Origin of the sequence: Thermoflavimicrobium dichotomicum (assembly GCF_900114055.1) — a bacterium.
Taxonomy (GTDB): Bacteria; Bacillota; Bacilli; order Thermoactinomycetales; family Thermoactinomycetaceae; genus Thermoflavimicrobium; species Thermoflavimicrobium dichotomicum.
In genome coordinates, this window is sequence record NZ_FORR01000024.1 from 1 (window position 1) to 46,401 (window position 46,401).

Here is a 46,401-nt window from a genome sequence, read left to right on the forward strand (position 1 = left end):
TGAGTCATGCTTTTCATAGAAGCCAATTTGTTCAAAAGCCTTTAAGAGATTTTGAAGCCGTGCTGGTGGAAGAATTTTGACATAATCTCGATCCGGATGATCTACAGCCCCTGCAATGTCTAAATGAGTAATAAAGTAGTATGAATCAGAACGACTAGAAAGTAAAAGATTACTAGGTAATTTGCAAGAGAATGGAAAAACTTTCTTCTCAGGGGTGAGATGATCTTATGTGCGCATATTGGGAAAAGGCTATCAAAGAATACTTTGAGCGCGAGCGGAAGCGCTGGCTTAAAAACAGCCAAATAAAAAAGTCCCGATTTCGGGACTCATGTAAAGGGATATAGAGAGTAGAGAAAGTGCGGGGAGTGTCGGATTGGAAGAAGATTACATATCCTCTTCAGCTTACATTTTATCCATAATAAAAGAATTGTTCAAAAGCTTGGATATTATTAGTTACCCCTTTGTTTCCTTCTCGCAACTCACCAAATATGATTCCATTTGGTTTAGTATTTAAACTTTTTTTTGCCTTTTGGATTAGGTCTTTTAGCTTATCGTTCATCATTCAATTTCCCCAATCAATATTTATAGTTATTCTTGTATAATCAGGCAGGTTTCTTATTTGAGGTCGGATTTGCTGTGTACCTATATGGGGTATATTCGAGATACGCACAAAAGCGGCACGATAGATGAGAAAAAATGGAAAGGAGGGCACGAAGGCTCTCCTACGTTCGCTGGTATTACCCGCAATGTAGATTCCTAATAGGAGGAGTTCTTAATGAGATATAACAACAACTCCTCATGATTGTTTATTTATGTATCGATAAACAGTCGCACGAGTAGTTTCAAACATTAAGGCTATATCTTTAATTGGAGTCCCATTTTGAGCAAGTGTTTTCATCATTTCAACCTCTTTATTCCCAAATTTTTCAGGTCTTCCTCCTAATTTCCCTCGTGCTTTAGCAGCAGCTCGTCCCGCTGCTGAGCGTTCCTGAATTAGATTCCGTTCAAACTCGGCAAAAGCAGCAAAGAGATGAAACATAAGCTGGCCAGTCGCGTTGGAACGATCCATTGTGATGTTTTCTTGTAAACTTTGAAGACTAATCCCTCTGTCGTTTAGTTCATTTACTAGTTGGATTAAATGCTGCATATTTCTTCCGAGTCGATCTAATCGCCAAACAACTAAAGTATCTCCTTCTCTAATATATCGAAGTGCATCTTCCAAACCCGGACGTTTCTCTTTTGCACCACTGACCTTATCAGTAAATATTTCCTCACAACCGTGTTTTGTTAAAGCGTCGATTTGTAAATCTAGATTTTGAAGTCAAGTCGAAACTCGTGCATAACCAACTTTCATTTTAAATCCTCTCTGTGTCAAACAGTTTAGAAATATTGTATCAAAACTTATTTATCACAGATATATCTATACATAGATTATTTGATGAGTTTTTATACACTTTTTAAGCTCTCAACATCAGATAGAATAAGGATAAACATGAGTGTATAGAAACTCCTGATTTTTTATACAAAAAAGCCCAAGCGAATCCTTGTCCGGACACAGCGGCGCGGCCCTATTTTTCATTACTTCGTATATTTCTGTTCGGCCATCTTTTGGATTTGTTCACTCATCAAACTTGAATTTCATCTCACTTTACCTTTCTGGAGTCATGGTACATTTTAGGGCAAGCCATACGTTAAAATTATCAATGAACCAATATCTTTCATTTTCAGGTACATATTGATCAAAAGTATCATATATCCCAATCCATCCATCGGGAACAAAATACTCAAACGAAGCAGGCTCAGGAAAATTTGAATAAAACTTTCTATTGTCGAAATCTACAAATAAAGCAGGATTGAGGTCGAGCATTTCGTTATAATCTGACTGACTTTCGATATATACCATCATACATTCTCTTAATTCTTCTGTTTCCACTCGATAATCTCGTATGGCTTCTAAGAAAAGGGAAGCTGTTTCTTCATTGACAACAGGAAGATAAACACAATAGTCATCATCCAGCCATCTTTCACCTAATACTTCTTTATCTTCTCCGTATGCTTTAGACCACTTAATATAATCAAGGAACCAAACTTCTTTTTCCGTAACATACCATCCCCATTGTCCTTGATGCTGCACACCGACAATGATATTCATTGCATACTCTGGAAAGCATTTCATTCGTTTCACCTCTACATTTACCCAATTACAGTGACTATCTTCCCTCAGAAGAAAAAACAGGCACCTTAGAGGCCAAATTTAAGGGCTGAGAGGGAGAAAGAGGACGGAAGAGAACTAGCATAAAAATCTACAATGTGGCCGACGACAAGAGAAAATGTCAGCAATTTACAAAACTTTAGGGTAACGAAAATCCTTCGATGGATTTCGTTCTTATTCACTATAGATTTTTCTAAACTTTACCCAAAGCTTATCGTTTGGATCACGCCTTCGACTTTCAACTAATTTTCCCTCTTCATCCCATTCCTTATATTCAACTTCAAGACCGAACTCATAATGACAGATGGATTTTACGCTACCATTAGGATGCCAACAAGTTTTAATGGATTTATGGTATTTACAAACGGAATCAGGTCTAAACAACTGACATACCCACTCTTCCTTCAACTTTCCATTAGGATACCACTTTTTATAATTTTGCAAGAAGCCTTCTTGATAATGTTCCTCACTCTCTAAGACCCCATCAGGGTAACGATCCTGCACCATTCCTGTAAAAGGAACCCCGTCATAACAAAGAATATCGTCATCCCATTCCCAACGATCATCATGACTTGTATACAAGGTGCTCATATATGTCTCCTTCCTAATTGTTCTCAACAACACTGGCTACACCTATTTTAGAATGCCGTCCGGGGTGGTCAAACGCAACGTGGTTTCTTTCTCAGGGATGTCGAACTGGACTCCAAAAATATGATTAGCGGACATCATCTCCCCGAAAAATCATACCTTAATGTTCACTAAGGTATCAGCAAGTGGGTCACCTGGTTACATCTGATTCATGATGTCTTCTAAATCAAGCTGAATATGTAAATCCCTGAAAAGTGGACAGAAAACCTAATCTCTTTTCAAATAACTTTATGGGGTCCCGACAGAAAAACGCGGATTTACCACGCTAAGGACTTAGGGAAGTGAAAAACCCGATTTTCAACCACGTTAAGGGTTATAATCGGGTTTTTGTGTCTCATTGTATATTTAATGGGTAAGTCCAGAGATAAGTCCAAAAACGGCCATACAGATAGAAAAAATTATAAAACCCAATGATACCAAGGGTTTCAAGAGCACTTCATTTGACCCAAAGGTTCTTTTTTATAAGTATCCTTGTTTCAAAAAAGAGAAAAGCCGTCTCCCCTACTCTAAGAGGAAAAATCGGCTTTGACCATTGTCTGGCTCCACTTACGTGAATGAAACCGCCATCCTAAAAACACGGCCCTCCAAAGGTTATCAAGCAGAATAGCCAGCCAGATACCCACTAACCCCCATTCAAGCTGAATTCCTAATAAATACACTCCAGCAACACGAACAATCCAAATACCAATCGCCGTAGAAATCATCGGCCATTTGGTATCTCCCGCCCCATTTAATGCCCCCGTTAAGACTAAAACAATGGCTAAAGGTATTTCCTTAAATGCATCTATTTTGAGAGCTAAACCCACTTGCTGAATCACACTCGCATCTCGAGTGAAATAGTGAGCCGCCCATTCTCCACCAAAAAACTCGAAAACACCGAGAAATCCCATAATGACTGCACATAATCCAGCCGAAATCCAACCATAAGAAAAGGCATCTTTGGGTCGCCCAGCTCCTAACTGTTGGCCAACTAATGTTGCAGCGGCTACGGCAAATCCATATCCAGGCAGATAAGACCAGGCTTCGATATTACCTGCGATCTGGTGAGCCGCAAAGGTATAGGTCCCCAGAGAAAGGATCAACCCAAAGTAAAAAACCTGCCCTACTCTCATAATCAGGCGCTCGATGGCGGCGGGAGTACTAATTTGAATCATCGAGCGGAGTACAGAACGATCAGCTTTCCAGCCTCGAGACCATCCCTTACCGATATTGGTTTCACTTTTTCGTAACTGTATCCAAAGAATCGCAACTCCAACCACTCGACTTACAACTGTTGCTACAGCCGCTCCAACAATCCCAAATCCAGGTAATGGGCCAAGTCCGAAAATCAATACATAGTCCAACAGAATATGAATCCCGTTCATCCAAAAGCCTGCTTTCATGGGGGAAACAGTGTCTCCTACTCCTCGTAGCAAACTTCCTAATCCAAACATTAGTGATATGAATATAGACGGAACCGCTACAATACGAAAATAGATTGTTCCTTGTTGTAGTACGGCCGGTTCTGCTCCCATTAAACGCAAGATAGGTTCTGCAAAAAACAGAGTAATCAACCCAAACAAGATACCGATCCAACTGCTAAGTAAAACCGATTGCTTTGCCACTTTTTGAGCTTCTTTGATGTTATTTGCACCAATGGCTCTGGCTATAAGAGAGGTGCTTCCTACTCCAATTGCCATAAAAACAGCAAAATACACTTGCAAAATCGTTTGAGTAATTCCAACTGCAGAAACTTCTACAAGTCCCAGTTCGGATACAAAAAGAGTATCCACAAACCCAACCAAGGTTTGCAGGATATTTTCTACAATAGCTGGCCACGCAAGAGTAAGTACGATACGACCTTTTTCTAGGAGCGATTTGTTTTGAACTTCAGACAGATTATCGAATGAACTTGTCGAGGGCATCTTGTAAATCCTCCAATACTTTCTCTTCATCTCCCGAACGAATTGCGTTCACCAAACATCCCTCCAAATGATCGCGAAGAATCAACTTACCTGCGTTATCCAGGGCTTTACGTACAGCTGCGATCTGAATAAGCAATTCACCACAGTCTCGATCTTGCTGAGCCATTTCTTTTATTGCTCGAACATGACCCTCAATACGCGCCAGTCGATTCACAATGGCTGGACGATGCTTATGATCTGACAAATCATAACCCTCCTGTTTATCCCCCCTAGGGGGATATTTTATTGTAGTATAGCATATAACAGGATCTCAAATTGAGGTAAAAATTGTCACAGAATATATCTTCTGCGTCACTTTTCAGTTATAATGGGTGAAACAATGCAGGAAAAAGGGGGTCTAACGGTGAAAAAAAGTGACGCAGAACTCGATGGTTTTAAAGCATATCTTCTCGAAAAGGGAAAACGGGAAAAAACGATTGAGGATCATGTACGGCATATAACCAATTTTCGCAGGTGGTTGCAGTCTGAAGGAGGCGATCTTGCGAATTTGACTCGATATGATGTCCAGCAGTACATCAAACATCTTCAGAATAAAGGGAACAAAGCAACTACCCTTAATCCGAAGTTTAGTGCCATTGTAGCCTATGCCCGGTACATCGGGCAATCCCATCTGGTAGAAAACATCCAACGGCCGGAGATTCGCCATACTCGGCATATTTCACCCAAATCATTATCCCGAGTGGATCGAAACCGCCTCTTTCGTGAGCTTGAGAGATCGGGTAATCTCCGTTCAATCGCCGTTGCCTATACTCTTCTTTATACAGGCTTACGCGTATCCGAATTAGTAGCATTAAATCGTGATGACGTGCATATGGGCGAACGCTCCGGCCAGGTGATCGTTCGCGATGGCAAAGGAGGAATTGCCCGTACTGTTCCTCTACCATCAGAAGCGCGTTACCATCTCCGCCGATACCTGGAAACCCGGGAAGATGACGATCCCGCACTATTTCTTTCCAACTTTAAGCAGCGTATTTCCATTCGAGCTGTCCAACGAATATTTGAAAAACTGGACATTCACCCACACATGTTACGTCATACCTACGGACGAGAGCTCGTTTCCTCTGGAGTCGATATTGCCACGGTTGCTGAATTGATGGGACATAGTGATGTGAATGTGACCCGCAGATATGCAGCTCCTTCGATGAAAGACCTTGAACAAGCCGTTGAAAAAGTGTTTGGATAAAATACTAACTACCCCTTTTAAGGAGGAAATAAAATGAGGGGTTCAGAGCTTTTAACTCCTGAACAAAGACAGAGGTTAATGAGTATTCCTGCCGATATAGCGAACATGATTTAGGGGTTTATTACATGCTACAACACCAAGATTTAGAATTTATCAGAACTCGGCGCAGGGATACCAACCGACTGGGAGTGGCTATTCAAATTTGTGTTCTTCGTCATCTAGGTTGGTCACTCCCGAATGTTAAACATTCCTGATAAGGTTATTTCCTATGTTGCCAAACAAATCAATGTGGATCCCTGTATTTTTCCCCAATATGCCCAAAGAGAAAATACACTGTACGATCACTTGGTAGAAATACGCGAAACGTATGGCTATACATTGTTTTCTCCTAAAAACTATCTACGATCGTTGAAATACTTACTCCCTCTTGCATTGGAGAATGATGACACAAGTTATTTGATTCAGCAAGTGATACTTTATTTGAAAAAAGAAAAGGTGATCCTGCCTGCCATTACTACCATTGAACGAATTGTTTGGTCAACCAAGCTCAGAGCGGAAAAAAGGATTTATGGAGTGCTTACCCGGCAACTTGCTGATTCACATAAGCAAAAGTTAGATGAGGTATTGGAACCCAATTCGAAAACGAAAGTCTCCCCTCTTGCTTGGCTACGGCAAGATCCTGGAAAGCCTTCACCTGAATCCTTCAAAAAAGTATTAGAGAGACTGGAATACCTTCGTAATTTGGAACTTCAGGTCGACATTTCCATGATACGCCCCCGTCGATTACGACAACTGGCGCGGATTGGGGCACGTTATCAAGCACAATCTTTCAAACGACTCAGAAGTGAAAACGAAAAATATGGCATCTTGGTCGCTTATTTAATCAATCTCACTCAAGATTTAACTGATTTAGCCATTGATATTAATGACCGGGTAATTAATTACTTCTATCGTAAAGGAAAAAAAGCGCGAGACGAGCTTCAAAAAGAAAACGGAAAAGCACTCAATCAAAAGTTGCTTCGTTTTTTGGATCTAACAACCGTTTTATTAGAAGTATGGGCAAGATCTGGAGCGCGCGATTGAATCTTATATATCATGGGATCAGTTGGCGCAGGAACGGGAAGAAGCCAAAGATTTGGCCCGACCTATAGATTATGATTATCTGGATTTGCTAAAAACCCGATACCGTAATCTTCGCCAATATACTCCCTTGTTACTAAAAAAAATAAAGTTCAAATCAACAGAAGCCAATGAGTCACTGATGAGGGCTATTGAAGTCATTAAAGACATGCACGCAAACAACAAAAGAAAGGTTCCGGAAGATGCTCCTCTGGACTTTGTTCCTAAACGTTTCCAAAGTCATGTCGTTGATAAAGAGGGCAATATTGATAAAACTTATTATGAGTTGGCTGCTTTAACCAAGTTAAAAGACTATATCCGATCTGGAGATATATATGTGGCAGGGAGCCGGAAATATAAGGACTTAGAAGAATATTTTATAACCGAAGCTGAATGGGCCGAGGCAAAGAAAACGGGAACAAAACTGGCTGTTCCATTATCCGCGGAGGAATATCTGGCGGACCGAAAACGAGTTTTAACCGAGCGTTTACGCTGGTTATCCAAGAACATTAAGTCATTGGAAGGTGTAAGCCTGGAAAATGGAAAGATTCATCTGGATCGTCTGGAAAAGGATACCCCACTTGAAGCGGGACATTTAAGCAAAAAATTATATGCTTTGTTACCGAAAATCAAATTGACGGATTTATTGATGGAAGTAGATTATTGGACCGGATTCACTAGTCATATGACTCACGCTTCTTCTGGACAAGAACCTAAAGGGTCAGAGAGAAATATACTGTTGGCAGCCCTTATGGCAATGGGAACCAATATTGGTTTAACCAAAATGGCGGAGGCAACTCCAGAGTTTACATATAGACAGTTAGCAAATGCTTCTCAATGGAGAATGTACGATGATGCCCTCAATCGCGCTCAAGCTACTCTTGTCAATTTCCAACATCGGTTAGCCTTGGCATTTTACTGGGGAGATGGAACTACCTCATCTTCTGATGGGATGCGAGTTCAAGTTGGGGTATCTTCCGTTTATACCGATACCAATCCACATTATGGACATAAAAAAGGGACTACCTTTTATCGCTTTGTCAGTGATCAATTGTCCGCTTTTGGAATTGAAGTTATTCCACCTAATGCGCGTGAAGCAGTTTACTTAATCGATAAAATCCTTCACCATGAAACAGACTTGGAAATCAAAGAGCATTATACGGATACTGCGGGATATACTGATCAAGTTTTTGGATTAAGCCATATATTTGGATTTCGATTTGCGCCTAGGATTCGCAATATAGGGGATGCACAGCTTTTTTCCCTCGACCCGCCTAAAGAGTTTCCCAAGATTGTAGATTTGCTTAAAAAGATTAATCCTCAAGTCATCTTACAAAATTACGATCAGGTATTACGTATCTCCCATTCAATCTTGGAGGGAAAAGTTTCCGCGTCGCTTGTTATGAACAAATTCAGTTCATATAACCGGGAAAATAATATAGTGAAAGCCTTACGTTTTATAGGTCAAATCGAAAAGACCATTTTTCTCATTGATTATATTACCGATGAAACACTAAGGCGAAGAATCCAAAGGGGATTAAACAAAGGAGAAGCCATGAATGCTTTAGCGAGAGCTGTTTTCTTCGGAAAACGCGGGGAACTGCGTGAGCGTTCATTAGTTGACCAATACCAAAGAGGAACAGCACTAAATATTATCCTCAATGCCATTGCTGTATGGAACACAGTGTATCTCACAGAGGCTGCCAAATATCTTGAACAACAAGGCCAGCTTGATGAAGAGTTACTTAACCATATTTCACCTCTCAATTGGGAACACATCAATTTCTTGGGAGAGTACTCTTTTAGTAAAAGTAAACCCGCATCCTTAGACTCACTGCGCCCCTTAAATATACAATGAGACACAAAAACCCGATTATAACCCTTAACGTGGTTGAAAATCGGGTTTTTCACTTCCCCAAGTCCTTAGCGTGGTAAATCCGCGTTTTTCTGTCGGGACCCCTTTATGGACAAAAATCAAGGAGGGTCTGGATAAAAAAACTAGTTATTATTGGAATCCTGCTGGCATTTATGACCTTTCCCTCATTCAGTTGAGGCTGCTCCCTTAAAAGAAAAAATCCTCTTCACTGACAACGGTTCTTATATAAGGAGCATCTTTCGATTTTGCCGCCATTTGCCCAATAAATGGAAAAACGACTTGAGACTCACTTAGGTACTCAAGTTCTCAATCACCTATAAAAGTAAGAATGAAGTTCATGCTACTTTTGAGGTATGGATATAACTTTCAATCTGTTTACGGAACTACTCTTGTTTTTCCTGAACTGAAGAAAACGCGCTTTTTGGAATAATAATGGCTACTGTTTTATGTATGGACAGATAAAAGTATTTTTTGGTTTCAGACAACCGGTGAATAGCTGACCAATCCCATGATAATTCGGTGAATTCACTTGACTTGCAGTTAGTTGCACTCAAAAATCATGGTTGCAATGAGATCTTTACTGATAAAGTAAGTGGAGCTAGAGAAAAACGACCAGGTTAGAACAAGCTCTCCTTTATATTAGAGAAGGAGATACACTTACTAATTGAATTCAGGTGGAAGGAGAGATATTTAAATGTGGAATAATCAGCGTGAATCGGAACTTAAACGAAAAAGGAAAGTAACATGGCAGAAAGAAGAAAAGATATGCACGCTACCAGAACATTTACAAGAATTGCTAGATCAAAATAATCCAAAGTTCATAGATGAGTTAGTGAAATTTGCTTTTTATTTTTCAAATTCACAGGAAGATCAAAGTCAAAGTGGTGCTTGGCTTTGGAGTTTATATCTAGATAATCATCCTTTAAAAAGGGAAGGATTACTAAGACTATTAACTACTTACAATCAATCCGATTTTTATCGTTTGATTCAAGAAAGTGGTGTAGAAGTAACTCCATCTATTAAACGGACAGAAGTCTTTCGATATAGCAAGGACTCATATTGTCTTATCCCATTAACAAAGAAACTCTTGCCCTATATTGAGCGGATCTTTCAATTGGCCGAAAAAAGAAAAGATGCATCTATCTGGGGAAAGATTGCTTATATGTTTGATCATGAGTTTGAACAGTATAAATGGATTGCTATGTCCAGTCGTACCCGTAAATATTTACAACGTTGCGCATGGCGTACACTACGTGAGCTTGGTGAACAAGGAACATCCGATTATGTCCTGATGGCTTCAGAAATTTTACTCTGTTATCATGAAAACGACTTTCATATCAATTGGGTTAAAGAGGAAGATCCTCTTCACCCTCTTCCAAACTGGTATAAAAATTTCCTGCCTAAAAGAAATCAATACTTGCTAAAGAAGATATTAATTTGTCATCATTCTGATTCTCCAAACCATTGGTGGCTTCAAGATCAACTAACTTCTAGTCTGTTTAAAGAAGAAGTAGAAGCTTTTCCTGAACTTTGGAATCAACACCCAGAGCAATTATTTCGTTTAGTTTGTAAGGCTCGATCACCCTTCGTCATTCAATTTGCGATTGATGCACTAAAGCGAGGTAACCAAAAGAATATAGCCCACTTACCCTTAAGAGATCTACTGGATTTACTTGAGCACGGAACGTATAACGAACAGAAAACGTTTGCTATGGAAGTCATCTTGAAACAGATGGATCCAAAAAATCCAGATGTGAAACTATTACTGACTTTAATGAAGTCCCCTTATCCCTTTCGCCGCCATGTTATTACGTTTATTGAAAGTAATATCACTCAATGGTCGGATGACCTGCTTGATCGGTTACTTACAGGTTGGAGCCAGATTACTCAGTATCCAAATAGTATTGAATGGGAACAGATTATATTTGAGCAGATGAAGCGAAGAGGTGTAAAAAATATAGATCTACAATTGTTAAAGAAAATTATAATTTTTGGCAATAGTGAGTATACCAAAGAAGAGATTAAGAAATTTGTTATTGAAAATCATGATGAATGGACAGAAGAACAAAAGACTTGGTTGTTGGAAGAAATACTGCACCTAGGTCCCAATAATTACTTTATGGGAGAGTGGCTCTTGTTTTTTCAAGGGCCATGGGAAAGAACACTTCGTCGCCTAATATCGATTGACTGGGCAAAAAGATATTTACACTGTAGATACAATTATTTTCTTGAACCTGTTACAGCAATGATTTTACATCAAATTGATCTGTCGATTCATCCTTATAGAGGTATTGATTTATTTCAATTTTTAAGAAGCAATTCTAAAATCATTCGTGAAAAAGCACAAGAAATATTATTGAAAGATGCAGATAAATTACAATTGGATGCTTACGATTTAGCGGAACTTGCCTCTACATCTGTACCAATAGAGCAAGAATTCGTAAAACGTTTCTTTGATAAGTGGAAGCCTTGGTTAGAACCTCAAATCCCTACAATAATTGACTGTTTAAGGCGGCGGGCAGCTCACCCAGATATAACAGAAGAAGTATCTACATTTATTCATAAAGAGCTTCTAGAGAAAGTATTTCGGCAAGAAAGGGATACGACACCATTGCTATCAAATTAAGAAATTCATGTACCCCAAAACGAAAAATAGGCTAGGTTGTAGAAAGAATGTATTTTTTTCGTTTTGGGGGCGATTTTTTTCTTATCTTCTTGATAGCATGTGGTGGGACCCCAAACAAAATGATGAATATAGCTAGAAAGCTCTTATCCAGTTCAGGGATCTTGGGAGCTTCTAGGATTATGATTTACGATATTTGCTGGATGTTAAGTCGTTTTTCCATATTCAGCTGGAATGTTCCATATGGATTTATATGTGCGTATATCAAAGGAGTTAAAGCTCTAAAATCTTCTGGATCCATTTTGTTGTATAATCGTTGGTTATTTTCAAGTAGGACTTCTTGAATCATTAGAGTATTAATGAGTACTAAGCAGTTTTGCAATAAGTGTAAAGATAACACTGCAACTTCCTGATCTTCTAAACGGTTGGTTTGGATCTCGCCACCTTTTCCATAGAAAATAAAGCTATTTGCTGAATTCCAATTTTCTACGACGTTCAATCCCTCATGGATTTCTCTTCTTACATAAAAAAATCGTTTTGATCGCTTTTCCCAATTCACTTAATGCTCGATAAGTAGGATAACTACTATTTCGAGTAAAACGCTTTAAGATAGCCTCTGTTTCAGCTGTTCCCAATCGAAGCGCTGTTGCATATTTTATCATCTGATCATATTGTTGCCTGATCAATTCCCAATTGATAGGACGCGTTAATATAGGTTGTAATTGAGGATAGGCATCCGTCATTCCAGATTCAGGTCGATATAATTTTTGAGAATGGATATTTTTGAAACGGGGCATAAGTTGAAATCCAAGTAGATGACAAAAAGCAAATGCCACTTCGCTTTGTCCATGAGTGTCTACATAGTTTTTCTCCACTTCCATATTTGTACAATGTCGAAGAAGTCCTTCGATCATGGCTGCTACTTCAGACGAAGAGCAAGATTTTAGCTGCGAGTAAATACAAGTAGAGTTCTTCTCAACATGCCAATAAATCATCACTCCTCGTCCACGATAACGAATATGCCATTCTGTCATCAGATTTTGGTCCCAAGCTCCAAACTTTTTACTATCTGAAGCACATGCGGTTCCTTCTCCCCAAATATCTGTGATTCGTAGATTTAAAATAGCGTTAACTACATGTGAAATAGCTTGTTTCAAATTTTCTTTGTGAATAAATTTTCAGCGAATATAAAGTAAATCTTTGTAGCTCTCGCCATGATCACCAGCAGAAACCCTTTTTAGTCCTGTATTCGTTCCTAAACCATATAAACAGAGAATTAAACGTTTTTGAATCGTTTCCCGATCCAGGATCTCTCGGTTTCCTAATGTTTTGAAATGATCAGTAAAAGCAATGCGAAGATCTGTTTCTTTTAAGATATCTAGTAGACTGGTCATGGGCCATCGCTTCATTATTTCGGCTTTGATTAATGATAAATGTCGAGGTTCTGGCTGTGCTTGTAAAGGAGAGACAGAAATCCATCCATTTCTTTTGGGACTAATTCGAACGCTTGAGTTATTTCTTAATCCCTTCTCTAGTTTGTCTAAAGAAGTGTGCATCTGCTGTTTTAATTGGTCAATGAATGCATTTGCTTCGAGGGGCTGTTTTAAAGCTCTATAATGTTCTTCGCGTCTAGCTTCAAAGTCTGAGGGTAAATCATGTTCAGGATTGCGATAACGATCTGCACCCACGACCCAAATTTCCTTACAACGTAATTTATCTCTTAAAGCCTGCAACACACTAATTTCATAGTTTATTCGGTTAATACGATTTGTTTCTTTGTCAATCACCGTCTCAATCCAAGCAGTACGAACCACGCCTTCAATGGGAATATAATCAGATTCTGCATAGTACCGATGAGCTGTATTAGCATATTTCTTCAACAACTCTAATGCTTCTATTACAGGCTTATGAATATCATTATTGGATCGGAATTCAAGCACATCAAGAAGGTCGGAGACCATTCTTCGATAATGGCTACCATAAGAGGAACGCATGACTGTATATACTTTCTGACGGAATGCAGGTCCTGTATGCTTCATTTCTTTTACCAAATCTCTCAAAGTCTGCTCGTTCACAACAGGGAATAAAACCTCTTTAATCACGCCATCTGGATGTTCTAATGCCGTTTCTGCCATGCGAAATAAAAGGTTTGTTTTTCCACTTACTTTTTTCAAATCGTGTAGAATTTCTTTTTCAACTTTCCGTTCTGCACGAGCACCAATTCGGTGAACAATCTGTATAAGAAGTTCTACTAAATTATCAACGATTTCGCGACTGCGACACCAAAAGAAGGCCGCTAGCAATGTATAACGAACAGGATCTGGATGTCTCCGTATTTCCCTAATATCTTCTGATATCGCTCGTTGCCGGTACCTTTTTAGGATTTTTGATGGAACATGGATAAATAAATCTTCAGGCAACTGTAAATGACGGATGGTTCTTAGTTTTGTAATCTCTTGGAATAGGCTATCTAATCCAACACGACCAGGGTCAGATATCAGATCTCGAAAAGTAAGAGAGGGAGCTTGTGAATCATCCGGACCTTTTTCCTCCTCCGAGGTAGTCCACAAGTAAATAAGTGCATCCATCCTAGCTAAAGATGTTTTTGACAAACGTTGATGAATATTGTTAAAGAAGTCGGTTTCGTAATTATGTATAGCAGAGAATAAGTCGATCTAGATGTTCTGCTGCAGGAGGTTCTATTTGTAGGTTGCGGAATCTTTCAACTGCTTTCTCTTTTACCCACTCTATCTCTAAATCATGAGTTAAAACCTCTTGGCGTAACCAATCCAGAACTTGTTTGATATCATCCAGTGTACATTCTCTAAACCCTACATATTCACGAATTTGAGCACGATGATATTTGATGGAACGACCATTCCAATCATACTCTTTATATAAGTCAGCACTCAGGTTAAGCTGTTTTGCAATATAGTTAATTACTTCTCTTGGAACCTCGTTTTTCATGTAAGGGAATCGGGCTTGGTATTGAAAAAACTTTAGTAAAACAGCAAAGCCTAGTCTGGTTTCCCCAGTTTTATTACCAATAAGTCTCATTTCTTGAGATAGTAGGGTGAAATGTTCTATTAGGTCTTCTAGTTCCCAATTTTTCTTCATGTGATGCCTCCTAGATGCCTTTTTATTGTAAGTCAGCAACATCTTACTTCAACTTGAAATAATAAAAAAAGCCCTCTATTAAGGACTTTACATTTTATGGTATCTGGAGATGTGAACAGCATACAAATCATCCAGATGATCTTCTTCGATCGAGGCAACCATCAATCGTTCGGTGGCAAACATCCCTCTTCCTCCCTTTTTTCCTTGGACACTTCTTTTTGGATGGTTCTGTATTTTTCCCAAACTCGGTGACTTACATCGTATTTGTAAGAAAAGATTTCAGAGACTGGTTAACTTTCAATACGAGCTCATCTCAGTAGATAATACCTTTTCAAAACATATAAACGGAAGAGAGCGTCTCGGAAAATAAACCTTCCCTCTCTTTTTATATCCATGTCTTTCATAGAGATTAAGTGCTATAGGATTTCCACTATAAGCATCTAGTCGAATACTTGTATATCCATTATGGTGCGCAAATTCTTCTGCATAATTTAACAGCCTTTTTCCTAACCCTTTACCTTGTGATTCAGGATGTACGACTAATCGATGTATACACAAGATTTTACCTTTTTTCATTTCCCAATTGATTTGTTGATACTCCATATCTTGTTCTTCATTTAACACAATTGCTCCTATATAAGAAGAATCATCCTTAATTCCATAAAGAAATCCTTTTCGTAAATCATTTTCAATGATATAACTATTTGGATATTGATTGTCCCATTGATAAATAGCATTTTCTCTTAAATGCATAACCACGGAAGAATATAAGTCGATTAGAGAATCTAGATCGTTAACGTTTCCTTTTACAATTTTCATAGGTTCCTCCACAATCAGTAGCCTATTTTTTCAAGGTAAATGACATCAAGTTCAATCAAGGTGTAGATCAAACCAAATTTGCTATCAAAGAACCAAAGGGTTGGAAATACCTTAAGAAAAACCAAAGTTTTGGCCAGAGTTTCGTCTGCAACTATATATTTTGCATAGGAGCCCAGGAATACGATACTCGCTGACCTACTTTCAAATGCTGAACTTCAAATCCAACCTCCTCTATAATACCTGCTGCATCCAATCCAGGAATTAAGGGAAGGTTGGCCTGCACCATGATATTTGTCATACCGTGATTTAATATCGGTAAAATTGACGCTAGTTGCTTCAACACGGATTAACACATGATTAGAGTTCATGGGAGGAAGGTCAACTGACCAATCTGGAAAATTAAACTTTATCCAATAATGACAACCTGTACGCCAAGAGGCGCCTCTTTAAAAAATTATTTAGAGTAACTATAACTTACGTATCGGTGAGACGAGTGCAATAACAACTTCTAATCCTTTAGTAACGGCAGCTAAAACAAACACTGCAGATGGATTGATGCTAGAAATAAATGATCCTACAAAAGCTCCCAATGGCATAGCTAAACGTGTAAATACTCTGGAAAATCCAAGCACTCGCCCTAACATATCTGATGGGACTGTTTCTTGCCGTACTGAAGCAACAATGGAATTCCAAGAAACATTACAAACCGTAGCGATCCCTAAAGCAATCCCCGGTGCTAACCAAAAACGACTTGTTATGGCAAAGACAAGCCCTATGGCTCCGATCCCAAGCAAAATTGGAATCAAGACTCCACGTCGAAAACGTTTATCCAATGGTATAACTACCATACTGCCGATCAGTCCCCCGATCCCGATCAGCGTATAGTTAAACCCGCTTTGTTGAGAGTTAAGATGAAGGGTTGATAATAGGTAGTACATGAATACGGCGAGTACAGCGCTTGCGCCAAAATTTCCAACCATCGCTTGCAATGATAATGAAAAGTTAAGGCGGTCGTGCATTAGCCACTTAAACCCTTCAACAATATCTTTTGCCATATTCCTTAAGTTATTTTTCCTGTCATCGGTTAAATGAGTACTCCCTAGCGATGGGAGACGAAATATAGCTAAAAATGTAGCAGCAAAAGATAAAACATCTATCCATAGCGTGTGAAAACCTCCAATGGCCGCAACAATCACACCAGCAAGAGTAGGACCAGCTAAATCAGCCAGTTGGTTTACCAATTGATACCCAGCGTTCGCCCGAGTTAGATCATTTCCAGCCATTTGTGGAATAGATGAGATTGTGGCTACATCAAACAAAAGACTTAATACAGCCAAAATAAAAGAAATTACATATAGGTGCCAAAGAGAAAGTAGGTTTAGCAGGTGCAGGATAGGGATTAGACCAACCAATAAAGCTCTAGTAATATCCGCTGTGAGCATTAATTTTCGCCGATCCCATCGATCTACAAACACGCCGACTACTGAACCGAACAAAACAATTGGTAATACACTGATAGCAAAGAGAGAACCCATAACAATCGCAGAACCAGTCAATTGATAAGAAATCCAAGGAATAGCAAAAGCATTCAAGGAATCTCCCAATCTTGATACGAGTAATCCGGCAAGAAAAGTGATATAATCCCTAGGTAATTGAAATGATTTAAATACCGTCGACCATATATTTTTTATGAGTGTCAACATTCGTTTCCCCTTTCTGTCGACACTCTTAACGTACTGGTTGCCGGTTTATAACGCACTAATTTTCCAAATTGGTACCAGTAACCCCATGTCCGTACATAATCTTTTCAAGCATTATATACCCAGAATGCTTTTAGTGTGAACTTACTTTTTTTAGCGGTATTACCATCAGATTAAACTATGATTTTATAATAGAAAATAGTTGCATGTAATTCGCTAGTTGCAGATTTCGCATAGTTAGGAATCCGTCCAGCCTGAATATAACCTATTGAAGTATAAAGGTGATTAGAAGGGTCTCCTTCTCTTGTATCGAGAACTAATAGCGACCTCCCCTCCTGCTTTGCTCTTTCTTCAGCCTTTTGCATTAGTAAGCGACCGATACCATTACGGCGATAATTAGGGTGTGTCATCAATTTTGCGATTTCCGCTCTATGAGTACCGTTCTGCTTAGTACATAAATGTAACTGTACACTTCCGACGATCTGATTGTTAATTTTAGCGACAAATAGAATTACATCAGGGTTTAATATGTTTTCCCAATATCTTTTCGCCTCAGAAAAGTTTCAATGGTGGTAAAAAGCCAATCGACGCACCATCTTCTACTACCTGTATCAGAAGTTCCGAAAGCTCATTAATATGTTCTCCAATTGATTTTAATTGTTCGATTTTCACATCACTAACCAACACAACCACCTCAATTTAGTATGCTATCTTTCCTATATAACACGAAGAACTGTTTTTACACAACAAACATGTTTGATATTATAACAAGCACTTTATTGAATATTACTGCCCATTAGTTGAATAACTGAATGCCAGTCTAATACTTTATTTTACAAAAATGCCGTCTGAAAGCCCACGGTTTGAATCGTGGTATGAAAGACGGCGTTGCTCGGTAATCCCTTCATGGGATTGCTTAGAGCAATAATTTTCTATATAATCAAGCACATGAGCATTACTCATCCTACTGGTAGTAGGTCGAATGTTCCTGTGGACACCATGGTATAGAGGTTCTGGTAACGAAAAGTCTCCTACCAGGTAAAAATCATTGAGAGTAATGAAAGGAACTAGCATCCTGGTAACAGGTATGCCGCCCATGTGGGTACATGCGGCTTAGTGCCGTAGCACTGCATGGGACGGGGTGATGACACACCCCTGAACTTGGGCGCCCACCAAAACGGAAATGGACTGTGGACGCTAACGACCAAGAATCCCACGGCTTCAGCCATGTGGAGTGTCAATTCTAAAAGAACCTTTCGGTCAGAAGAAAAGTGATCCTTTAACTGGATTGATGAGATTGAAAACAAACCCCCGACCTTTACTTCGAAAAAGGGATCGGGGGTTGTATATTTCAGGAATCTTTATATAAAAAGAATATCTTCTAAAGTAGTTAGCAACCAAATCATGTAGCCTTTTCCTCTCTTCCAGAGAGCAAAGGCATTATTTGATGTTTTGAGCCACGGCTGTTAGGTGGCATTGCTCTGTTACCTCCGGAGTTCCCCTGTAACGTGCATAGCGAAGACTATAAATTCTGCCTTAGTGAAGCTGCGCTCAAGGGTATCACCTCGTCTCCGGACACATACAGTACAGGGAAACGGGATGGTTCGTTCTACATTCACCTCCCAACGGCAAATTCTATATATTCTATTTCGCTGGTGAAATATTGGACCGATATCTTTCTAGATTCCAAATTATTGTCTGAGATAGCACCAAAACAACCAACTGAAGTACCGGTGGAATATTGAGAAATGGGGGATAATAACTATTATTTATCAAAAGATTTACTCTATATTAATAAATGTTTCTTAGTATATCAAACACAAAAAAGACGATTATTCGCCTCTCTCAGACATGAAAATTTATTCTGATTCAGGGCCCCCTCAATTAGGGGGTAATACCAGCGAATATGTCATTCCTATCGGGATGACTTGAAAACCAATATAATTATTTTATGAGTCATAGGTTATTTTTTGAATAGGGGTGTGAATGAGCCACTGAGTTACTTTTTCTTGGATCTTACCTATTTCAGCTAAAATCATTCCAATTGCTTCATATGTATCCATTTCCCCTGCTTGACGTAAGTAGTAACCACGTGGAACCAGCTCATCCCACGCCAAATTGCAACTAATAATCAACTCATGTGCATCCATGGCTGTCTGAATTCGCTCAAAATCTACTTGGATATCTTCTAACATTTGCTTTGCCAAACGAAGATCTTCTTTTGGATTTATTTTTGGTTGCTTTTTCATCAAATCTCCCCCTTTGTCTTGTTCAATTATCTCTGATTCAAGGACAAATGGAATCTATTTTTCGGGTAATGACACATTCGCTGGTATTGCCCCTAATTAAAGAGTAGCTCAAGTGGCTACTCTTTTTAACACTGGTAATGCCACATTTGCTTGAAATGAAGCGACGGAATGGAGCGAAAAAGGAAAACCGGCATATAGCGGAAACTTTGTTTACAAGCTGTGTTGTCTTCGACGCCCTGCTCCCAACTTCGCAATAACCCTAAGGCAAGAAGCCTTTCTGACTCAAATAGATTTGTTCAGTGGAGAATACTTTTTTTAGTCTGTCATACACAATCTGATATGCTGAAGGATCATACCATTCTTCCAAACCCAATTCTTCATACATAGAAAAAATGCCTAAATTCTTGGTTCGTTTTCCTCCGCTACCGTCTCCCATGAAATAATCATCCACACAGACACGATTGACCCATTTCCTTAATTTTTCCGGAAACTCTTCACTACTGGGCAATACCGGGGCGATCGTTGCCTGAGTCGGTACACCTGCATCAGCCAGGAGTTGTAGCGTCTTCAACCTGGCACCAATTGGCGGAGCACCAGGCGTAAAATGTTTACGTATATCTTCCCTGTCAGTTTCAATAGTCATGCTAACTCGGACTCTGTCCTTTAAAAGAAGAAATAAATCAATATCTCTACGTACTAGAGGGCTCCTCGTCTGAACAAATAAAAAATCCGGTTTATTTTCCACCATTACTTCCAACAAGGATCTTGTTACTTTCTCCTTATACTCGATCGGTTGATAAGGGTCTGTGCTGGATGACATGAAAATAGTCACTTTCCCTTTACGCTTGGCTCGCTCAAGCTCTTTGCGCAGTAAGTCTGCCGCTTTCTTCTTTATGTCTACCCAGGTTCCCCATTCTTCCTTACGAAACATGGAAACTGGCATTTGACGCACATAGCAGTATGAACAGCCATATGCACAACCAGTATATGGATTCAGTGAATGAGTATAACCAGAAAGAAACCCGGTTCCTTTATTCAGAAGTGTTTTTGGGTATTTGTAAAAAAACTTAATCTTCACGTTGAATCCCCCTAGAGGTGTTACAGTACTAATATGAAAAAACCCTATATCAGCTATATCTTCGTTATTCACTGCACCACCATCACTTCGCATCATGAAAAATTATGCCCAGGCTATACCTCGTACCCGAAGTGATTGTGTGGAATCAGAGCATAGCCATACTCGTCCAATAATTGTTGCAACAAATCCCAATCCAAAGAAGCAATACGTTCCGTGATCCATTTAGGCATGCAGGTATCTCCCTTCCATAAACGTGTGTTCACTTTCCAACTCAAGCAGTTGTTTCTTCATCTCCAATCCGCCTCGATAACCTGTCAATGTTCCATTTTTACCAATAACCCGATGACAAGGTACCCCAATTAAAACGGGATTGGCACCAATAGCAGCTCCAACAGCACGTACCGAAGCCGGTTTTTGAATGTGTTCTGCAATTTTCGAGTAGGATTGCGTTTGTCCGTACGGAATTTCGCGCAATGCATTCCACACGGATAATTGAAACGGAGTACCGTATAAATCAACAGGCATTGTAAAGCTCTTACGCTGTCCTCGGAAATACTCTGCCAACTCAACTGTATAAGGTTGTAATTTCTCATCATCTTGCACCAAAACGCTGTTCGGAAAGCGATTCTTAACCCAATTGGACAACTCTTCAAAGGGCTTATTCTGAGAGCCCACGTAACAAAGTCCATTTGAAGTCGCAGCAATATACATTTGCCATTGTTCATAAACAAACAAAGTCCAATAAACTGTTTGATTGATTTTTGTCTCCACTGCCTAACACCTCCATGTTTTTTTATGGCTATTTAATTGACGATAATCAGCAGGTGTATAACCCGTTTGCTTCTTAAACAAGGTTATAAAGTAAGCTATATTGGGAATGCCTACTGCCAAGGCAATTTCTGAAATGGTTCTATCCGTAGTGGTAAGATACTGAATCGCATTTGAGATTCTCGTTTGCCGGATATATTCGGCTGGGGTTATCCCCTTGATCCGCTTGAACGTTCGGTGTAAATGGTAGGGACTGCCATGACACATATCCGCCAATGTTTCCAGCGTTAAAGTTTCACTATAATTTCTGTCAATGAATTGAGTGATTTGGGCCACCCAATCTTCATCAGGCAACCGTTGTCCGGTCGGTTTGCATCGTTTGCACGGGCGAAAATTTTCCGATATGGCCTGCTGTGCACTTTGAAAGATGCGTACATTTTCCATTTTGGGAGGCCGGGATTTACAAGAAGGACGACAAAAAATACCGGTAGTCTTTACGCCGTAAAAAAATTTATTATCGTAAGACGAATCGTTGTGCACGATCGCTCGCCAAATTTCGTCCGGAATATTTTCCTCACCTGTACCTACTTCATTAGCGTTCTGAGTTACGAGATGTGTTTGATTCTCCATTCGAACCACCTCTACACACAGTATACACCGGATGATGTCCGTATGTACGTTCCTACGAATATAAAAGCAAGATTTCAAAATCACACTGAACCATTTTATGTTAAAACTTAGATTGTATCGTATTTTTATGAGTGGGAGGATTTACATGAAAAATGGTATGATTTACCCTGATCAGGACGCCCATTATTTTATAATAATCAATTGCATCCAATGCTCCGACCTCCATTAGATAGAATAATGGTAATATTCGTCATATTAATCCGTAAGATTCACTAAATAACAACAGCATTCAACTACCTTTGTTGAATGCTGTTGTTTGTTAATTCTTGCTACATCCATCCCTTACTGAGGCAAATGAAAAAGAGATTTCCTGTCTAAGAAATTGGATCATCAAGACCATAATCACTCACTTGAGCAAGCGTGCGGGGAGCAGAATTTTCCCATCACTTACATTAATTACACCTTGAGAAGTCAATCTTACCTTTGGCAAATGTGTTGCTGATAAAAACAACAATGAATAAATCGGATCGTTAAATAAATAACCCGAAGCCTTCATAAGAGTAAAAAATCGAGTGGTTTCTTCAATTAAAGTGTTCATATCGAGCGAACTCATTGTCCCTAGTAAGGGTAATGGGAGATCGTAACGCAATTCCCCTTTTTCATATAGACAAATCCCTCCACCATTGGTAAGAATATGGTTTGCAGCCTGAGCCATCTGAACCGGATCACGTCCAAGAATCACCAGATCACCGGAAAGAGAGTAGGTGCTGGCTAAGGCATCCAATTCACCAAATCCTTTAATCACACCTGCCGTAATCCATTCTCCTTTACGATGAAGCAGCGAGACGTACATATATCCCGGTAAGTCTGCCAGTTTCACCTTTCCGTTTATTATAGGAAGAGACTCGGGCCGATTACGGGTTATCACCGCATTCATTAGCTCGATAACGGGTACCTTTCCTTCAGGTGGAGAGACTTCAAACCACTCGGGTTGCACCACCGGATTCATCATTGAGGATGGTCCCATTCCGAAGCGGTTCCATTCCACTCGGGGAAAATCTGTCGTCAATGTCCTATCCTCCGCCACTATACGTCCATTTGCCATCACTTTTACAGGTGTTGGATTTCGCAGATCCTCCAGGAACACTATGTCCGCAACCCGTCCTGGACTAATTCCTCCCAGTTCCTGATCCAGACCATAGTAGACCGCAGGATTTAAGCTCGCCATTCGATAGGCCAGCACCGGATCAAGACCGGCCTCGATCGCAATCCGTATGCATTCATCAGTAAAACCCGAAGCATGGAAAAAAGGCGGTGAGCCATCGGTGGTTAACATCATACGATCCCAGAATCGGCACCCCGCGGTAAGCAAGTCTTTGATCAAATCGGCCAAATCCGGTCGAATCGAAGAATGCCGAAGCGTTGTATAATAGCCCAAGCGAACCCGTCTCATCACTTCTTCAGCGTTAATACTTTCGTGGCAACCAGTCGCACCTGCTGCTGCGACTGCATTCAGAGTTTCTACTGATGCACCCGGGTTGTGAGTTTCAATTCGTTTCCCAGCCTGCCGTGCTTCCCGCATTCGGGAGATCATCGAATCGTCACCATCAATTAACTCTTTCCAATACGTAAGCTCTCCCGCCTGCAATACGGCAGGATGCTGTAACGTCCGCTTCACACGCTCAGGCGTAAATCTCATCATCATCTCAGTTTGATTAACTTGCGGATCGAGACGGGCCCACCAGTAGTTTTTAATGGGCATATTCTGTAAAGCTTCGAACAATCCTTCCATCTCTTGTTGTTGGAGATGAAGGAAGAAAGTCAGATTATCATGAAGCATAGTCGTTGTCCCATGAGCCAGGGCAAATTCACTTAGTGTCAGCGGATTATAAATTTGAAATGAATGAGCATGAGGCTCTATGTATCCAGGAACGAGAGTAAAGCCCTCCGCATCAAGAACTTGGGTATTAGCGTCTGTCAATGGCTCTTTCTCTCCTACGTAAGCAATACGGTCTTCGAAGAGAACCACGTTTAGCTCCCGCAATTCACCGGTATATATCTGAAGGATCTTTGCTCCCCGTATCCAAGTGGTGGCCGGAGTTTTGAACCGTGAGACAGAAATCAACCGGCTTAATTTTTCCTGAGTTAAGCTGTTTAAGGTATTCATCTAGATTCTCTCCCTTCATTATAATTGTAGACCGATTGAGTCCGGGTATTTTCCATTTCTTATCGCCGCGGCTTTCAATATTTTATCAATATCGCTTGTTTACCTGTCTTTCAGGGAAAAATTCAGTAGGATGTAAATAGACAGACATTAACCTAAAGAGGTGGATCAGATGATTTATTCGTTATCGGGTAAAAAACCCCAAATCGCAGAAAACGTATTTATCGCTCCCAACGCCAGTATCATTGGTGACGTGCTAATCAAGGAATTGTCCAGCGTCTGGTTTAGTGCCACGATCCGCGGAGACATCAATTCCATTACGATCGGACGCGGGACAAGCATACAAGACGGTGTTGTTATTCACGTAGACGCGAAATATCCGACCGTAATCGGAGATGATGTAACGATCGGGCATCAAGCAGTTGTGCATGGCTGCACCATCGGAAACCGCGTGATCATCGGTATGTCCGCAACAGTCATGGACGGTGCGGAAATCGGAGAAAACAGCATTGTCGGCGGTGGCACGGTAGTACCGGAAGGCAAGAAATTCCCACATGGAGTTCTCATTCTAGGAGTTCCGGGCAAGGTGGTTCGGGAGCTAAAGCCTGAAGAAATCGATCGCATTACCTACTCAGCCCGGGTTTACCAGGAACGGACTCTCGAATATTTACGATCTTTAAAATCCATCGAGTAAAAAGCCTTAACCAGGAGCGACAACAATTGGGCCATCCATGGGGATGGCCCATTAAACTTTTTTCAGGCTGTGACAGGTATCTTTTTCGGCACCCCCGTCGAGAACGGAAATCCCCCTTGCATACAATCCACACTATATCGGCCACGGGACGTGAATTGAACGGATAAATAAGCCAACGAACTGAAACCTACCACGCCCGTCAACTATCGTTTCTCACCTTCAAGGTGAACCGATTGGATAGAAGCTTCGGAATTGATATACTCCTCCAAGTTAATCTGGTCATAACCGGGAATTTGAATCCGCAAATATTTCATCGGCTCACTGTTTAAAGGAACAGTGCAGTCGAATCCCATTTTAGACCCAACTCCATTGTTGGTTGAGGGATCGAGCTTTGAACCCTGTGCTCCATGCACAACAATCAGATCCTTTTCCGCCTGGAAACGGGTGGCAATTGCCCATTCGACCTCTTCCATATTGAAAATATCGACTTCTTCATCCACGACAACGACGTGTTTAATATCAAAACTATTCGCAAAGGCGGCAAATATAGCGTTTTTCGCCTCCCCCTCGTTTCTTTTTTTGATCGAAACGATTGCATGGTAGCGGCATGTCCCGCCAGGGCTCATATGGACTGCCTTGACCGTCGGCACAGTCTGGCGGATGGTTTGAAAAAGACTTGCTTCCCGGGGAATGCCTCCAAGCAGAAGATGTTCATAGCCTGCCGGAACAATGGTATAAAAAATCGGATTGTTCCGGTGAGTAACTGCCGTTATCTGTACGACTTCCTTATCGCTGCGAGGACCATAGTATTTCGGGAACTCCCCGAAAGGTCCTTCAGGCTCACGGACATGGGGAAGAATCTTACCCTCCAGTACAATCTCCGCATAAGCCGGGACATCAATGTCAACAGTCTCGCAACGAACCACTTCCAGTGGTTCGTTGCGAAGAGCACCTGCGATTTCGAGTTCATCAACGCCAAACGGAGTGCTTGCCTGCGAAGCGAGCAGAGTCACCGGATCGACTCCGATTGCAATGGCGCACTCCAGTGGCCTGCCTGCTTCCTCAGCCTGTTTATACAAGTGAAATGTGTGACGCGGAAGGATCAAAGCACCCAATTTATCTTTGCCTGAAACCTGCAGACGGTGAATTGATACATTTTGCTTGCGCGTGACCGGATCTCGAACGATAAACAGTCCCGCGGTGATGTAGTTTCCCGAATCCTTTTCATGATGAACCGGAATCGGAAACATCTTCATTAAATCAATATTATCCTTAATGATATTCTCCTTGACAGGAGCTTCCTCATCCTCTACTAACCGGCAGGGCAGAGGGGAAGTCACTGCTTTGATAAACTTCGGAATCATCTCATATTGATCCGTTTCCAATGCCTCTGCAAAATCTACTCGGGTTGAGCAAATACCCGAAACAACGGGTACCGCGTAATCCTCCACCTGTGTAAAATAGGTGGATTTCTTGCCGTCCAGTTTTTTGGCGATTGCAGCAAGTTCAAACTCTAAACTGACTTTTTTATCAATCACGGCCAAACGACCGACTGATTGAAGATGCTCAAGCCACGTCCGAAATGTCTTAGCCTTCACGTTAAATGTTATCCTCCTTAAACAGTTACTGATGTGCCGAATATATCCTTCAGTCGACGTTCAAACATTTTGGTCAAACGCTCACGTCCCCGAACCTCAGGCGGTGTAGGATATTCCTGTCCATCCACAATAACCGGCTGATCATAACGAATCAAGATGTGCGGAAGATATTCGTCATACAACTCACGAATACGCTTGGCATGCTCCGGTTTACGAGCAAACAGCTTCAGCATGCGAAGTCCGAAACCAACATGCCGTCCTTCATCTTGTTTGATACGGGTAAATGCTTCGCCCAATCCCGGCAACAATCCTTTACTGCCGAATACAGCTTCATACACATCATATCCCGTCATTGCTTGAACACCTTCAATGATGCCCTGATAGTGGGTCAAACCTTCTACCAGCGCCGCTTCACGTTCCTCCGGCCCCTGTTCAAGAGCTGCCAGCATTTTTTTTGCACGTTCATCCAACTTCTGCTGAACAATATTTTTTACACCGGAAATTCGTTCCCGACCTAAAACTTCTTTGAAATAACGCATGAAAAACTCTGTATGCTTAAATTCTTCGAGCAATTGGGTACTGAGAAAGGCCTGTTGTTCTGTTGAGGAACCAAGCATTATCCATGGACAGAACTTTAATGCCACGTTTTCTTCCGCATCAAGGAATCCTGTACAGAAATGAATGAGATACCCTTTGAGATCTTCGTCAAGAGACTCAAAATCTTTCTTGTCTTGGCTCAGGTCAATGGCTGCAGGGTCCCAGGTTCCAAACCGAATAGCTTTACGGTACAAATCCCATGCTACTTCGTCAGTTGTTTTATCAAGGCCAGGGATTAACTCATCTGTCATGTTTTGATTCCAATTTTCACTCATGATCAATTACCTCCTGAAAATTTTTTTTAAAATTGATAAGATGACCTGCATGCAATTAGCAATCAAAACGCTCGCCTTAAAAGTTCCAGTACTTCCTGTTGGGCAGGTTGACGCGGATTAAACTTCATCATTCCGCTCTTAAATGAGTCTTTTGCGATATCAGGGAGCTTCTCTTCAGGCACGTCGACTTCACGAAGTCGAGTCGGAAGCCCGATATCTTTAACCAACTGGGCAATAGACGCCGCAACCTCTTCCGCTCGGTTCTCTATCTGATTGGCCTCTATTCCCAACAGTTCTGCAATCTTTGCCGCTTTATCAGGACGTGCAGGAGTGTTGAATGCTACCACTTGAGGCAAAAGCAAACCGATGGCAATCCCGTGCGGAACATGACAGTGTCCGGAAAGTGCACTTCCAATTGCATGGGTAAGCCCCAGAAATCCATTGTTGAAAGCCATGCCAGCCAGCAAACTGCCGTGGGACATCCCGATTCGTGCTTCAATGTCAGATCCGTCATGAACCGCACGACGTAGGTTCGCATGCACCGTAGCGATAGCTTCCATGGCCAGGGCGTCTGATGCGGGTCGGGATCGAACTGAAAAGAAAGTCTCGATACCGTGAGCCAAAGCATCGATACCGGAAGCGGCAGTCATTTTGGCAGGCAGACTCATTGTCAATTTCGGATCGACCAAGGCGATTGTTGGCGCCATGTGCTGGCTTGTCACCGTTACTTTCACATTATTGTGCCAATCGGAATAGACGCCAAACATTGTTACCTCGCTGCCTGTCCCAGAAGTGGTTGGAACTGCAATAAGAGGGATCGCGGGTGCCACAGGTATACGATTCACACCTGCATAATCTCCAATACTTCCTCCGTTAGACGCGACAACCCGAATTCCCTTTGCCGCATCAATCGGACTTCCACCTCCGACCGCAACGATACAGTCATACGGCTTTGTTTTAAAGACCTCGGCCCCGCGGTCAATCGTCTCAAGACTGGGATCGGGCTCCACATCTGTATAAATATCGAACTGAATCCCCTGTGATTGTAACGACCCTGTCAATTCATTCAGCAGCCCTGCCGATTCTACTCCTTTGTCCGTAACTAAGAACACTCTATTTACACCCAGTTGCAAAAGTCGTTCTCCGAGACGTGAGGCCTTGCCATACCCAAACTCGATCAACGTGGGGAGGTGAAATGAAAATTCGAAATCAATCGCCTGAACCGTCATCGTTGCTCTTCCCCCTTTCTGACTTAGAAATTAATCGATCTCGAAGTGAATGTGTTTCGTTTCACAGTATTCCATCAAGCCGTCAATCCCCCGGGTACGACCCAAGCCGCTCTGTTTGTAGCCTCCGAATTCGGCCTCTGGAAAGTTTTTATTGTACGTATTGATCCAAACTGTTCCAGCTTTGATTTCCTTCGACATGCGCATCGCACGGTTCAAATCGGTCGTCCAGACACCTGCCGATAATCCGAAGTCGGTATCATTTGCCATGGCAAGTGCCTCCTCGTCACTGGAAAAGGTTTGAACGGCAAGAACGGGACCAAAAATTTCCTCCCGCACAATGCGGCTGTTTGCCGGAAGATCATCAATAATCGTCGGTGCAAAGAAGTATCCTTGATCGTACTCTCCACCTGTTAACCGGTAACCGCCTGTGATGATTTTTCCTTCCTGCCGTCCGATTTCGCAGTACTCTGCAATCAGATCCAGCTGGTTTTGAGAAATTACCGGTCCCATGTCTGTGGATTCAAGAAGTCCATTACCAACACGGAGATGTTCGGCATAGTCTTTTAATCGGGAAAGAACTTCTTGCTTGATTGACTCATGCACCAATAGTCTGGAACCGGCCATACATATCTGTCCTGCGGAAATAAAAATGGAACGGCCAATCAAAGGAATCGCTTTATCCAAATTCGCATCGTCAAACACCACATTTGGGGATTTTCCGCCAAGTTCTAAAGCTAGTTTCTTGATATTACTTGTGGCCAACTCCATAATCGTCTTGCCGGTGGAAGTATCCCCAGTAAAACTAATCATGTCAATTTTTTTACTGGTTCCCATAGCAGCTCCAATCGATCGTCCCGGCCCTGTGACAATGCTGACAATCCCTTTTGTAAAATGGGGGACTTCTGCAATCAGCTTGAAAATTTCCACAGAAATCGCCGGCGTAAGACTTGCCGGTTTGACAATCACACCGTTTCCCGCAGCTAATGCCGGTGCCAACTCCCGAATCATCAGCAGAGCCGGCCAATTCCAAGGTGAGATAATCCCTACTACTCCGATTGGCTCTTTTGCTATGACACCGAAGTTGCCAGGTTCCAACTGAATCGAGCGACCAAACACGGTCCGTGCAGCTCCGGCAAAATATTTTAAAGTGTCCACACATCCCATCAGCTCAATACGGGACTCCCGAATGGTTTTTCCTTGCTCCATGGTCAGAATCCGAGCAAGATGCTCCAGATTTTCCTCTATTTTTTGAGCTAACCCAAGCAAAGCTTCATAACGGCGTTTCGGATTATATCCCCAATCGCTTCGCTGATACGCCTCATATACGGAGTCGATCGCTTGTTCAACGTCTTGAACAGTCGACTTTTGAGCGTAACTGATTAAGCTCCCAGTTGCCGGATTTCGCGATTCTAAAAGTTCCTTGGATGATGACTCTGTCCACTCACCGCCTACGTAATTGCAATAAACAACCGGTTTCTGTTCGGTCAAAGAAGACATTTTTCTCCTCCCACGTACAGTTAATTTTCAGCCATCCCTTTCCATCTCATACGAAATAGTTTTGATAGCGGTTTCATTAATTACCAAGATGAACTTCGCTCTCGAGTTTTTGAAGAGTCCTATAGCCAGCACACCGTAAATCGCCCCGTTTGCACCAGAAATCCCAACGATGACTCATCATTGGCCTACCCCCCGCAAATATTTCCTGTCTTCTAGTTGAATTCACCTTTTGTTTCCGGGATGATCAGGCTTCCAATCAGGTACAAGACAAACACCCCTGCTGCAAAATAAGTTAACGTAAGAGGAATGTTTTGCGTCGCACCGCTGGCCAAGGATACGAAAGTGGGCATCATACCGCCAACTGCAAATCCCATATTCCAGGATAGTCCAGTACCGGTGGAACGTATTGCCGTTGGGAAGCGCTCGTTCAGAAAGATCAGGATAGGCGCATAGGCGGCGTTTCCTAAAAAGGAAAGCGCTAGAGCATACGCTGTAATTGAAGGAACGGTCGTCGCACTTGCCATCCCCAGGTAAAGGAACGGAAGCACAACAAGGCTGATGCCCCCCATGATCAGAAACGTTTTCTTTCGTCCGATAAAATCACTGAGAGAACCAACCAGCATGGACGCAATAATTGCTGCAACGCTTGCACCCATAAGAATCATGGAGGAAGTGCCGGCAGGCAATTTATTAATCACTTTCAGGAACGTCGGAAGGTACCCGGACGTAAGGTAATACGCAGTGCCTCCACCAGTCACAATCATGAGATTAACGAGCATCACGGGGAGATATTGGCGCGAGAAGACTAACCGTAAAGGTGCCTTTTGCGGCTTTGCCTCTTCTTTTTGAGATTGTTTGAGTTGTACCCACAGCGGAGACTCCTCAAGCGACTTAAATACAAATAGGCCCAGGATCGAGCTGAGAATCCCTGCAAAGAACATGAAACGCCAGCCCCATACGCTGAATTCCGGTCCAGGAAATACGGCTGATACAGCAAAGTAAACAATGGATGCGAGCAAGGCTCCAAGGCCGGCTCCGCCGCCACCGATCAGACCGGACATGAATCCGCGATACTTTGGCGGAACTGATTCGGTACCGATCGTATGAGTAGATGCAACGACACCGCCGACAAAAACCCCTTGGATCAAGCGCAGGATTATGAACAGGATTGCGGCAGTAACACCAATTTGACTGATTGTGGGCAGAGCACCAAACAGCGCCGTGGAGATGCCAACACCCGTCACTGCTATTGTCATCGCTCGCTTTCTGCCGTTTCTGTCCGCTATCGAACCAAAAATCGCTGAACCGACCGGCCGCATAAGCAGAGTTACGGCAAAAGAAGCATATACGGCAGCCAATGAAAGTGTCGGAATACTCGCCGGAAAGAACAGCTTTCCTACCTCAGGCGCTACATAAAGCAGGACAAACAGGTCAAATAGATCCAACGACCATCCTAAAACCGATGCAACCGAAGCAGTTACTATTTGGCGGCGATTCACTGACACACTCTGTGTACGAGTACTCGTACTGGTGCTAGTACTCATCGACATATCAAACCCTCCGAAATAGATATGAATGATGCTAATAGGAACAAAAATATTATCAATCTGAAAATTTATGGTGGAATCTCTGGGGATTGAATCACATCCAACCCCCAGACTATTTTGCAAATGAGATGTATTAGCGACCAGTAAAATTAGGTTTCCGTTTTTCGTAAAATGCCTTGACTCCTTCACGGAAATCGTCCGTGCTTCTGAGCATTCCGTAAGCAAAACCCTCAATCTCAAGGCCGGCACTGAGCGGTCCTTCTTGCGAAGCGTTCAGCACTTGCTTCAAAACCCTCAAGGTAAGAGGAGAGAATTGCAGAAGTTCATCTACCAAGTTTTGCACCGCATTCTCCAGCTCTTCCTGCGGAACCACTGTTGTAAGAAGTCCCCATTGGTATGCCTCGTCTGCCGGAATTCGACGTCCGCGCATGATCATGTCTTTCGCACGTCCAAGACCCGCAATCCTCGCAATCCTTTGTGTCCCCCCACTTCCGGGAATCATTCCCAATCTGATTTCCGGTAACGCAAGGAGAGTTGTTTCCGATGCAACCCGGAAATCGCAGGCCATGGCGATTTCAAGGCCGACGCCAAACGTATACCCTTGAAGCTGAGCAATGACTGGTTTTGGGGAACGTTCCGGTGCGGCTACATTCTTATGCAACACAGACAGTTCTTCTGGGTGCCGCTCCATAAATTCCGCGATAGTTCCCCCGGAAGTAAATGCTTGGGTTCCTTCGCCTTTAATGATAATGACCCGTACTTCCTCATCTTTGTTCAACATTTCAAATATTTGATTCAGATGAAAACGTCCGATATAGCTCAATGTATTCATCTTTTCCGGCCGGTCCAGAATGATGGTGGCCGTTTTTCGTGCCGGATTCTTTTCCACGCGAATGTGATCCCACTCGTTTACAAATGCTTGTCCATGTTTTTGTTGTTCCATTTACGATACACTCTCCTTTTTCAGATATAGTTTTTCATATTCGGCCTTGAGCTTGCGGCGCAGAATTTTCCCAACAGGACTCTTGGGAATGGCAGAGACTAATACATACTGCTTCGGGCGTTTGAAGTTGGATAGGCGATTGCTTTCCTTGCAATAAATATCCAGCTCCTCCACCGTCAGTGCAGGATCTTTCGGAACCACGAAAGCGGTTACAACTTCGCCCCAGCGCGGATCCGGCAATCCAACCACAGCCACTTCGGCCACCTTCGGGTGTTTTGCGATCACATCTTCCACTTCGAGAGGATGGATGTTTTCACCGCCGGATATGATCATGTCGTCAACCCGGCCCAGAACAAAGAGATCTCCTTCTTCATCGATCATCCCCATATCACCTGTGAAGTACCATCCGTCGCGGATCGCCTTTTTTGTTGCGTCAGGACGATTCCAGTATCCCTGGAAAGCTTCACTTGTTCGAAGGTCGACAATAATTTCACCTGGTACTCCTGACGGTACTACGTCATCCGGGGTTGAGTTTCCGTCAGGATCAGGAACCACAACGCGAATCCGTTGATGGAATCCAGGTTTTCCCGCACATCCCGGCTTTTTATCCAGGTAATTGCAAACAGAGACCGTATACACCTCCGAAGAGCCGTAATGGTTAATAAAAATATCCGGCTTTAATTTTTTGAAAATCTTTTCCGTCAATGCCTTAGTCATTGCTGCCCCGGCATATCCCAATTTTTTCAGCGACGAAAGATTATATTTTTCAAACTCCGGATGATTTAATATATCGTGGAAGATGGTAGGCACAAGATACAAACACGTAATTTTTTCTTTTTCCAGTTGGTCAAGTACAGCTTGAGCACTGTAATCCGGTATCATTACCAACTTTCCGTTCAGGAAAGCCATTGATAGGAGGGAACGCATGCCCATGGTATGGTAGAGGGGCATGACGCCCAGGGTTCTTTCCTGAACTTCATATCGATTCTGAATAATATGGGCTACAGCTGCACTATACTCGTTCTTGTGAGTACGCGGAACCCCCTTTGGACACCCTGTGGTCCCTGATGTGTATAACATCAAGCAAACATCATCATCGTGAATTCTCGGTATAGCAGGTTTTCCCGACCCGATCTCTTGCAGTTCCTCGTAGCAAATATCTGCACCCTGTGCTGCTTGCACACTGATTTTCAATGTCTTAATTCCTTTGATAGCTTCAAGTACTGTTTTCTTACTTACCGGTTCATAAATCACTGCTTTAGCGTCTGCATCCTGCACACAATAATTGATTTCATCGGGCGACAGCCGGAAATTGATCGGGGTAAAAATCGCTCCGATTTTTTGGATCGCCCAGTACAGAATCACCATTTCCAACCGGTTTTTTAGTACAAGAAGAATCCGGTCCCCCTGTTTAATACCGAGAGTTTGCAATCCCGAAGCTGTTTTGTCAATTACCCGATTCATCTGTTCATAGGTAAGCCGGGTCTCACCTTGAACAAGGGCTTCATATTGCGGGTACCGTTCGACTGCAAATTCAAACAGTGACACCAGATCCATCAGTTTTTTCACCTTCCTTTTGCCTGTTTGCCACTTTTTCTATTGCTTCGATAATCCCTTTGTACCCGGTACATCTGCATAAATGCCCCGACAGCATTTCCTTGATCTCGTCGGTTGTCAGATCTGAGTCAGTGCTGAGCAACTCAACAGCGGACATTAGTATACCAGGAGTGCAGAATCCGCACTGTAAAGCATGGCACTGGGAAAAAGCTTCTTGCAGGGGATGAGGTTGGCCGTTTTTTGCCAGTCCTTCCACTGTCATGATCTCTTTCCCGTCAGCCTGAACGGCGAACATCAGACAACTCCTGACCGCAGAACCGTTAACCAAAACTGTACATGCCCCACAAACTCCATGTTCACAGCCGACATGAGTACCCGTGAGCCCACAGTCTTCCCGCAGAAAGTCACTCAGCAGCTTCCGGGGTTCCACCCGTTCCTCGTAGACCTGGCCATTGATTTTCATTCGGACTTCAACCATTTCTCGACTGGAGACTTTGATCATGACGCACTCCCCTTTCCGATTGCCCTGTGGTAGGCAGTTTGAATCGCCTTCTTGGCAAATACCCGGGCCAAATGAAGTCTGTACTCCCTTGAGGCGTGCAGGTCCCCTTCCGGATCCACATGAGCGGATACAATGCGGCCAGCTTCCTCCAACAACGTCTCTGTCAGTTTTTCCCCAATCAGAACATCGACAGCTTCTTCTACCAGAATCGGAACGGCGTCAACTCCTCCCATCGTCAGGCGTATAGTCGTAATCCGCCCTTCACTATCCGTGTCGAGAATACAGGCTGCCGCTACCAAAGCGAAGTCGCCATGTCTCCTGCTGTATTCCTGAAATGAGTATCCCTTTGGAACCGAATCAACAGGAAACTTCACTTCCGTTAGAAGTTCACCCGGCATAATATCGGTTGTCAAATACGTAATGAAAAATTCGCTCAGATCCACCTCCCTGCTTTCCTCAGCGCTTTGGATAACGGCTCTCCCGTTCAACGCCAGAAACGATAGGGGCAGCTCTGCCGTTGGATCCGCGTGAACCAAACTGCCGCCGATTGTACCCCGATTACGGGTCTGCATATGGCCAATGAATGGAACCGCCTCCGAAAGCAGCGGACACTTTTCCTGGATCAGCGCCGATTTCTCCACATCCCTTTGCCGGGTCAAGGCACCCATCTTAATCCACCCGTCCTCGTACCGGATGTAGTTCAAGTCTTGTAATTCGTTAATATCAATTAGACACTTAGGAGAGGACAGCCGCATATTTAAAATCGGGACCAGGCTTTGTCCCCCGGCGATCAATTTTCCTTCGTCACCGTACTCGGCCAGTAGTTGAAACGCTTCCTCCACCGTAGCGGGACGGCAGTAATCAAATGATGCCGGTTTCATGCCCTTTCCCTCCTTTCACAGAACAGTTGTTACGCTGTTTTCTGTTCATTTTCAATTTCCTTCTTGACTTTTTTGAAAAAATCACTAATCAGCAACTTTGCCACTCCGCCAAGCATTCTTTGCCCAATGGCTGCTACTTTGCCCCCAACTTCAGCGGTGTAGCTGTAGGTTAGATTGGTTTTTCCCTCGGCAACCGGTGTCAAATGAATGACTCCTTCCGCATCTACAAAACCTGGTGCCCCTTCCCCGTGCACAACCAGTTTATAGCCTTTTGGAGCTTGCACATCCACCAATTCAATCGTTGCGTCATATTTCCCCTTCACCGCAGCGATCCCGACAGCAAGTTCAGCACGGTACTTTCCTTCTTCAATTAATACCAACTGCTTGCATCCCATGATGCACTCTGCAAGCACCTCGGGATCCATCAATTTTTTCCATACATGCTCAATAGAAGCGTTTAGTTCAATGGAACCGTTTCCGTTCATACCAGTTCCTCCTTCAGTTGTTTCTGATTATGTGCTTCCTGTATCAAAGACCAAATACGATTCGGCGATAAAGGCAGACTGTCAATAGTAATACCCAGAGGCGAGAGAGCATCCGCAACTGCATTCGCGATTACAACCGGAGCGCTCATTGTATTTCCTTCTCCCAGGCCTTTCGCACCTAGAGGCGTCAGCGGAGATGGCGTCGAAAAATGCTTGATTGTCACCGGTGGAATTTCGGTGGCTGTCGGACACAGGTAATCCATGAAACTTCCTGTCAGGAACTGTCCATTACTGTCATAAGCCAGTTCTTCATATAAAGCCCCGCCAAGACCGTGAACCAATCCGCCCATGATTTGACCGTCTACAATCAGGGGATTTAACAGTTTCCCTGCATCATGGACCGTGATATAATCCAGGATCTTCACTTCGCCCGTATCCGGATCGACTTCTACAGTTACCGCATCCGCCACAAATCCGTAGGTAGCCGATCCATTGACGAGATCATTTTCGTCTGGCGGAAGAGCAGTCGGAATCGTATAAAAAGCAGTCTCATGAATACCCGGTTCCATACCGTCCGGCAGCCCCTGCGGATTCCAATGGGCGGATCCGATCAGTCTTTTCAAAGAAACCTGCTTTTCCGGATTGTTTCGAACAAAGACCTTTCCGCTTTCAATATCAAGGTTGTCTATCGATTCTTTAAGTTGATCCGCTGCGATTTCTAACAGTTTTTGTCGAACTTTCAAAGCAGCATGGTACACGGCACTGGAACCAATCGGTGCAAACCGGCTGGAATAACTTCCCGATGCCACTGACCAAGGGCTCGTCAGTGTATCCATTTCGGCAATCACTTTAACGGAGCGAGGGTCTACTCCAAGCACTTCCCCGACAATCTGGGCTGCAACAGTTTCATGACCCTGTCCTGTGGGCACCGTACTGATCCGCACGCTGATTCCGCCCATAGGGTCAATGGATACGGTCGCTCCTTCTGCACATCCGGATTTCGGAAGCGACTTTGCACGTTCCTCAGGAGTCAGCGCTACCGTGATATAACCCATGTTTGACCCGGAAGGTTCCACGATGCAGGCTAAGCCGATGCCAAGATACTTTCCTTCCTGATGGGCTTTCTCCTGACGTTCACGGAATCCCTGGTAATCAACCATTTCCAGCGCCTTTTCAAACGCGGTAAGGTAATCCCCGCTGTCGTAAATGCCTCCAGACGCGGTTTTATAGGGAAACTCCTCTGCTCGAATCAGGTTTCGTCTGATTACTTCTGCTGGGTCCATATCCAGTTTGTCGGCAATCATATGCATGATCCGTTCCAACGGAAAATAGAGTTGCGGCCCTCCGTATCCCCGAATAAGCCCCGTTGGACTCTTATTGGTCATAACAGCTACAGTTTCCATGGCTAAATTTTGAATTCGGTACGGTCCAGTAGTGTTTGAATGGGTTCGATACAAACAGGCCGGTTCAGGAGCCCGAATATATGCCCCTACATTGTCTACCATTTTCATCTTTAAGCCCGTAACCGTTCCGTCCTTCTGGACGGCCGCTTCAATCCAGGTCACTCTGTCAGTTCCACTGGAGCTTGCCATCAGATGTTCTTGCCGGTCTTCAATCCATTTCACCGGCAGTCCAATCTTTTTGGATACAACCCCCATCAGAACCATGTACGGAAAAACGCCCGACTTGATACCGTAACTGCCTCCAACATCTTTTGGAATGATGATTCGGAGATGATTGCTTGGAATTTGCAAAGCGGCTGCCATCACCGACTGTAAGGTAAAGGGACCGTGGAAATTGGACCAGATTGTCAAATTGTTGCCACACGCCTCGTAATGAGCGATCACTCCATACGTTTCAACCGGAGTAGCGCTATATTTCGGGAAAAAGAACTTATGCTTAATGACAAAGTCAGCTTCCATGAACGCCTTATTAACGTCTCCGTAATGAAATGTACGGTGATTGGCAATGTTGGACTCCACTTCCTCATGGAGGATCGGTGCTTCCGGCTCCATCGCCTTCTCAATATCCACCACAGCAGGAAGCGGTTCATATTCAACTTCAATCGCATCCAGTGCGTCTTCCGCTAAATACCGGTTCTTCGCCACTACAACAGCAACAGGCTCGCCTACGAAACGGACTTTATCCACGGCAAGTGAATAGTACTTTACAGGAGCGGTTACCCCCACCGGAAACGGTTTGGTCATTTCCACAATGTCTTGTCCCGTGACTACACCTTTAACGCCTGGCATTTGTTGCGCTTTTTCCGTTCGGATGGATTTGATTCTCGCGTGCGGATATGGACTGCGCAAAATGGCAGCGTGATGAATATTGGGAAGCGGATTCAAATCATCAATATAAGTGCCCTGCCCGGAAGTAAGTCGCGCATCTTCCACCCGAGACATCGGTTGGCCGATTCGATTCTGTTTCAATTACGGCATCCTCCTTTCACTACTACTCTTTAATCATCTTCAAAAGTATCACTACAGGGACCGCTATTCTCATTAATAAGATTGGGAAACTCAACATTAACCGCAACAACTAACCCGTCCGTTCCTGTCAGCAAGGCTTTTTTTACTCAATCAATCCAGCTGATGAACGAAGTAATTCATTCGATCCCTGATCCCGTCCTCAAAAATCGACTGGGTGCCGAATCGTCGGATTCGATAACTGTTCTCATCGTATAAGCCTTTCGCTTCCCCAGGGTAATGTTCTGGATCATCCGAAGCGGCTTAATTTAATAATAGGAATTTATCATATTTAATGGTTTAAATATTATTTCATACCTGTTTCAACTTTTTTGCTAATCCGAAGATATGTCTAAAAGGTGAATTTCTCCTCAGGATCATTATTGTGTAAGAGATTTGAAAAGATACTCCGATATTCACTAGGCGTCATGCCTTCGATTCGCTTGAAGGTAGTGGCAAAATAGCTTGCATTCGCAAATCCGGTATTATTCGCAATTACTTCGATCGGAAGAGAAGTCATCTTAAGCAGCCTTTTTGATTGTTCCACCCTGTATTTTGTCAGGTATTCAATAAATGTGACCCCCATCTCCGCCTTAAACAAACGACTGAAATGCGAGGCGCTAAGGTAAACCCGGTCAGCCACTTCATTTAGAGTAATCGGCTCATGGAAATTGCTATGAATATAGTTCAATGCACTTTGAATGGGGTTCCCAAGGTCGATCTCGATTGTTTTCGAAGAGGACACCGCTTTCCTTAGATAATTTGCTTCTTTAATCAGATCCGGAATTAAAAGCCTGTCAAAGGTGGAGAAAAGGTCCATTTTTGAAAGCGGTTTCAATAAATATCCGGAAAAGCCGGCATTGATAGCAGCCTGTACCATTTCAAACATTTTTAAATGAGTGAGTACGATAATCGAAACGTTAGGGTATAGTTCGAGTACCTTTTTTCCAAACTGAAGCCCGTCCATATCCGGTAGCGATAAATCAAGAATCACAATGTTTGGCTGATTTTGCTTCAATAAAACCAAACCACGCTCTGCAGAGCCAGCTTCAAATATCGAGAGGTAACTGTACTGGCTTTCCTGGACGACTAAACGGATTTCTTCACGACTTTCCACTTCATCATCTACAATTAGCAACCCAGCCAAGACAATCCCTCCTTATGAATTATTGCTGTTATATGAAAAAAATTTAAAAATCTACTTTCTGAAAATTTCCATTCCGAAGTTCATGACGCAATATTTTTCCTGCTGGATTTTTCGGAATTTCCTTAACGAAAACATACTTTCTGGGACGTTTAAAATTGGATATCTTCGGATTCTGCTTACAAAATTGATCCAGTTCCTGCACGGTGATTTTTCCATCTTTCGGAACGATGTAAGCTGTTACAATCTGTCCCCAGTGCTCATCTTCTTCCCCGATCACCGCTGCCTCCAGTACCTTGGGATGACGGACCAAAACTTCCTCAATCTCCATAGGAGAAATGTTTTCCCCACCAGAAATCACCATTTCATCAATACGTCCCACAATGTAAAGATCCCCGTCTTCATCGAGAAATCCAAGATCTCCCGTGAAAAACCAATGATTGCGAATTGCTTTTCTTGTTTCATCCGGACGATTCCAATATCCTTTAAAAGCTTCAATAGATCCGGCATGCACAATAACTTCTCCCACTTTGCCCTGCGGAACAATATCCTCTGGCGTAGAAGCCCCGCTGGGATCCGGTTCGACAAGCCGAATTTTTTGATGAATTCCCGGTTTTCCAGCACATCCCGGCTTTTGCTTCAGTATGGAACAAGTGGTGAAGGTGTATATTTCCGTGCTACCATAATGGTTGATAAAATGCTCCGGTTTTAACATTTCAAAGCATTTTTTTGTTAACGCTATAGACATAGGGGCGCCTGCATAACCGATCTTTTTAAGCGATGATAAGTCAAATTCCGAAAAAGATGGATAATTCAACAACTCATGATACATCGTAGGGGTCATAAATAGACAACTGATTTTTTCCCTCGACAAAAGAGTGAGAGCTGTATGGGCATCAAAATCGCGAGCCAGGACATATTTCCCGTTTAAAATGCACATCGCAAGTAAAGATCGTATCCCCATCGTATGATACAAAGGCATGACTCCCAACGTACTTTCAAAAAGTTCATATTGATTTTGTATAATGTGAGCCATGGTGGATGCATATTCGTTTTTATGGGATCGCGGCACCCCTTTAGGAACCCCGGTAGTTCCTGAAGTGTAAAGCATGACAGCTATATCATCGTCTTCGATGGTTGAACTTTCAGAAAAACTTGAACCCCTTGCAACCAGTTCTTGGTATGTGAGGTCTCCTTTGTCTTGTTCTAAACCTATTAAAATGGGTCTCTCATTAAATTTAGCTTTCATAACAGTACGTTCACTGCTATTCTCGAAAAAAACGATTTTCGGCTCCGCATCATTCATACAGTATTGAGTATCCTCCGGTGACAGGCGATAATTAATCGGTGTAAAAATAGCTCCCAGTTTTTGAATCGCCCAAAAAGTGCAAACCGTCTCAACGCGATTTTTGAGCAGAACCATGATCCGATCTCTTTTTTTGACTCCAAGTTTCTGTAAGGAAGAAGCCAATCGGTTTACTTCCTCATTCAATTGGGCGAATGTGTAACTCCTATTACCCTGTACAAGAGCGATTTTGTTTGGATACCTGCTTACGGCACATTCAAAAACCGTTCCCAGATTCAATTTCATCATCTCCTTTGATCGCTTGCCCTAATTCTTTTTCTTATAAATAATTTTAACACTCCCCACTTGGAGTAGTTTTAGTAAAAATTATACAATATTATCAAAACATAAGTATTTGTATTTTTGATATGTGTACTTTTATAAATCAATCAAATTATCCGGAAATTAATAACAGGACTTTATACGGTGACCCCTATAACCTAAAAAGAACCTCCCCATTATAAGTTTGAACAGGGAGGTTCTTCATCATTATTATTCAAGATTTATCCAGACCGATTTTACCTGAGTGTACAATTCGAGTGCATAGCTTCCCATTTCACGTCCAAAACCGGATTGTTTATACCCGCCAAATGGAACTGAAGCATCAAACGCATTATACGTGTTCACCCATACTGTACCTGCTTCCAAGGCATGGGCCACCCGGTGAGCTTTCCGTACATCAGTCGTCCAGACTCCCGCAGCAAGCCCATATTCATTGTTGTTGGCACGACGGATAACATCAGCAATCTGTTCCTCATTATCGAAAGGCAGCGCCGCTACAACCGGTCCAAATATTTCTTCCTTTGCGATGGTCATATCATCTCGAACATCAGTGAAGATCGTTGGCGGAACGAAGTATCCAGGACGATCAAGCGGTTGTCCACCCACCAACGGAGTTGCGCCTTCTTCTTTCCCTTTATTCAGGAAATAAGATACTCTTTCCAATTGTTCATCTGACACTAGCGGACCAATCTCTGTCGATTCATCCAATCCAGGTCCCTGTTTGAGTTTTGACGCATAACTGCTCATGTCGGCTAGGAAGTTATCATACACTTTTTTGTGCACAAACAGACGTGAACCTGCACAACATACTTGACCTTGGTTAAAGAAGATACCCATTAGAGCACCCGGAATGGCTTTGGAAAAATCAGCGTCCGGGAAGATGATATTCGGCGATTTCCCGCCTAACTCCAAAGAGACCCGTTTTACGTTACCCGCTGCCTGTCGCATGATCAGTTTCCCTACTTCAGTAGATCCGGTAAACGCAACTTTCCGGATCCGAGGGTGTTGAACAATGGCGGCTCCTGCCGTTGGACCAAATCCTGAAAGAATGTTCACAACACCTTCGGGGAATCCGGCTTCCTGGATCAACTTAGCCAGGTATAGGGCAGACAGCGGCGTTTGTTCAGCCGTTTTCAGAACAACAACGTTACCGGTTGCCAAAGCGGCCCCCAACTTCCACGCTGCCATCAGCAACGGAAAGTTCCAAGGAATAATTTGTCCAACAACACCAATGGGTTCATGCCGTGTGTAAGTGAACATGTTGTGGCTTACTGAATTCTCGATCACTTGACCGTGAATTTTTGTAGCCCATCCGGCATAGTAGCGGAAATGATCAATGGCAAGAGGAACATCGGCATTTCGTGTCTCACGAATCGGCTTTCCGTTATCAAGGGTATCGAGCTGTGCGAGTGCTTCGAGATGTTCCTCCATCAGATCGGCCAACTTCCAGATCAATCGGCCACGCTCACTTGGTGTGAGTTTTGACCAAGGACCCGCAAAAGCTCGTTCAGCAGCTTCTACGGCCCGATCTACGTCTGCTTGATCTGCTTCGTAGACTTCTGCCAGCACCTCTCCGGTGGCAGGATTTTTTGTGGAGAATGTTTTTCCTGAGATTGACTCGACAAACTGACCACCAATGAACAATTTATGGGGTCCGCTTTCTAGAAAAGCTTGGACACGAGGATCAAGTTGAGCTGTAGAGTTTACTGTCATTGAAGAAAACCTCCCATTTTATCAAATATTTCGTTAGGCTTAGGGGGTTCTGCTCCGCTTTTCGGCATATCTCGGAGGAACCCCTGTTTTAATGGATTGTTTTTATTTGAAAAAGCTTTCTTTGGAATAGCTACTTAGGCCAGTAGCTATTCCATCCTGAAAAGCCTTTCACACATGAATATGTAAGCAAGAATCATGCCAACATATAATGCTGCGGAATCATGGGTTTTAAATAAATGGACTGTCCACTTGACGTTAAAGTGTTCAAATTCTGGACACTAAAAAACAAAAGATCCCACTTGCACCAAGTGAGATCCAACATCGTGGCCGGCAGTGGGACAAGAGTCCTTATGGCCTTCTCGGCCCATGCTTCTGTATTTCGACTAGAGCCGAATCAATAATGTGAGCGGATTGCTCCAAACGGGTAAACGGTAAAATCATGAAGCGCTCCCTTTTACAATGAGATGGTCAGTGTGTAGCACTATCCAGTAACATGGCTTGCATATCTGCTTGTACATCCCCAATCAATTTTAAGCCGAATCTTTCTTGTAATATTTGCAACACGCCTGGCGAAATAAACTCAGGAGCTTTCGGTCCAATACGGATATCTTGAATACCTAGACTAAACAACCCCAATAGGATGGCAACTGCTTTTTGCTCAAACCAAGATAACACGATACTGACTGGCAGTTCGTTGACTTCACATCCAAATGCTTCGGCTAGTGCATACGCAATCTTCACAGTGGAAATCGAGTTATTACACTGCCCTAAATCAATATAGCGTGGAATATCTGTTCCTGGTACTACTCCATAATCTACATCGTTAAAGCGAAATTTGCCGCAAGAAGTGGTTAGAATAACTGTTTCTGGTGGCAGGGATGCGGCTAATTCTCGATAATATTCTCCGCCTTTCCCTGGAGCGTCACAACCTGCAATGACAAAGAAGCGCTTAATTTTTCCATCTTTCACAGCCTGGATAATTTCTGGTGCCATTCCTAGTACTGTCTCATGGTGAAAGCCAGTAACGAGCTCTTGATCAGACTCTATTTTCACTTCTGGAAGCTCTAAAGCACGCCTGATCAATGGTGTAAAGTCATCATTTTCAATTTTTTGTACACCTTCCAGACCAGCTACATCGTAAGAGAAGAAACGGTCTGCATACGAACCTTTAATGGGCATGACACAGTTCGTTGTTGCTAAAATAGAGCCTGGGAATTTTTCAAACAGCCTCCTTTGATCAAACCATGATTTCCCGATGTTCCCTTTTAAATGAGGATATTTTTAAGTTTAGGATAACCATGTGCTGGCAACATTTCTGAATGTGTATAAATGTTGATCCCTTTATCCATTGTTTGCTCTAACAATTTTTCAAGTGAAAGCAAATTGTGCCCTGTTACCAAAACGCTTTTCCTTCTATTTTATTTTGGCTGACACGAACGGGCTGCGGAATCCCAAAGCGTTCTGTATGAGCTCGATCCAGCAATTCCATAACCCGGATCGCTGCTTTCCCTACTTTCATCGCCATCTCAAAATGCTCTTGCTCATTGAAGTTGGAATTGGTCAATGTCATGTAAAGTGCTTCATGTGTGGTAGCATCTACAAACGGATCTGTATATCCGAGTTGATAAGCATGTGTACGATATGCAGCAATCCCTTTTAACCCAAAAACCAAAATATCTTGCAAACTAGCAATCACTTCGTTCTTTCCACAAACTCCGATAATTTTACATCCACCTCTTGGCGTCTGTTCACATTGATGACAAAACATACTTCCCTTCCTCCTTTTCCAAGCTATGAAAGAATGAGCCCAAAAGAAACTTATTTTATCCAGCTTGATATCTCTTTCACACTCACATTGTCAAACTGAATTTTTGTCTGTGTATATAAGAGTAAGCGATTTTGAATAAAGATATTGTGATTAATATCACAAATAGGAGGTGGTTCACAGAAAATAAACATTACAATTATAATTAGTATAAGCAGTATTGGAAAAAAGTTAATGTGATTAATTTCACAAAAATAGAGGTGTGTTCACAGCGGAAAGAATGATGCAAGATCCTGATTACGACAAAAAGCCGATATCACAGGGTCTACAGGAACATCGGCTTTTTGATTAGAACCTATACAGGAACATGAACGAGCTTTGTAAGCGATAGAATTAGGGTAGAAGGAGTATCCATCAATTTTGGGACCATCTGTCCAATAAATGGAAAAAGACTTGAGACACCAATTAGGGAACTCAAGTCATTTCGTGTTTATACAGGAAATTCAGGGATTCATCTTGCGCTTCTTGCTGATCTTTTCTTTTTTTCTCTTTTGATACGCCCAAGATTTATATCCCATGCCCTATTGGGATTGTTCTTACCACCTGGAACCACTCTGCAAAGGAGTGGTTTTTCTTGTCTCAAAAACGATCGTTTTTGAGTCGATATATGTTGGTTATGATGATTTAAAATGATAGCATGAGAGTTTGACCAGTCTCAAAAAACGTTTCTAATTCATCGTTCCATGTATAAGATGAGAAATGATTTTTGAGACCCAAAGCCTTAAAATTTTAGCTTTCATATCTGGAAGGGATTTCGGAGGAGTTAGAGACGAAACTAGGAGGGATAGAGTGTATTAAAAAAAGAGCGGGTAGGAGATATCCGCTCTCTTCTTCAGACAGATTCTTGAGAGACGGATCATATCTCGACACTGAATTCCTTTTTCATAAATCGTATCCTCGTAATGATTTATGAAATAGTCTCTATCTATACCAATAATACGAAAGCCACATTTCTGATATAGGGCTAATTGAGAAATACTGGAATTACCATTCCCGATTTCTATAGTTTTTTATCACATTGATTGAGCTGTATCAATAGCATGTAAAACTAACTTTTTTCTAATACCCTTTCCTTGCTCCTGAGCTAAAACAGCAATATTAACAGGCTCTACAGTTTGAGGTCAAGTGTACATATACTCCGATTATTTGTCCGTCTCTTTCTGCGGCGAAACAACGCCCTCGACTTGCCTTTGAGATATTGAAAGAAACAGGAATATTATAAATTTTCCCATCAGGAGGGTCGACCAAATTACTTTTAACCGCCCCAATCCCTGCAGGCAATTATGGAACTATGTACTGTTTAAATTGAATGTAACTATCCGTTGGGGGTAGATCGGCTTGATGACGAACCCGATTTATAGCTGGCACGGTTTAGTTACTTCAAATCAGCTAGACTTCCCCTCTCCCCCCTCCACCAAAATCCTTATGTTCCAATACCGATTGAAAAGTAGTAACTTTATTAAATATATTTGTTTTATACTTGTAAATAAGGAGGAATGATTGTTTATGTCCCTATACATACGAGAGGCAAACGATAACGACATTGAAAGTCTGGCAGAATTAATGAGTGAGCTTATAATGACCCCATAATCTTCCAGACAAAGTTTAAGTTATAATGAAGGAAGAAGAAAGGGGTCGTTTTCAATGGGAAGGAGAAAATGGACAGCTG

The 46,401-nt window shown here is 42.5% G+C and carries 30 protein-coding genes and 8 pseudogenes; 4 read left to right on the forward strand and 34 right to left on the reverse strand.

Translation table 11 applies throughout. The features are described 5' to 3' along the window. The 7 genes and pseudogenes from BMZ78_RS19640 to BMZ78_RS16285 form a co-directional block, all read right to left on the reverse strand. Positions 1-198: pseudogene (locus BMZ78_RS19640) on the reverse strand (sporulation protein); the annotation flags it as partial. 211 nt (positions 199-409) lie between these two features. Next, complete coding sequence (locus tag BMZ78_RS18900; RefSeq protein ID WP_175482526.1) at positions 410-562, reverse strand: hypothetical protein; 153 nt, start codon at positions 560-562, stop codon at positions 410-412. A 234-nt stretch (positions 563-796) separates the two neighbouring features. Continuing rightward, positions 797-1,354 (reverse strand): annotated as a pseudogene (locus BMZ78_RS16265) (recombinase family protein). A gap of 294 nt (positions 1,355-1,648) precedes the next feature. Next, the gene (locus tag BMZ78_RS16270) at positions 1,649-2,176 is read right to left on the reverse strand and encodes a hypothetical protein (protein WP_093231468.1); all 528 of its coding nucleotides are present in this window, start codon (positions 2,174-2,176) and stop codon (positions 1,649-1,651) included. Between the two features lie 210 nt (positions 2,177-2,386). Next, a complete protein-coding gene (locus BMZ78_RS16275) occupies positions 2,387-2,803 on the reverse strand; it encodes a toxin-antitoxin system YwqK family antitoxin (RefSeq protein WP_093231469.1) in 417 nt (138 codons plus the stop codon). Between the two features lie 563 nt (positions 2,804-3,366). Further along, a complete protein-coding gene (locus BMZ78_RS16280; protein WP_093231470.1) occupies positions 3,367-4,764 on the reverse strand; it encodes an MATE family efflux transporter in 1,398 nt (465 codons plus the stop codon). After that, a complete protein-coding gene (locus BMZ78_RS16285) occupies positions 4,739-5,008 on the reverse strand; it encodes a metal-sensing transcriptional repressor (RefSeq protein ID WP_093231471.1) in 270 nt (89 codons plus the stop codon). Before BMZ78_RS16285 ends, BMZ78_RS16280 begins: the two co-directional genes overlap by 26 nt. Before the next feature lie 159 nt (positions 5,009-5,167). On the opposite strand from BMZ78_RS16285, the gene BMZ78_RS16290 reads away from it, so the two are divergent. Then, positions 5,168-6,007 carry a tyrosine-type recombinase/integrase gene (locus BMZ78_RS16290; RefSeq protein ID WP_093231472.1) on the forward strand — a complete coding sequence of 280 codons (840 nt, stop codon included), beginning with the start codon at positions 5,168-5,170 and terminating at the stop codon, positions 6,005-6,007. A 33-nt stretch (positions 6,008-6,040) separates the two neighbouring features. Next, positions 6,041-8,984: pseudogene (locus tag BMZ78_RS16295) on the forward strand (Tn3 family transposase). 401 nt (positions 8,985-9,385) lie between these two features. Here BMZ78_RS16295 and BMZ78_RS19645 read toward each other — a convergent pair. Further along, a complete protein-coding gene (locus BMZ78_RS19645) occupies positions 9,386-9,556 on the reverse strand; it encodes a YcxB family protein (RefSeq protein WP_093231473.1) in 171 nt (56 codons plus the stop codon). Positions 9,557-9,696: 140 nt separating this feature from the next. Here BMZ78_RS19645 and BMZ78_RS16305 point away from each other — a divergent pair, with 140 nt between their 5' ends. After that, positions 9,697-11,628 carry a hypothetical protein gene (locus BMZ78_RS16305; RefSeq protein ID WP_093231474.1) on the forward strand — a complete coding sequence of 644 codons (1,932 nt, stop codon included), beginning with the start codon at positions 9,697-9,699 and terminating at the stop codon, positions 11,626-11,628. A 184-nt stretch (positions 11,629-11,812) separates the two neighbouring features. Here BMZ78_RS16305 and BMZ78_RS16310 read toward each other — a convergent pair. From BMZ78_RS16310 to BMZ78_RS16355, 10 genes and pseudogenes are all read right to left on the reverse strand, one after another. Beyond that, positions 11,813-14,742: pseudogene (locus BMZ78_RS16310) on the reverse strand (Tn3 family transposase). Between the two features lie 297 nt (positions 14,743-15,039). Further along, positions 15,040-15,561 carry a GNAT family N-acetyltransferase gene (locus BMZ78_RS16315; RefSeq protein ID WP_093231475.1) on the reverse strand — a complete coding sequence of 174 codons (522 nt, stop codon included), beginning with the start codon at positions 15,559-15,561 and terminating at the stop codon, positions 15,040-15,042. Positions 15,562-15,683: 122 nt separating this feature from the next. After that, positions 15,684-15,971 (reverse strand): annotated as a pseudogene (locus BMZ78_RS16320) (alcohol dehydrogenase catalytic domain-containing protein); the annotation flags it as partial. Between the two features lie 57 nt (positions 15,972-16,028). After that, positions 16,029-17,264: an MFS transporter gene (locus BMZ78_RS16325; RefSeq protein ID WP_093231476.1), complete on the reverse strand. Its 1,236-nt coding sequence runs from the start codon at positions 17,262-17,264 to the stop codon at positions 16,029-16,031. A gap of 170 nt (positions 17,265-17,434) precedes the next feature. Beyond that, positions 17,435-17,945: pseudogene (locus tag BMZ78_RS16330) on the reverse strand (N-acetyltransferase family protein). A gap of 1,265 nt (positions 17,946-19,210) precedes the next feature. After that, a complete protein-coding gene (locus BMZ78_RS16335) occupies positions 19,211-19,510 on the reverse strand; it encodes a hypothetical protein (RefSeq protein ID WP_093231477.1) in 300 nt (99 codons plus the stop codon). Between the two features lie 259 nt (positions 19,511-19,769). Continuing rightward, positions 19,770-20,588, reverse strand: coding sequence for an SPL family radical SAM protein (locus BMZ78_RS16340; protein WP_093231478.1), 819 nt, complete (start codon positions 20,586-20,588; stop codon positions 19,770-19,772). Between the two features lie 222 nt (positions 20,589-20,810). Further along, positions 20,811-21,359, reverse strand: a complete 549-nt coding sequence (locus BMZ78_RS16345) for a methylated-DNA--[protein]-cysteine S-methyltransferase (RefSeq protein WP_093231479.1) — start codon at positions 21,357-21,359, stop codon at positions 20,811-20,813. 3 nt (positions 21,360-21,362) lie between these two features. Continuing rightward, positions 21,363-21,986, reverse strand: a complete 624-nt coding sequence (locus BMZ78_RS16350; RefSeq protein ID WP_093231480.1) for a bifunctional transcriptional activator/DNA repair enzyme AdaA — start codon at positions 21,984-21,986, stop codon at positions 21,363-21,365. 406 nt (positions 21,987-22,392) lie between these two features. Then, positions 22,393-24,153, reverse strand: a complete 1,761-nt coding sequence (locus BMZ78_RS16355) for an adenine deaminase C-terminal domain-containing protein (protein WP_093231481.1) — start codon at positions 24,151-24,153, stop codon at positions 22,393-22,395. Between the two features lie 169 nt (positions 24,154-24,322). On the opposite strand from BMZ78_RS16355, the gene BMZ78_RS16360 reads away from it, so the two are divergent. After that, positions 24,323-24,844, forward strand: coding sequence for a gamma carbonic anhydrase family protein (locus tag BMZ78_RS16360; protein WP_093231482.1), 522 nt, complete (start codon positions 24,323-24,325; stop codon positions 24,842-24,844). Positions 24,845-25,047: 203 nt separating this feature from the next. On the opposite strand, the gene BMZ78_RS16365 is transcribed toward BMZ78_RS16360, so the two are convergent. The 16 genes and pseudogenes from BMZ78_RS16365 to BMZ78_RS19230 form a co-directional block, all read right to left on the reverse strand. Continuing rightward, the gene (locus tag BMZ78_RS16365) at positions 25,048-26,442 is read right to left on the reverse strand and encodes a UbiD family decarboxylase (RefSeq protein ID WP_093231483.1); all 1,395 of its coding nucleotides are present in this window, start codon (positions 26,440-26,442) and stop codon (positions 25,048-25,050) included. A 17-nt stretch (positions 26,443-26,459) separates the two neighbouring features. Further along, positions 26,460-27,314, reverse strand: a complete 855-nt coding sequence (locus BMZ78_RS16370; RefSeq protein WP_093231484.1) for a R2-like ligand-binding oxidase — start codon at positions 27,312-27,314, stop codon at positions 26,460-26,462. Positions 27,315-27,376: 62 nt separating this feature from the next. Then, on the reverse strand, positions 27,377-28,543 hold the full coding sequence (locus BMZ78_RS16375; RefSeq protein WP_093231485.1) for an iron-containing alcohol dehydrogenase family protein: 1,167 nt from the start codon (positions 28,541-28,543) through the stop codon (positions 27,377-27,379). Between the two features lie 30 nt (positions 28,544-28,573). Next, on the reverse strand, positions 28,574-30,040 hold the full coding sequence (locus BMZ78_RS16380; protein ID WP_093231486.1) for an aldehyde dehydrogenase family protein: 1,467 nt from the start codon (positions 30,038-30,040) through the stop codon (positions 28,574-28,576). Between the two features lie 212 nt (positions 30,041-30,252). Then, positions 30,253-31,485 (reverse strand): MFS transporter, encoded by a 1,233-nt coding sequence (locus BMZ78_RS16385; RefSeq protein ID WP_245739884.1) that lies wholly within the window; start codon positions 31,483-31,485, stop codon positions 30,253-30,255. Positions 31,486-31,720: 235 nt separating this feature from the next. Then, a complete protein-coding gene (locus tag BMZ78_RS16390) occupies positions 31,721-32,530 on the reverse strand; it encodes an enoyl-CoA hydratase/isomerase family protein (RefSeq protein WP_093231488.1) in 810 nt (269 codons plus the stop codon). Further along, positions 32,531-34,087 carry a class I adenylate-forming enzyme family protein gene (locus tag BMZ78_RS16395; RefSeq protein ID WP_093231489.1) on the reverse strand — a complete coding sequence of 519 codons (1,557 nt, stop codon included), beginning with the start codon at positions 34,085-34,087 and terminating at the stop codon, positions 32,531-32,533. After that, a complete protein-coding gene (locus BMZ78_RS16400; protein ID WP_093231490.1) occupies positions 34,065-34,589 on the reverse strand; it encodes a (2Fe-2S)-binding protein in 525 nt (174 codons plus the stop codon). The genes BMZ78_RS16395 and BMZ78_RS16400 overlap by 23 nt, the downstream gene beginning before the upstream one ends. Beyond that, complete coding sequence (locus BMZ78_RS16405; RefSeq protein WP_093231491.1) at positions 34,586-35,470, reverse strand: FAD binding domain-containing protein; 885 nt, start codon at positions 35,468-35,470, stop codon at positions 34,586-34,588. Before BMZ78_RS16405 ends, BMZ78_RS16400 begins: the two co-directional genes overlap by 4 nt. A gap of 29 nt (positions 35,471-35,499) precedes the next feature. Further along, positions 35,500-35,955, reverse strand: a complete 456-nt coding sequence (locus BMZ78_RS16410) for an SRPBCC family protein (protein WP_093231492.1) — start codon at positions 35,953-35,955, stop codon at positions 35,500-35,502. Beyond that, positions 35,952-38,387: a xanthine dehydrogenase family protein molybdopterin-binding subunit gene (locus BMZ78_RS16415; protein WP_245739885.1), complete on the reverse strand. Its 2,436-nt coding sequence runs from the start codon at positions 38,385-38,387 to the stop codon at positions 35,952-35,954. The genes BMZ78_RS16410 and BMZ78_RS16415 overlap by 4 nt, the downstream gene beginning before the upstream one ends. 388 nt (positions 38,388-38,775) lie before the next feature. Next, positions 38,776-39,570: a response regulator transcription factor gene (locus BMZ78_RS16420; RefSeq protein WP_093231493.1), complete on the reverse strand. Its 795-nt coding sequence runs from the start codon at positions 39,568-39,570 to the stop codon at positions 38,776-38,778. A 43-nt stretch (positions 39,571-39,613) separates the two neighbouring features. Continuing rightward, the gene (locus BMZ78_RS16425) at positions 39,614-41,152 is read right to left on the reverse strand and encodes a class I adenylate-forming enzyme family protein (protein ID WP_093231494.1); all 1,539 of its coding nucleotides are present in this window, start codon (positions 41,150-41,152) and stop codon (positions 39,614-39,616) included. Between the two features lie 252 nt (positions 41,153-41,404). After that, a complete protein-coding gene (locus BMZ78_RS16430) occupies positions 41,405-42,907 on the reverse strand; it encodes an aldehyde dehydrogenase family protein (RefSeq protein WP_093231495.1) in 1,503 nt (500 codons plus the stop codon). 468 nt (positions 42,908-43,375) lie between these two features. Next, positions 43,376-44,675 (reverse strand): annotated as a pseudogene (hcp, locus tag BMZ78_RS16435) (hydroxylamine reductase). 851 nt (positions 44,676-45,526) lie between these two features. Beyond that, positions 45,527-45,956: pseudogene (locus BMZ78_RS19230) on the reverse strand (N-acetyltransferase family protein). Positions 45,957-46,401: the final 445 nt, after the last annotated feature.

Coding starts and splice junctions, on each gene's coding strand:
- BMZ78_RS16325 (WP_093231476.1), bottom strand. CDS start 17,264: ATGTTGACACTCATAAAAAATATATGGTCGACGGTATTTAAATCATTT.
- BMZ78_RS16335 (WP_093231477.1), bottom strand. CDS start 19,510: ATGAAAAAGCAACCAAAAATAAATCCAAAAGAAGATCTTCGTTTGGCA.
- BMZ78_RS16275 (WP_093231469.1), bottom strand. CDS start 2,803: ATGAGCACCTTGTATACAAGTCATGATGATCGTTGGGAATGGGATGAC.
- BMZ78_RS16395 (WP_093231489.1), bottom strand. CDS start 34,087: ATGGATCTGGTGTCACTGTTTGAATTTGCAGTCGAACGGTACCCGCAA.
- BMZ78_RS18900 (WP_175482526.1), bottom strand. CDS start 562: ATGATGAACGATAAGCTAAAAGACCTAATCCAAAAGGCAAAAAAAAGT.
- BMZ78_RS16400 (WP_093231490.1), bottom strand. CDS start 34,589: ATGATCAAAGTCTCCAGTCGAGAAATGGTTGAAGTCCGAATGAAAATC.
- BMZ78_RS16410 (WP_093231492.1), bottom strand. CDS start 35,955: ATGAACGGAAACGGTTCCATTGAACTAAACGCTTCTATTGAGCATGTA.
- BMZ78_RS16375 (WP_093231485.1), bottom strand. CDS start 28,543: ATGACGGTTCAGGCGATTGATTTCGAATTTTCATTTCACCTCCCCACG.
- BMZ78_RS16370 (WP_093231484.1), bottom strand. CDS start 27,314: ATGAGTGAAAATTGGAATCAAAACATGACAGATGAGTTAATCCCTGGC.
- BMZ78_RS16355 (WP_093231481.1), bottom strand. CDS start 24,153: ATGAATACCTTAAACAGCTTAACTCAGGAAAAATTAAGCCGGTTGATT.
- BMZ78_RS16270 (WP_093231468.1), bottom strand. CDS start 2,176: ATGAAATGCTTTCCAGAGTATGCAATGAATATCATTGTCGGTGTGCAG.
- BMZ78_RS16380 (WP_093231486.1), bottom strand. CDS start 30,040: ATGTCTTCTTTGACCGAACAGAAACCGGTTGTTTATTGCAATTACGTA.
- BMZ78_RS16305 (WP_093231474.1), top strand. CDS start 9,697: ATGTGGAATAATCAGCGTGAATCGGAACTTAAACGAAAAAGGAAAGTA.
- BMZ78_RS16405 (WP_093231491.1), bottom strand. CDS start 35,470: ATGAAACCGGCATCATTTGATTACTGCCGTCCCGCTACGGTGGAGGAA.
- BMZ78_RS16430 (WP_093231495.1), bottom strand. CDS start 42,907: ATGACAGTAAACTCTACAGCTCAACTTGATCCTCGTGTCCAAGCTTTT.
- BMZ78_RS16390 (WP_093231488.1), bottom strand. CDS start 32,530: ATGGAACAACAAAAACATGGACAAGCATTTGTAAACGAGTGGGATCAC.
- BMZ78_RS16315 (WP_093231475.1), bottom strand. CDS start 15,561: ATGAAAATTGTAAAAGGAAACGTTAACGATCTAGATTCTCTAATCGAC.
- BMZ78_RS16350 (WP_093231480.1), bottom strand. CDS start 21,986: ATGGAGAATCAAACACATCTCGTAACTCAGAACGCTAATGAAGTAGGT.
- BMZ78_RS16280 (WP_093231470.1), bottom strand. CDS start 4,764: ATGCCCTCGACAAGTTCATTCGATAATCTGTCTGAAGTTCAAAACAAA.
- BMZ78_RS16360 (WP_093231482.1), top strand. CDS start 24,323: ATGATTTATTCGTTATCGGGTAAAAAACCCCAAATCGCAGAAAACGTA.